This window comes from Vibrio sp. R-1, from assembly GCF_035615595.1.
GTDB lineage: Bacteria > Pseudomonadota > Gammaproteobacteria > Enterobacterales > Vibrionaceae > Vibrio > Vibrio cholerae.
The window spans coordinates 1-57671 of the sequence record NZ_WPDC01000018.1 but is presented as its reverse complement, the minus strand read 5'-3'; the positions used below and the strand labels follow the sequence as shown (position 1 = coordinate 57671).

Annotated in this window: 49 protein-coding genes and 1 other RNA gene (1 of these 50 running past the window's edge); 36 read left to right on the top strand and 14 right to left on the bottom strand. The window is 49.5% G+C overall.

What is annotated here, in order from left to right:
- The 5 genes from serA to GOU96_RS06340 all read right to left on the bottom strand — a co-directional run.
- Nucleotides 1–942: the 5' portion of a phosphoglycerate dehydrogenase gene (gene serA, locus GOU96_RS06360; RefSeq protein ID WP_001151637.1), read on the bottom strand. Its footprint begins 288 nt before the window's first position; 942 of the gene's 1230 nt are visible here — the first part of the coding sequence; its start codon is at nt 940–942; its stop codon lies off the left edge, out of view.
- A gap of 253 nt (nt 943–1195) precedes the next feature.
- The gene (rpiA, locus tag GOU96_RS06355) at nt 1196–1852 is read right to left on the bottom strand and encodes a ribose-5-phosphate isomerase RpiA (protein ID WP_000189749.1); all 657 of its coding nucleotides are present in this window, start codon (nt 1850–1852) and stop codon (nt 1196–1198) included.
- Between the two features lie 109 nt (nt 1853–1961).
- On the bottom strand, nt 1962–2546 hold the full coding sequence (locus GOU96_RS06350; RefSeq protein ID WP_267781510.1) for a 5-formyltetrahydrofolate cyclo-ligase: 585 nt from the start codon (nt 2544–2546) through the stop codon (nt 1962–1964).
- Nucleotides 2547–2549: 3 nt separating this feature from the next.
- A non-coding RNA gene (gene ssrS / locus GOU96_RS06345) (6S RNA) lies at nt 2550–2733 on the bottom strand.
- A 12-nt stretch (nt 2734–2745) separates the two neighbouring features.
- Complete coding sequence (locus GOU96_RS06340) at nt 2746–3054, bottom strand: cell division protein ZapA (RefSeq protein WP_000070442.1); 309 nt, start codon at nt 3052–3054, stop codon at nt 2746–2748.
- Between the two features lie 241 nt (nt 3055–3295).
- Between GOU96_RS06340 and GOU96_RS06335 the strand changes: the two genes are divergently transcribed.
- The 3 genes from GOU96_RS06335 to GOU96_RS06325 are packed head-to-tail and all read left to right on the top strand — an operon-like array spanning nt 3296 to nt 6341.
- On the top strand, nt 3296–3871 hold the full coding sequence (locus tag GOU96_RS06335; protein WP_000042180.1) for a YecA family protein: 576 nt from the start codon (nt 3296–3298) through the stop codon (nt 3869–3871).
- A gap of 20 nt (nt 3872–3891) precedes the next feature.
- Nucleotides 3892–5100: a 2-octaprenyl-6-methoxyphenyl hydroxylase gene (gene ubiH / locus GOU96_RS06330; protein WP_057554941.1), complete on the top strand. Its 1209-nt coding sequence runs from the start codon at nt 3892–3894 to the stop codon at nt 5098–5100.
- Nucleotides 5101–5111: 11 nt separating this feature from the next.
- Entirely contained in the window at nt 5112–6341 is a 1230-nt protein-coding gene (locus tag GOU96_RS06325) for an FAD-dependent 2-octaprenylphenol hydroxylase (RefSeq protein WP_000983794.1), read from the top strand.
- 100 nt (nt 6342–6441) lie between these two features.
- On the opposite strand, the gene GOU96_RS06320 is transcribed toward GOU96_RS06325, so the two are convergent.
- Together GOU96_RS06320 and ygfZ are read right to left on the bottom strand one after the other, a co-directional pair.
- Entirely contained in the window at nt 6442–6648 is a 207-nt protein-coding gene (locus tag GOU96_RS06320; protein ID WP_001235991.1) for a DUF1107 domain-containing protein, read from the bottom strand.
- 633 nt (nt 6649–7281) lie between these two features.
- A complete protein-coding gene (gene ygfZ, locus GOU96_RS06315; RefSeq protein WP_095486817.1) occupies nt 7282–8253 on the bottom strand; it encodes a tRNA-modifying protein YgfZ in 972 nt (323 codons plus the stop codon).
- A 152-nt stretch (nt 8254–8405) separates the two neighbouring features.
- Between ygfZ and GOU96_RS06310 the strand changes: the two genes are divergently transcribed.
- Together GOU96_RS06310 and GOU96_RS06305 are read left to right on the top strand one after the other, a co-directional pair.
- The gene (locus tag GOU96_RS06310) at nt 8406–8666 is read left to right on the top strand and encodes a succinate dehydrogenase assembly factor 2 (RefSeq protein WP_000287742.1); all 261 of its coding nucleotides are present in this window, start codon (nt 8406–8408) and stop codon (nt 8664–8666) included.
- A 49-nt stretch (nt 8667–8715) separates the two neighbouring features.
- Nucleotides 8716–9060 (top strand): hypothetical protein, encoded by a 345-nt coding sequence (locus GOU96_RS06305; protein WP_032481254.1) that lies wholly within the window; start codon nt 8716–8718, stop codon nt 9058–9060.
- A 24-nt stretch (nt 9061–9084) separates the two neighbouring features.
- Here GOU96_RS06305 and nadB read toward each other — a convergent pair whose 3' ends face one another.
- A complete protein-coding gene (nadB, locus tag GOU96_RS06300) occupies nt 9085–10692 on the bottom strand; it encodes an L-aspartate oxidase (RefSeq protein WP_069648340.1) in 1608 nt (535 codons plus the stop codon).
- A 505-nt stretch (nt 10693–11197) separates the two neighbouring features.
- On the opposite strand from nadB, the gene rpoE reads away from it, so the two are divergent.
- The 14 genes from rpoE to GOU96_RS06230 all read left to right on the top strand — a co-directional run bounded on the left by rpoE (nt 11198) and on the right by GOU96_RS06230 (nt 23582).
- Nucleotides 11198–11770: an RNA polymerase sigma factor RpoE gene (gene rpoE, locus GOU96_RS06295; RefSeq protein WP_001005346.1), complete on the top strand. Its 573-nt coding sequence runs from the start codon at nt 11198–11200 to the stop codon at nt 11768–11770.
- A 31-nt stretch (nt 11771–11801) separates the two neighbouring features.
- Nucleotides 11802–12422, top strand: coding sequence for a sigma-E factor negative regulatory protein (locus GOU96_RS06290; RefSeq protein WP_000763839.1), 621 nt, complete (start codon nt 11802–11804; stop codon nt 12420–12422).
- Nucleotides 12419–13384: a sigma-E factor regulatory protein RseB gene (gene rseB, locus GOU96_RS06285; RefSeq protein ID WP_175229844.1), complete on the top strand. Its 966-nt coding sequence runs from the start codon at nt 12419–12421 to the stop codon at nt 13382–13384. The genes GOU96_RS06290 and rseB overlap by 4 nt, the downstream gene beginning before the upstream one ends.
- A complete protein-coding gene (locus GOU96_RS06280; protein ID WP_000988006.1) occupies nt 13381–13851 on the top strand; it encodes a SoxR reducing system RseC family protein in 471 nt (156 codons plus the stop codon). Before rseB ends, GOU96_RS06280 begins: the two co-directional genes overlap by 4 nt.
- A gap of 112 nt (nt 13852–13963) precedes the next feature.
- Nucleotides 13964–15757: a translation elongation factor 4 gene (gene lepA, locus GOU96_RS06275; protein WP_000680632.1), complete on the top strand. Its 1794-nt coding sequence runs from the start codon at nt 13964–13966 to the stop codon at nt 15755–15757.
- A 91-nt stretch (nt 15758–15848) separates the two neighbouring features.
- On the top strand, nt 15849–16745 hold the full coding sequence (gene lepB, locus GOU96_RS06270) for a signal peptidase I (protein WP_000024071.1): 897 nt from the start codon (nt 15849–15851) through the stop codon (nt 16743–16745).
- 31 nt (nt 16746–16776) lie between these two features.
- On the top strand, nt 16777–17454 hold the full coding sequence (rnc, locus tag GOU96_RS06265; RefSeq protein WP_001885893.1) for a ribonuclease III: 678 nt from the start codon (nt 16777–16779) through the stop codon (nt 17452–17454).
- Nucleotides 17447–18421, top strand: coding sequence for a GTPase Era (era, locus tag GOU96_RS06260; protein WP_000774943.1), 975 nt, complete (start codon nt 17447–17449; stop codon nt 18419–18421). The genes rnc and era overlap by 8 nt, the downstream gene beginning before the upstream one ends.
- Nucleotides 18422–18490: 69 nt before the next feature.
- Nucleotides 18491–19216 carry a DNA repair protein RecO gene (gene recO, locus GOU96_RS06255; protein WP_001279487.1) on the top strand — a complete coding sequence of 242 codons (726 nt, stop codon included), beginning with the start codon at nt 18491–18493 and terminating at the stop codon, nt 19214–19216.
- Nucleotides 19213–19944, top strand: coding sequence for a pyridoxine 5'-phosphate synthase (pdxJ, locus tag GOU96_RS06250; RefSeq protein WP_000095364.1), 732 nt, complete (start codon nt 19213–19215; stop codon nt 19942–19944). Before recO ends, pdxJ begins: the two co-directional genes overlap by 4 nt.
- A 3-nt stretch (nt 19945–19947) precedes the next feature.
- Nucleotides 19948–20328 (top strand): holo-ACP synthase, encoded by a 381-nt coding sequence (gene acpS / locus GOU96_RS06245; protein WP_000635063.1) that lies wholly within the window; start codon nt 19948–19950, stop codon nt 20326–20328.
- Nucleotides 20329–20584: 256 nt separating this feature from the next.
- Nucleotides 20585–21877 carry a hypothetical protein gene (locus GOU96_RS06240; RefSeq protein WP_000621298.1) on the top strand — a complete coding sequence of 431 codons (1293 nt, stop codon included), beginning with the start codon at nt 20585–20587 and terminating at the stop codon, nt 21875–21877.
- A 9-nt stretch (nt 21878–21886) separates the two neighbouring features.
- Nucleotides 21887–22297: a hypothetical protein gene (locus GOU96_RS06235; RefSeq protein WP_001271111.1), complete on the top strand. Its 411-nt coding sequence runs from the start codon at nt 21887–21889 to the stop codon at nt 22295–22297.
- On the top strand, nt 22290–23582 hold the full coding sequence (locus GOU96_RS06230; RefSeq protein WP_000132104.1) for a GGDEF domain-containing protein: 1293 nt from the start codon (nt 22290–22292) through the stop codon (nt 23580–23582). The genes GOU96_RS06235 and GOU96_RS06230 overlap by 8 nt, the downstream gene beginning before the upstream one ends.
- Here the strand turns inward: GOU96_RS06230 and barA are convergent.
- Nucleotides 23570–26353: a two-component sensor histidine kinase BarA gene (gene barA / locus GOU96_RS06225; protein WP_267781506.1), complete on the bottom strand. Its 2784-nt coding sequence runs from the start codon at nt 26351–26353 to the stop codon at nt 23570–23572. The genes GOU96_RS06230 and barA overlap by 13 nt on opposite strands.
- Nucleotides 26354–26524: 171 nt before the next feature.
- Here barA and rlmD point away from each other — a divergent pair, with 171 nt between their 5' ends.
- From rlmD to eno, 5 genes are all read left to right on the top strand, one after another.
- The gene (gene rlmD / locus GOU96_RS06220; protein WP_175247944.1) at nt 26525–27841 is read left to right on the top strand and encodes a 23S rRNA (uracil(1939)-C(5))-methyltransferase RlmD; all 1317 of its coding nucleotides are present in this window, start codon (nt 26525–26527) and stop codon (nt 27839–27841) included.
- A gap of 69 nt (nt 27842–27910) precedes the next feature.
- Entirely contained in the window at nt 27911–30127 is a 2217-nt protein-coding gene (gene relA, locus GOU96_RS06215; RefSeq protein ID WP_258501329.1) for a GTP diphosphokinase, read from the top strand.
- A gap of 99 nt (nt 30128–30226) precedes the next feature.
- The gene (gene mazG / locus GOU96_RS06210; protein ID WP_267781501.1) at nt 30227–31042 is read left to right on the top strand and encodes a nucleoside triphosphate pyrophosphohydrolase; all 816 of its coding nucleotides are present in this window, start codon (nt 30227–30229) and stop codon (nt 31040–31042) included.
- Between the two features lie 274 nt (nt 31043–31316).
- Nucleotides 31317–32954, top strand: coding sequence for a CTP synthase (locus GOU96_RS06205; RefSeq protein WP_000210846.1), 1638 nt, complete (start codon nt 31317–31319; stop codon nt 32952–32954).
- A 78-nt stretch (nt 32955–33032) separates the two neighbouring features.
- Nucleotides 33033–34334, top strand: coding sequence for a phosphopyruvate hydratase (gene eno, locus GOU96_RS06200; protein WP_000036741.1), 1302 nt, complete (start codon nt 33033–33035; stop codon nt 34332–34334).
- Between the two features lie 101 nt (nt 34335–34435).
- On the opposite strand, the gene GOU96_RS06195 is transcribed toward eno, so the two are convergent.
- Nucleotides 34436–35647, bottom strand: coding sequence for a multifunctional CCA addition/repair protein (locus GOU96_RS06195; RefSeq protein WP_267781499.1), 1212 nt, complete (start codon nt 35645–35647; stop codon nt 34436–34438).
- Nucleotides 35648–35739: 92 nt separating this feature from the next.
- Between GOU96_RS06195 and GOU96_RS06190 the strand changes: the two genes are divergently transcribed.
- Together GOU96_RS06190 and GOU96_RS06185 are read left to right on the top strand one after the other, a co-directional pair.
- On the top strand, nt 35740–37329 hold the full coding sequence (locus GOU96_RS06190) for an AAA family ATPase (protein ID WP_207803655.1): 1590 nt from the start codon (nt 35740–35742) through the stop codon (nt 37327–37329).
- A complete protein-coding gene (locus tag GOU96_RS06185) occupies nt 37329–38099 on the top strand; it encodes a general secretion pathway protein GspB (protein WP_071179873.1) in 771 nt (256 codons plus the stop codon). Before GOU96_RS06190 ends, GOU96_RS06185 begins: the two co-directional genes overlap by 1 nt.
- A 91-nt stretch (nt 38100–38190) precedes the next feature.
- On the opposite strand, the gene GOU96_RS06180 is transcribed toward GOU96_RS06185, so the two are convergent.
- The 3 genes from GOU96_RS06180 to GOU96_RS06170 all read right to left on the bottom strand — a co-directional run bounded on the left by GOU96_RS06180 (nt 38191) and on the right by GOU96_RS06170 (nt 41051).
- A complete protein-coding gene (locus GOU96_RS06180) occupies nt 38191–38799 on the bottom strand; it encodes a TIGR04211 family SH3 domain-containing protein (protein ID WP_000733229.1) in 609 nt (202 codons plus the stop codon).
- A gap of 166 nt (nt 38800–38965) precedes the next feature.
- A complete protein-coding gene (locus GOU96_RS06175; protein WP_000404204.1) occupies nt 38966–40228 on the bottom strand; it encodes an inorganic phosphate transporter in 1263 nt (420 codons plus the stop codon).
- A gap of 142 nt (nt 40229–40370) precedes the next feature.
- Nucleotides 40371–41051 (bottom strand): TIGR00153 family protein, encoded by a 681-nt coding sequence (locus GOU96_RS06170; RefSeq protein ID WP_001911782.1) that lies wholly within the window; start codon nt 41049–41051, stop codon nt 40371–40373.
- Between the two features lie 205 nt (nt 41052–41256).
- On the opposite strand from GOU96_RS06170, the gene GOU96_RS06165 reads away from it, so the two are divergent.
- The 4 genes from GOU96_RS06165 to hldE all read left to right on the top strand — a co-directional run bounded on the left by GOU96_RS06165 (nt 41257) and on the right by hldE (nt 48979).
- The gene (locus tag GOU96_RS06165; protein ID WP_267781495.1) at nt 41257–42774 is read left to right on the top strand and encodes an inorganic triphosphatase; all 1518 of its coding nucleotides are present in this window, start codon (nt 41257–41259) and stop codon (nt 42772–42774) included.
- A gap of 484 nt (nt 42775–43258) precedes the next feature.
- Complete coding sequence (locus GOU96_RS06160; protein ID WP_000224551.1) at nt 43259–44515, top strand: methyl-accepting chemotaxis protein; 1257 nt, start codon at nt 43259–43261, stop codon at nt 44513–44515.
- Between the two features lie 123 nt (nt 44516–44638).
- Complete coding sequence (gene glnE / locus GOU96_RS06155) at nt 44639–47485, top strand: bifunctional [glutamate--ammonia ligase]-adenylyl-L-tyrosine phosphorylase/[glutamate--ammonia-ligase] adenylyltransferase (protein WP_175247949.1); 2847 nt, start codon at nt 44639–44641, stop codon at nt 47483–47485.
- 63 nt (nt 47486–47548) lie between these two features.
- Entirely contained in the window at nt 47549–48979 is a 1431-nt protein-coding gene (hldE, locus tag GOU96_RS06150) for a bifunctional D-glycero-beta-D-manno-heptose-7-phosphate kinase/D-glycero-beta-D-manno-heptose 1-phosphate adenylyltransferase HldE (RefSeq protein WP_000805771.1), read from the top strand.
- Nucleotides 48980–49096: 117 nt separating this feature from the next.
- On the opposite strand, the gene tolC is transcribed toward hldE, so the two are convergent.
- Nucleotides 49097–50413: an outer membrane channel protein TolC gene (gene tolC / locus GOU96_RS06145; protein ID WP_000735334.1), complete on the bottom strand. Its 1317-nt coding sequence runs from the start codon at nt 50411–50413 to the stop codon at nt 49097–49099.
- Nucleotides 50414–50644: 231 nt separating this feature from the next.
- Between tolC and nudF the strand changes: the two genes are divergently transcribed.
- The 6 genes from nudF to parC all read left to right on the top strand — a co-directional run bounded on the left by nudF (nt 50645) and on the right by parC (nt 57654).
- Nucleotides 50645–51271, top strand: a complete 627-nt coding sequence (nudF, locus tag GOU96_RS06140; protein ID WP_001150034.1) for an ADP-ribose diphosphatase — start codon at nt 50645–50647, stop codon at nt 51269–51271.
- 6 nt (nt 51272–51277) lie between these two features.
- Nucleotides 51278–51724, top strand: a complete 447-nt coding sequence (locus tag GOU96_RS06135) for a DUF1249 family protein (protein WP_000080926.1) — start codon at nt 51278–51280, stop codon at nt 51722–51724.
- A gap of 30 nt (nt 51725–51754) precedes the next feature.
- Nucleotides 51755–52567 (top strand): 3',5'-cyclic-AMP phosphodiesterase, encoded by an 813-nt coding sequence (gene cpdA / locus GOU96_RS06130; protein WP_258501321.1) that lies wholly within the window; start codon nt 51755–51757, stop codon nt 52565–52567.
- A 1-nt stretch (nt 52568) separates the two neighbouring features.
- Complete coding sequence (gene yqiA, locus GOU96_RS06125; RefSeq protein ID WP_046127056.1) at nt 52569–53156, top strand: esterase YqiA; 588 nt, start codon at nt 52569–52571, stop codon at nt 53154–53156.
- 328 nt (nt 53157–53484) lie between these two features.
- Complete coding sequence (gene parE, locus GOU96_RS06120; RefSeq protein WP_267781490.1) at nt 53485–55365, top strand: DNA topoisomerase IV subunit B; 1881 nt, start codon at nt 53485–53487, stop codon at nt 55363–55365.
- 3 nt (nt 55366–55368) lie between these two features.
- On the top strand, nt 55369–57654 hold the full coding sequence (parC, locus tag GOU96_RS06115) for a DNA topoisomerase IV subunit A (protein WP_267781488.1): 2286 nt from the start codon (nt 55369–55371) through the stop codon (nt 57652–57654).
- The last annotated feature ends 17 nt before the right edge of the window (nt 57655–57671 follow it).

Below are 57671 nucleotides of genomic sequence, written 5' to 3'. Positions count from 1 at the left end.
CTTAGCCAGCTTGCCAGCCACTTCAATGCCAATGTTCTCTTGTGCCTCTTGGGTTGATCCCCCCACGTGTGGTGTCAAAATCACGTTATCAAACTTCATCAGTGGCGATTCAAACGGCTCTTTGTTTGATGCCGGTTCTTCTGGGAATACGTCAATCGCTGCCCCTGCAATATGACCAGATTCGAGCGCATTGCACAGAGCCGGGATGTCGACCACAGTACCGCGTGCCGCGTTGATGAAGATAGCGCCCGGTTTCATGCGCGCAAACTCTTCCGCACCCATCATATTTTTAGTGCCAGCGGTTTCCGGAACATGCAGTGAAATGACATCACACTTATTGAGGAGCTCGCTTAAGGTATGCACTTGGGTTGCGTTACCGAGCGAGAGTTTGCTTTCAATGTCATAGAAATACACGTGCATCCCTAAGTTTTCAGCAATGATCCCCAACTGAGTACCGATATGGCCGTAACCAATGATGCCTAAACGCTTGCCGCGCGCTTCATAAGAGTTGTCGGCACTTTTCTTCCAGATCCCACGGTGAGCAAGCGCGTTTTTCTCAGGAATGCCACGCAGTAACAGTAAAATTTCGCCGAGCACCAGTTCCGCCACGCTGCGAGTATTGGAAAATGGTGCGTTAAACACCGGAATACCGCGTTTAGCGGCGGCATTAAGGTCGACTTGGTTAGTTCCAATACAGAAACAGCCAATCGCCACCAGTTTCTCTGCCGCATTGATCACTTTCTCGGTCAGATTGCTGCGTGAGCGGATCCCGACAAAATGCACATCTTTGATAGCTTCAATCAGCTCAGCTTCTTCCAGCGAGCCTTTATGGTATTCGATATTGCTGTAACCGGCCGCTTGCAAAACTTCCACCGAAGAGGGGTGAAGTCCTTCAAGAAGGAGGATCTTAATTCTGTCTTTTTCCAGTGAAACTTTGGCCATTTTATCGTCCTTAAAACTATGGGAAGGTGGGCTAACAGGCGCTTGGGTTCGAATGGTTCGAATTTTGGTCGTAATTTAGAAAAGCAAACGTTTTCCTTGTGCGCCTTCTGCTCACTAAATTAACAAACTTTTTTTGCTTTGGGTAAGAAAATTACGGAATAAGGCATAATTTTCTTAGAGAAAAGGATAAAAAACGGCACCCAGCGGTGCCGTTTGTAAGCAAATAACGGAATATGGGGAGAAATGCCCGATATTACTCTTCGATTTTTGCACCTTGTGGTGTGCCAGTGATGACCACATCAGCCCCTCGATGAGCAAAGAGACCCACGGTCACAACCCCTGCGATGCCGTTGATCTTGCTTTCGAGATCTTTGGGATGGGTGATCTTCATGTTGTAGACATCCAGAATAACGTTACCGTTATCGGTGATCACACCTTCACGATACACAGGATCGCCACCGAGTTTTACCAGTTCGCGCGCGACATAAGAGCGCGCCATTGGGATCACTTCAACAGGCAGAGGGAAGTTGCCTAGAACATCGACCGCTTTAGTGCCATCGACAATACACACAAATTTCTTAGCAATCGCAGCGACGATCTTTTCACGCGTCAGCGCTGCACCGCCACCTTTGATCATGTCGCGTTCTGGGTTGATCTCATCAGCACCATCGACATAGATGTCCAGCTCCGATACATCGTTACAGTCATAAACACGGATGCCGAGCGCTTCCAGTTTCGCAGTAGAAGCAATTGAGCTCGAAACCGCGCCTTTGATTTCGTCTTTGATAGTGCCTAAAGCATCGATGAAGTGATTAACGGTTGAGCCCGTACCAACACCGACAATGCTGCCTTTTTCTACGTATTTCAGAGCAGCCCAACCGGCGGCTTTTTTCATTTCATCTTGAGTCATGCCTATCTCCTGAGTATCGATTTGCGGGTATGTTGCGCGGCGCGATTATAACCCCAAACCGGAAGCAGAAGTAATCACTTAGGCTGAGCTAAACTGGGCAATTATTCGACTACCACTGCCAAACCTTGCTGGGGGTCACGATTTTTCGTAACGGAATATCCCAGCTTGCAGTGGGCAGTTGCTCGACTTGCTGGCAATCGTGCGCAAGGCCAATCGGCATCGCGCCTTGCTGCGTTTTAAACCAAGGTGCGAGAGTGCGATCGTAATAGCCGCCACCCATTCCCAAACGTTGGCCTGATTGATCAAACGCCACCAAAGGAGTACCGATAATATCGAGCTCTCGAACCGGGCAGATCAAACGTTGGTCGAGTTTAGGCTCTGCGATCCCATAGCGATTTTTGTTCATTGGTGTGTGTGCTTGGTAGTGCAGAAACAGCAAGTGACCTTTTGCGAAAGGGTGCAAAACAGGGAGATACACTTGTTTACCTTGCTGCCAAAGCCATTCGATCAGTTGTTGGGTATTGAGCTCACCATCATTGGCAAGATACAGGGCAATACGCTGCGCGGCAGTCACTTCCGGTAAGCTGGAAAAGGTATGGATAAGTTGTTGGCTGGCCGTCTGTTGTTCAAACGCTGAGAGTGATTGTCGACGCTGACGAATTTGCAGGCGTAGGTGTGTACGAGAATCTGTCATAGAGGGAACCCCGGGATGCCGTTGAGGATCGTAGCCCTTGAACCATCAGGTTCAAGGCGGATCAGTAATGGTAACCGCAGGCTTCTCGGTACAAGCCGAGCTTGCTCAATAGCTACCCAATACCAACCCTGTTATGTTGCTTATCGGCTCAGGGACATAAATCCGCTGACGAACACCCCAGGGTAAATCAATGCTGTGTTTATTGCTTTCCTGGCTTCACATTTTTCAATGCAGCTTCTAATGAAGCGGCGAGCTGTTCCATGCGCTCGCTAAGTTGTGACTGAGTGCCCGCATTTTCTTGCTGTTTCGTTTGTAACTCGTAACAGATGTTGAGTGCGGCAATCGTCAACAGTTTCACCTCATTGGTGACTTTAGTTCGCTCTGCCATTTCTTTCAAACGATTATCGAGATCTTGCGCAGCTTGAAGCAAAGACGCTTCTTGACCTGCTGGGCAGTTTACCCGGGTCACTTTGCCCAAAATTTCAATGTCAACCGCTTGATTACTCATGATTAATGAACTCTTTTAGCATAACTAAAGATGAGTCAGCTCAGGTGACCATCGAGGTGGAACTATAGGTAAACCCAAAACAAGATTCAAGCCTTTCCCGTCGCAACCCGAGAAATGGACGTTTGAAAACTCACGATTTGGACAATTTGTGCAAAAGCTAAGCACCAACTGCAGGCGAGCGTTTTCGCTCTGGCAATGAAGTGGTAGGATTGGGCTACCTTTCTCGGTTAGTGAATCCAATATGAGCAAAAATAGACTTCCTGCTTACCCAGCTTTAGCCAATGAGCTGCGTAGCGCTTCTCTCGGTATTAATCCTGCCGAGCTACAAGGGTTACTGACGGGGATGTTGTCCGGCGGTTTAAGCCTCAATGATAAAAGCTGGCAACCCTTGGTTTTCGATTACACCAACGATGGCATGGGCTGGCCAATTGGTGCATTAGCCAGCGCAGAGCAGATTCTGCTGGCAATGAGTGCGCAGTTGGTGGATACCGATTTTGAGCTTTCATTACTCCTACCTGAAGGCGAGGGCGAGGAAGCCTTGTTTGAGCTCGCGGATGCGGTTGCGGAATGGATTAACCACTTTATTTCTGGATTAGGTTTGAGTGGCGCCAATCTGAAGCACGCTTCTGTTGAAGCGAAAGAAGCATTAGAGGATCTGGAAGAGATGTCGAAATTAGGCATCGATGAAGAGGATGACTTAGCCGAGCAAGCAGAATTATTGGAACAAGTGATCGAACATATCAAAGCCTGTGTATTGGTATTACATGCGGAATTTGGTGTCAAACCAGAGCAAGACACTAAGCCCACAGTTCACTAAGTCAACAGAAAGGAAGCGCAATGACGGACAGCCAGCAGCCCAATATCAGTAAGCCTATCAGTTTTGATGTGATCATTGCGGGTTGCGCGATGGCGGGCGCAACATTAGCGCTCGCGTTGCAGCACCTCAGCCAAGGTAAGCTGAAGGTCGCCGTGATAGAGGCGTTCGCAACCGATCATTCTGCGCATCCCGGTTTTGATGCGCGCAGCATTGCGCTCTCCTACGGTACGGTACAAATCCTGCAGGAGTTACAACTTTGGCCGAGCCTACAGCCTTTTGCGACTCCGATTAAACATATTCATGTCTCGGATCAGTCTCATGCAGGGATGACGGATATTCATTGTGAGACGCTTGGGGTTAGTGCTCTAGGTTATGTGGTTGAACTGGCGGATGTGGGGCGCGTTTACGCCGAGCGCATGGCGCAGTGTTCTGCCATCCAGCAATTTGTACCAAGCCGAGTGGTGAATATTACCCGTGAACAAGAGTCGGTCACGGTCCAACTCGACACTAAAGAGACCTTGCAAGGTAAGCTGCTTGTGGCGGCAGATGGTGCGCTGTCGACGTGTTGCCAAGCGCTGGGCCTTGCGATGCAGGAGCACGATTTTGAACAAGTCGCGCTGATCGCCAATATCACCAGCGCGCAACCTCATGCAGGGCGAGCTTTTGAGCGTTTTACACCGCATGGCCCCGTTGCCTTGCTACCCATGAGCCAAGATCGCTTGTCTTTAGTTTGGTGTCTGCCACCAGAGCAAGTTGCGCACTGGCTGCATTGCAGCGAAGCTGAGTTCTTACAAGGCTTACAACAAGCCTTTGGTTGGCGGCTTGGCGCCTTGACCCATGCAGGTGAGAGAAGTGTTTATCCGCTGGTTTTGCGCTATCGTGAGCAAACGGTCTCTCACCGTTTTGCTATGGTGGGCAATGCGGCGCAAACCTTACACCCGATTGCAGGACAAGGTTTTAACCTTGGTATTCGTGATGTGGCGACTTTAGCCGAAGAGATTACGCGCAGCGACGATGCGGGTGAGTACGCGCTACTGCAGCGTTATTTTCAGCGTCGCCAAGCCGATCGCACGGCAACCATCAGCCTGACTACAGGATTAGTACACACTTTCTCGAATGACTGGTTAGCGATGCGAATGGGGCGTAACCTTGGTCTAATGGCGATGGATAATTTGCCGTTATTGAAAGCTCCGTTATTGCGCCGCACTCTCGGCATAGTGAACCGTTAATAGGTAAAAGAATGATGCAAAGCGTTGATGTTGTAATTATCGGTGGCGGTATGGTCGGCCTAGCGTTAGCGGCGGCTCTGAAAGAGAGTGACCTACGCATTGCTGTGGTTGAGAACCAATTACCGGAAGAGGCGCTAAACCCGCTGCCGGATGTGCGCGTTTCTGCCTTGAGTCGCTCAAGTGAGATTGTGCTGCGTAATCTTAATGCTTGGGCGGGCATTGAAGCGCGCCGCGCTGCGCCCTACATCGCGATGGAAGTGTGGGAGCAAGATAGTTTTGCGCGGATTGAATTTAAAGCCAATGAGATGACGCAGCCTAATCTGGGACACATTGTTGAAAACCGAGTCATTCAGTTGGCGCTGTTAGAGCAAGTTCAGCAGCAAGCCAATGTGACACTGCATGTGCCTGCGACCTGTCAGAGCATCGCCGTGGGTGAAAGCGAAGCATGGCTAACCTTGAGCAATGGCCAAGCCTTGAGCGCAAAATTGGTCGTAGGGGCTGATGGTGCGAACTCGTGGCTGCGTCGACAAATGGATATTCCTTTGACTCATTGGGATTATGGACACAGTGCCTTGGTGGCCAATGTGCGCACCAGTGATCCGCACAATAAAGTCGCGCGGCAGATTTTTACTGCCCAAGGACCGTTAGCCTTTCTCCCCATGTCAGAGCCGCATATGAGTTCTATCGTGTGGTCGACAGAGCCTTCACGCGCTGAGGCTTTGCTCAATATGAGTGATGCGCAGTTTAACAAAGCGCTGACCGCAGAATTCGATGCACGATTAGGCCGCTGTGAAGTAGTGGGCGAGCGGCAGGCTTTCCCACTTAAGATGCGTTATGCCCGTGATTTTGTTGCGCCTCGGGTTGCGCTCGTCGGGGATGCCGCGCACACCATTCATCCGCTGGCTGGGCAGGGAGTGAACTTAGGTTTACTGGATGCTGCCTGTTTGGCACAAGAGCTGCTGAGCTTATGGCAGCAAAATCGCGACATTGGTGATGAGCGTAATTTGCGCCATTATGAGCGCTGGCGGAAAGCGGAAGCTGCCAAAATGATTGCGGCGATGCAAGGTTTCCGCGATCTGTTTGAGGGGGATAACCCTGCTAAGAAACTGATCCGTGGGATCGGCATGCGTCTGGTTGGTCAATTGCCGGGTGCCAAAGATGAAATCATGAAACGCGCACTAGGCCTGAAGGGCGATCTGCCTGAGCTGGCGAAGCAGGTTTGGTTAGAGCGTGCCTACTGATTGAATAAAAAGTTGATCAAATAAAAAGGGTTGGCACTGCCAACCCTTTTTACATTAAATCGCTTTATATTAAATCGAATGCTATTGAGTGTTTGCTTGTTTATGCATAAGCGCAACGCAGCTTCATGATCTCTTGATTGACTTCTTTTACGGTCTGATAGTGGCGCTGCTCCGCTTTCTCTGGCAGCTTTAACTTACCATTATCGAACTCGAATTTACCGACGCCAAAGATATAAATCCTACCTTTAAACAGACGGCTCACGTGTTTAGCAATCATACCTGGTGTATAGCGCTTAAACAGTCTCATACTTCGATCCTTGCGTTGTTCTGGCACTGCTTAGTATAGAAAAACCTAAACAAAAATAGTGTGATAGGTTTGGTGGAATAAGCAGTACTTACTGATTATTTGGAATATCTGTGCAGAATGAATCAAAACTGCAGTCAAATATCCAGAATCATGTGACCAAATTTACAAATTCTTCTGATGTTCTCAGCGGTAACTGATGAACAGCCCGTATTAAGCCAGCCTCTTATGACACTTTAAAGAATAGTCGTAAAAATTCTGAACAGGCAAGTTGATTGTAAAATAATTGTAAAAAAATGCCCGCATTTGGGCGGGCGAATAGTCACAGATGCATTACACAAAAAGTGGATAACTCGAATGCTCAGTTAATTCACTTTCTGTTGACGAGAGAGTGAGCAAACTTGGGTGCTCATTGCTCTCCTCAACGGTTTATAGCCTAGAGGATTGTTTTGGTTTTGACTATTTATGTTTTAAATTTAACTTTAAATTCATAAATAAGTATTGGTTTGTTTGAAGAAACTCGCGCGAAGATGCAACGAACAATAGTGTGTTGCAGCGAAGCTGAGAAGGGAGCCTGATGAGGGAGAGTTTGAGCTGCCGATTCAGGCAGCTCAAGTCGGTTTCGATGAATGACCGCTATTCTTCACTGAGTGAATAGGGTAGCGGTTGGATATGCCAACGGGTGTCTGGTTGAGCAGCTAGACGCAGCTCGACATCGTGCTCAAGATCGTTGGGCAGGACGATCAAACCGATCGCTATTGAATCGGTAAAACGATAATAAGTCAGTAGTGCGCCCGCGCTACGCCAGTTTTCTCCGACAGCGCGTTCAAGAACCACTGGCTCATCTTGGCTCAGTGGCGCACTCAGATTACCTTTGACTATGTACATGGCGCGCTTATTGATGCCGCGATACTTGGCGCGTGCCACAGTCTCTTGCCCTGTGTAACAACCTTTAGTAAAACTGATACCGTCAACGGCTTGCACATTGAGTGCTTGCGGAATGTGTTCATTTTGAGCCGTTTGGGTAACGACAGGCACGGCCTCTTCAATATCCATGCGTGTCCAGAGCGATTGCTCGACATGCAGTCCTTGCCAAGCATTGACGTATTGCTCCGCCTGTTCGGCATTCACCAACAGCAGCCAGCGCTGTGGACTCATACGCACGGCTGTACCGCCTGCGATACGGCGTACATCGCCAGTCGTTTCACTCACAGTATCAATCCAAGCGTCGGCTTGACTACCCATCACACCTAGAGCGATATCGCTGCTTTCGGCAATCGTCACTTTAGAGAAGATGGCGTATTTCTTCAGCTCGCGCAGTTCGACTTCCATCGCCGATTGCGGTTGAAACATTGCGTAGCCATCGTGATGATGAAACAAGCGAAATACCGACCATACCTTACCTTTGGCATCACAGTGTGCACCAAAGGTGACTTGCTGCTCTTGCAAAGAAACCACATTGCAGGTGACTTGGCCTTGCAGATACGCTTTTTTATCGGCACCGACCAGCGTGATGGCTCCCCATCCAGTGAGATGCGTGAGCATCAGTTCAGGGAGAGGATCGTGAGAAGAAAGATTGAGTACTGAAAAACGATTTTGCCAGTCCATGTTGTTCACCACTGAGGAAAAAAGTCTCGCTATGTTAATCTGGATCAACTTTTTTGTCAGCTTGAACAGGGACTGTGACTGAGTTACTAGTTGTCTGCCGGCACCCTTGTTACACTCCGAATCAAACAAAAACCATAAGGTGAGGAATACTGATGTACACCGCTGAACAAAAAGCGCGAATCAAATGGGCATGCCGTCGTGGTATGTTGGAGCTTGATGTGGTCATCATGCCATTTTTCGAAGAGTGTTTTGATTCACTGACTGAGTCTGAGCAGGACGACTTTGTGGCTTTACTGGAAAGTGACGACCCTGATCTGTTTGCTTGGGTGATGGGACATGGCCGCTGTGAGAATTTAGGCCTTGCTGCGATGGTGGATAAGATTGTCGCTCATAACCTCAGCAAAGTCCGTTAAGCTTCTGTTTATCCCTTCCTTTTACGCTCAGATCATCGCGCTGCTGATTATGCTGTTGATGCTCTGGGCGTTATTCGTTTCTTCTATTCCCTTGGTGTTGGTGCCCTATTTTGCCGCTTGGATCTGGCGTGGTCATCTCCACAGTCAATGGATGCCGGCGAGTTTGGTCGGCAATGTGGAACTCACCTTTGCTGGCGTATTCGAGCAAGAGGGGCGGCGTGAAACCTTTCATTCGGTACATACGCTTTATGCTCCGCTGTTTATCTGCTTACAAGGGCAGGGCAAGCGTTGGTTTATCTGGCGTGATAGCTGTGATGAAGCCACCTATCGGCAATTGTTAGTGCGATTAAAACGGGAGCTCAATGGCTCCCGTGATCATGCGCAGATCTCTTGATTGCTGTTTCAAGCGGAGAGAGCGTTATTTTTCCGGCACAAGAATCGTTGGGCCACTCTCTGCCAGTTGATCTGGATAGTCCAACGTGTAGTGTAAGCCACGACTTTCTCTGCGTTGCATCGCGCAACGCACCATCAATTCAGCGACTTGCAGTAAGTTACGCATCTCAAGGAGGTTGTTTGACACACGGAAGTTGCTGTAATACTCGTGGGTTTCCTGTTGCAGTAGCTGGATGCGGCGCATTGCTCGTTCCAAACGCTTGTTGGTGCGCACGATTCCCATGTAGTCCCACATAAAGAGGCGCAGTTCGTGCCAGTTATGCTGCAAAACCACTTCCTCATCAGAACAGGTGACTTGGCTTTCATCCCAAGCTGGGAGTGACTCTGGCATGCTTGCGTTGGGCAACTGAGCAATGATGTCTTGTGACGCTGACCATGCGTATACCACGCATTCTAGAAGAGAGTTGGAGGCCATACGGTTTGCGCCGTGTAAGCCGGTGTAGCTCACTTCGCCAATCGCATACAACTGCTTAAGATCCGTTTGACCTTGCGGATTTACCATCACGCCACCACACGTATAGTGCGCCGCAGGAACGATGGGGATCGGTTCTTTGGTCATATCAATGCCCAAATCCATCAAGCGTGAGTAAATGGTGGGGAAGTGTTTTTCGATAAAGTCAGCAGGCTTATGGCTGATGTCGAGATACATACAGTCCGCACCTAAACGCTTCATTTCAAAGTCGATCGCACGTGCCACGATATCACGCGGAGCCAGTTCAGCTCGCTCATCGAAATCCGGCATAAAGCGGCTGCCATCTGGGCGGCGCAAATAAGCGCCTTCACCACGCAGCGCTTCGGTAAGTAGGAAGTTACGTGCTTCTGGATGGTATAAACAGGTTGGGTGGAACTGGTTGAACTCTAGGTTGGCCACACGGCAGCCCGCACGCCACGCCATGGCAATCCCATCACCAGAAGAAACATCAGGGTTAGAGGTGTACTGATACACCTTAGATGCCCCGCCAGTCGCCAACACCACAAATTTGGCGCGAATCGTTTCTACGTGTTCCGCATTACGATTCCATACATAGGCGCCAACGACTTTGTTGGCATCACCGCCGATTTTATCTTCAGTGATCAAATCCAGCGCATTGTGTCTTTCAAGTACCGTAATGTTGGGATGGTTGTGGGCGTTATCTTGCAAGGACGTCTGCATCGCCATCCCTGTGGCATCAGCAGCATGCAAAATACGGCGATGGCTGTGACCGCCTTCGCGGGTCAAGTGGTAGCGTGGGTGGTCGTTATCGCTATCCTCTTCTTTGTCAAAAGGTACACCGCCATCAATCAGCCACTGCACGCACTCTTTGGCATGCTCGGCAATAAAGCGCACGGTTTGTTCATCACAAATCCCAGCACCTGCAATTAAGGTGTCCTGCACATGCGATTCAATACTGTCCGATTCATCAAAGACTGCTGCAATACCGCCTTGTGCATAAAAAGTCGCGCCTTCACTGCGCGGCCCTTTGCTTAATACAATCACTTTTCCGTATTGAGCGACCTGTAAAGCAAGCGATAAGCCTGCTGCGCCACTTCCTATGACTAATACATCACATTGATGCTCTCGGTCTGCATTCATAAAATTGCCAATTCCCAAACTGTAGCGAGTCATCCAACTCGACATTTCTTTAAATTCCTCAAAGAGTTGTTTTCTTTAGAGGAAAAAAACACCGCATCGATTGAGCAGACATGCCACTGTGCACAATCAAGTGGCAAGAAATTATCGAAAAATTCGGATCGTTGATACGGTGTAAGTCCTGCTATTATCATCGCGCTAAATGCAATAGTTTGTAAATCTTATTGTCATGTTAGCGGTTGCACTCTATTAATCCGCTGCATTCACCACTATATAAAGAGTGAAGCGCACGTGATGTATGGGGAATACCTATCTACGCGAGAGGCAACGGGTGAAAATGCTGCCTTGATAAGGTTTTGAGTAAAATATTTCACCCAATAATGAACTTTCTCGATAATGCCGAGTCTCTAAAGGTGCTCATGCAAGTAGTGGTGTCAATATTACAATTCGCATAATGAGTACCCATATCTGAGAAGGTAGGGGAATAACAATAGGAGTGACCGCTCGAATGAACGAGCAACTGACCGATCAAGTGTTGATTGAGCGAGTTCAGAATGGGGATAAGCAAGCATTTAACCTTTTGGTTTTGAGATATCAAAATAAAGTGTGCAACCTTATTTCCCGGTATGTAAGCAATTCCGGTGATGTGGCTGATGTAGCGCAGGAAGCGTTTATTAAAGCGTATCGAGCCATTCCAACCTTTCGTGGCGAGAGTGCGTTTTACACTTGGTTGTACCGTATTGCTGTTAATACCGCGAAAAATCACATTGTTGCGCAAAGCCGACGCCCACCCGCAAGTGATGTTGATGCTGAAGAAGCTGAATTCTATGAAGGTGGTGACGCATTAAAAGAATTATCGAACCCGGAGAACATTACGTTGTCCAAAGAGTTGAAGAAGACTGTGTTCGATGCAATTGATGCGTTACCGGATGATTTAAAAACGGCAATGACGTTGCGCGAGCTTGATGGCTTGAGTTACGAGGAAATTGCGGAAGTGATGGATTGCCCTGTTGGTACAGTGCGTTCACGAATTTTCCGCGCTCGTGAGGCGGTAGAGAAGAAAATCAAACCTCTTCTGTAACGCAAATTCCGTAATGACTATGGTGAATAGAATGGCTGACAAAGAAAAACTTTCAGCACTCATGGATGGCGAGATGATCGACAATGAGCTGATTTTAGAATTGGCTCAGGATCAAGATGCACGTGACACGTGGAAAAACTATCATCTGATCGGTGATGTACTCCGTGGAGAGGCACCGATTCACAAAGAATGGAATATCGCTGAAAGTGTCGCCTTGGCGCTGGAAAATGAGCCTGCGCACAATCCGCTACACCACTCAACGAACGTGATTGACTTGCAACAGGCAAGACTGGAAGCGCAGCCTAAACCGCAACAGGCTAAACGTCAGTTGCCTGCTTGGTTGTCTCAGTTTGGTCAAGTCGGTATCGCCGCTTGTGTCTCGTTGGCGGTTATTTTCGGCGTACAACAGTATGGCGGACAAAGCTCAGGCGTGGAAAATGAACTGCCTGTGCTGCAAACCATTCCTCTTGCTGGAAGCGCTGAGCCAGTGAGTTTGACTCGTGATTCGGTGGAAAAGCATGCGCCAGACAGCAGCATGCAAGAGCAACGTCGCCGCGTAAACGCCTTGCTGCAGGACTACGAACTGCAATTACGCCTAAACAGTGAGAATAGTGCTTCTCACCAACACCCAGTTGAATCGGTTGTGGAATGAAGAAACTTTTGATCAGTGCGCTGACACTGTTCTGTGTAAATTCAACTACCGCCTTTGCAGAGGAAGAGTCTGCAGAGGCGTTGTTGTATCAGATGAATGAAGCCAGCCAACATCTCAATTACGAACTATCATACATCTTGGTTAAGAAAAACAGCATTGAGCCCTTGTTGTATCGTCATGCACGGCAAGATGATCAACAACTGGCGCATTTGGTGTACTTGAGCGGCCCCGTGCGTGAAGTGATCCGCCGGGGTGATGAAGTGAGTTACATCGAGCCGGGTGTCGAGCCTTTTACGATTGAATCGGGCAATATGGTGGCTCCAACCATCCCCATGTTGAACACGGATGTGGCGGAGTTGAGCCGCTACTATGACTTCGTGAAAGTCGGACGCGCCCGAGAAGCAGGGGCGGCGTGCCAAGTACTGCGCGTGGTCCCGAAAGATGGTTTACGTTACTCGTATGTTGTCTGGGTCGATGAAAAAAGTCATTTGCCTTTAAGGGCGGATTTGCTGGATCGCGATGGCGAAGTGCTTGAGCAGTATCGCACTATTTCATTTTCGGTCAGCGAGCGTTTGGCCGAAATCATGGCAGGGCTAAACAAGGTGCAACTGCCTGAAGTCCTTAAGTTGCCAAAAGGCAGTGTGCAAGAGACCTTCTGGCAAGTCACTTGGGTTCCTGATGGTTTTCAAGCTATGGAGCTGAATCGTTATCGTATGGCAATGACAGAGCGTTTGGTTGAAAGCCAGATGTATTCGGACGGCCTGTTTAATTTCTCAGTGTATGTCTCTGCCAGTGATAACTACTCACTCAAAGGTCAATTGGTTCGACAAGGCCGCCGCACGCTGCACAGCTTAGTCAAAGGCGAGAATGAAATTTCGGTAGTGGGCGATATTCCTCCTGCGACTGCGCAACGTATCGCTCAATCGGTGATGTTTGGTGTCGGTGGAGTGAAAGCGCAATGATGACGGCATTGGCTACGGTGACCAAAGTGGTACCCGCTCAACAAGGATTTCAAGTGACGCTGAGTTGTGAACAGCAAACCAGTTGCAGCAGTTGCCAATCCTCGAAAAGCTGCGGTACGGGCATCGTCTCTAAAGCGTTCGGTAACAAAACCCTATTCTGGCGTTTACAAACCACACAAGCCCTAGAAGCGGGTGAGGTGGTCGAGATTGGTTTGCCGGAAAAGAGCGTGCTGCAGTCGGCGGCGCTCGTCTATTTATTACCGCTGTTTTTCATGATGCTGGGTGCATGGCTTGGCGATCAATGGCTGGCCCCTATGTTGGGTTTTGGAGAGGGGATAGTGATCCTTACTGCAGTGCTCTTTATTGCGCTCGGTGTATGGGTTGCCAAACATTATGCGAAAGTGCTGGAGCTACGCTCTCAGCAGCAAGTGGTTTTGTTACGAAAACTGGGTATCCCGGTTGCCTAAATTATGATGCGAACCCCAACGAAATTGGGTAGAATCGCCCAACTTGAATGAATAGCCGCCAACGCGGCTTTTCTATGTCCTTATTATTTAAGAGTTTAGTCATCCCAAACCTATGAAGCACATTCGTAACTTTTCGATTATCGCCCACATTGACCATGGTAAATCGACTCTATCTGACCGTTTAATCCAAGTCTGTGGCGGCTTGAGCGATCGTGAAATGGCCGAGCAAGTTCTTGACTCTATGGATCTGGAACGTGAGCGTGGCATCACCATTAAAGCGCAGAGTGTGACTCTCGACTATACAGCGAAAGATGGCCAAACCTATCAACTGAACTTTATCGATACCCCAGGACACGTTGACTTCGCGTACGAAGTATCACGTTCATTGGCGGCGTGTGAAGGCGCACTGTTGGTGGTGGATGCGGGGCAAGGCGTAGAAGCGCAAACCCTAGCAAACTGCTATACCGCGATCGAAATGGATCTGGAAGTCGTGCCCATTCTGAACAAGATTGACCTGCCGGCGGCAGAGCCTGAGCGTGTGGCGGAAGAGATTGAAGACATCGTCGGTATCGATGCGATTGATGCTGTGCGTTGCTCGGCGAAAACCGGTGTGGGCGTGGATGAAGTTCTCGAGAAAATCGTTTCTGCCATCCCAGCGCCACAAGGCGATCCTGATGCACCGTTGCAAGCGCTGATCATCGACTCATGGTTTGATAACTACTTAGGTGTGGTTTCTCTGGTTCGTATTAAAAACGGTAGCCTGAAGAAAAACGACAAGATCAAAGTGATGAGCACCGGCCAAACTTGGGGTGTGGATCGCTTAGGTATTTTCACACCAAAACAAGTGGATACCGATTCACTGGACACTGGCGAAGTAGGCTGGGTAGTGTGTGGTATCAAAGACATCATGGGCGCACCGGTGGGGGATACCCTGACCTTAGCGAAGAACGGTTGTGAAAAAGCGCTGCCGGGCTTTAAAAAGGTGAAACCTCAAGTGTATGCGGGCTTGTTCCCAGTCTCATCTGATGACTATGACAACTTCCGTGATGCACTGGGTAAACTGAGCCTTAATGACGCGTCGCTGTTTTATGAGCCAGAAACGTCGGCAGCGCTCGGCTTTGGTTTCCGTTGTGGCTTCCTTGGTATGCTGCACATGGAGATCATCCAAGAGCGTTTAGAGCGCGAATACGATCTCGACCTCATCACCACGGCACCAACCGTAGTGTATGAAGTGCTCAAGACCAACAAAGAGATCGTCTACGTTGATAGCCCAGCTAAACTGCCAGCCATCAACGATATCGAAGAGATCCGCGAGCCTATCGCGCGTTGTAATATTCTGGTTCCGGCGGATTACCTGGGTAACGTGATCACTCTGTGTATCGAGAAACGAGGTACTCAGGTGGACATGGTTTACCACGGTAACCAAGTGGCGCTGACTTACGACATCCCGATGGCCGAAGTGGTTCTGGATTTCTTTGACCGCTTGAAATCGACTTCTCGTGGCTACGCGTCACTGGATTACGGTTTCCAACGTTTTGAAATGTCGCACATGGTGCGTGTGGATGTACTGCTCAACGGCGACAAAGTGGACGCCTTAGCCATCATTACCCACCGCGACAACTCGCAAACCCGCGGTCGTCAATTGGTTGAGAAGATGAAAGAGTTCATTCCTCGCCAGATGTTCGATATCGCGATCCAAGCGGCAATCGGTAACCACATCATCGCGCGCTCTACCGTGAAGCAGTTACGTAAAAACGTACTGGCGAAATGTTACGGTGGTGACGTGAGCCGTAAGAAGAAACTGCTGAAGAAGCAGAAAGAAGGTAAGAAACGGATGAAGCAGATCGGTAACGTTGAGCTGCCACAAGAAGCGTTCCTTGCCATTCTGCATGTCGGCAAAGACTAATTTCTTTGCTGGCTTCAGACTTATTGGTTTAACACATGAGTGAAAGGGTTTCGGCTCTTTCACTTTCGTATTTTTTAGATAAGGGAAGTTAATGGCGAACACATTCTCACTGATTTTGGTGATCGTAACTCTGGTCACCGGTATCGTCTGGACACTGGAAAAGCTGGTGTGGGCGAAAAAACGCCAACAGAAACAAGCTCATTTACAGGCGCAAACACCCGATATGCCAGCCTCAGCGCTGGATAAAGTCGCAGCTCAGCCGTGGTGGATTGAAAACAGTGTCTCGATTTTCCCTGTTATTGCTTTTGTGCTGGTACTGCGCTCGTTCATTTATGAACCGTTCCAAATTCCATCCGGTTCGATGATGCCGACTCTGCTGGTTGGGGATTTTATTCTGGTTGAGAAATACGCTTACGGCTTGAAAGATCCGGTATGGCGCACTCAGTTAGTGGAAACGGGTAAACCTGAGCGTGGTGATATTGTGGTGTTCAAATACCCAGTGAACCCTGAGATCGACTACATCAAGCGTGTGGTGGGGATGCCCGGAGATACCGTACGTTACAGCGCAGGTAAAGAGCTGTGTATTCAGCACCAAGGCGAGAGCGAATGCCAAGCAGTTAAACTCTCTAACGTGCAAGAGAGCGAGTTTTACCAAAATGAGATCCCCCTGATCCAGCTAAACGAACAGCTAGGTAAGGTCGAGCACAATATTTTGGTTAACCCATTGAGCATTGATAACGTGGCGAATTATCGCCCACGCAGTGGCGTGAATGAATGGGTTGTACCACAAGGGCACTATTTTGTGATGGGTGATAACCGTGACAACAGTGCTGACAGCCGTTTCTGGGGCTTTGTGCCAGAGCAGAATCTGGTCGGAAAAGCTGTCGCTATCTGGATCAGTTTCGAGTTTGAACGCGCTGAAGACAGCGTACTTCCACGCTGGATTCCTACCGGAGTACGATTCAATCGTGTTGGTGGGATCCACTAAGCCAGCATGAGCTGGCAATAACGTTGAGATTATGACACCTCCAATGAATAAATTAACAAGTAAGCTCGGTTATACCTTTAAGGAGACTGAGCTGCTTAATCTGGCGCTGACACACCGCAGCGCCAATGGTAAGCACAATGAACGTCTTGAGTTTCTGGGCGATTCAATTTTAAGTTTTGTCATTGCTGACGAGCTCTATCGCCGCTTCCCGAAAGTGAATGAGGGAGATATGAGCCGCATGCGTGCCACCTTAGTGCGTGGTAACACGTTGGCGGAGCTGGGTCGTGAATTCGATCTGGGAGATTACTTAAAATTAGGTCCAGGTGAGTTGAAAAGCGGTGGTTTTCGCCGTGACTCGATTCTGGCCGATGCCGTAGAAGCCATCATTGGTGCGATCTACCTCGATAGTGATTTAGAAACCGCGCGCCGCATTGTGCTGGAGTGGTATCAATGTCGCCTTGAGGAGATCAAACCGGGCGCATCACAAAAAGACCCGAAAACTCGTTTACAAGAGTTTTTGCAAGGCAGAAGAAAACCGCTGCCCGTCTACACTGTGACTAATATTAAAGGTGAAGCGCACAACCAAGAATTTACGGTTGCGTGTGAAGTTGCAGGTATGGACACGCCTGTGATCGGTAAAGGCACCAGCCGCCGCAAGGCAGAGCAAGCGGCTGCAGAAACGGCTCTGGAGCAATTAACTCATGGCTGATCAAGAATTTGATATCGATGCATACTTTGCTTCTCGCAGCGAAGGCCAAACGGTGACATCGACACCAGAGGACCAACACTGCGGCTTTGTCGCGATTGTCGGTCGTCCTAACGTGGGTAAATCGACCCTGCTCAATAACCTGTTAGGGCAGAAAATCTCGATTACTTCGCGTAAACCGCAAACCACTCGCCACCGTATTATGGGTGTTGAGACGGAAGGCAAGTATCAAGCCATTTACGTGGATACTCCGGGATTGCACATTGAAGAAAAACGCGCCATCAACCGTTTGATGAACCGCGCGGCCTCAAGCTCGCTGAGTGATGTCAACTTAGTGCTGTTTGTGGTGGAAGGTACTCACTGGACCGCCGATGACGAGATGGTGTTCAACAAGCTGCAAAAAGCCAACTTCCCGGTGGTGCTTTGTGTGAACAAGGTCGATCAGGTCAAAGATCGTAACGAAGTGATGCTGCATATGCTGGAGCTTTCTAAGCGCATGCCGTTTGTCGATATCGTACCGATTTCTGCTAAACAGGGCAAAAACACCGATGTGCTGAAAAAGCATGTTCGTGAGCACCTGCCGAAAGCTGTGCACCATTTCCCTGAAGAGTATGTGACGGATCGTTCACAGCGCTTTATGGCCTCTGAAATCGTGCGTGAAAAGCTGATGCGTTTTACTGGCGAAGAGCTGCCGTATTCGGTGACCGTGGAAATCGAGCGTTTCGATTACAACCCAGATACCGATGGCTTCCACATCAACGCCCTGATCTTGGTTGAACGTATCGGCCAGAAGAAAATGGTGATTGGTAAAAACGGCGAGAAGATCAAAACCATCGGCCGCGAAGCGCGTCTCGATATGGAAGAGCTGTTTGGCCGCAAAGTCTACCTAGAGACTTGGGTGAAAGTGAAATCCGGTTGGGCGGATGATGAGCGCGCCCTGCGTTCACTCGGCTATATCGACGATCTCTAAACACGAGAGGTGGCAACGGGGTTGCCACCTTTTTCATTTCTACCTTCAACTGCATGATAGAAAGGGAAAATGTCAGACGGACTGCAACGCTGTTTTGTTCTGCACCGCCGCCCTTACAGTGAATCGAGCTTAATTCTCGATGTGTTCAGTGAGGAGTACGGGCGAGTCAGCTTGATGGCCAAAGGCGCGCGCGGAAAACGCTCCAACCTCAAAGGTGCGCTGCAACCTTTCACTCCTTTACTGCTGAAATGGTCGGGCAATGGCTCGATGAAAACTTTGCGCCAAGCCGAACCGATTAGCCTCGGCTTACCGCTTTCCGGCGTCTATCTCTATTCGGCAATGTACATCAATGAGCTGGTGGATAGAGTGCTCATGCCAGAAGTCGCTAGCCCCGGACTATTCCATGATTATCTGTTTGCGCTCACTGAACTGGCGCAAAGCACCAATCCCGAGCCCGCGTTGCGCCGCTTTGAACTCGCCTTACTTGCCGCGATGGGGTACGGCGTAGATTTTCTGCATTGTGCAGGTACGGGCGAGCCAGTTTCACCAGACATGACCTATCGCTATCGTGAGCAAAAAGGCTTTATTGCCTCAGTACGTCGCGATAATCTCACCTTTCTCGGTAACGAGCTCATTGCAATCAGTGAACGGCGTTTTACCAGCAAAGAACAACTGCAAGCGGCAAAACGCTTTACACGTTTAGCCTTAAAGCCGTATCTTGGCGGCAAACCTTTAAAGAGTCGTGAGTTGTTTCGTCAAACAACTCTACCCAGAGCACGGAGTACAGAAGAATGAGCTCAATTTATCTTGGTGTGAATATCGATCACGTGGCGACTTTGCGTAACGCACGCGGCACACAATATCCCGATCCAGTGCATGCAGCGGAAATTGCTGAACGTGCGGGCGCGGATGGTATCACCATCCATCTGCGTGAAGATCGTCGTCACATCACAGATCGCGATGTCCGTATTTTGCGTGAAACGCTGCAAACGCGCATGAACCTTGAAATGGCGGTGACGGATGAGATGGTCGAGATTGCGCTGCAAACTCAGCCAGAATATGTCTGCTTGGTGCCGGAAAAACGTGAAGAGTTGACCACTGAAGGCGGTCTTGATGTGCTAGGTCAGTTGGAACGTGTCAAAGCGGCAACGGAAAAACTCACTGCGGCTGGCATTAAAGTTTCTCTGTTTATCGATGCCGATCGTGAGCAAATTGATGCGGCCAAAGCTTGTGGCGCACCTTTTATTGAGCTGCATACCGGGCACTACTCCGATGCGAAAAGCGATGTCGATCAGCAAAATGAGCTGAAGAAAATTGCAGCCGCAGCGGCTTACGCACACGACTTGGGCATTACGGTGAATGCGGGTCATGGCTTGACCTACCACAATGTCGCGGCGATTGCGGCCATTCCTGAAATTTACGAGCTGAACATCGGCCATGCGATCATTGGTCGCGCGGTTTTTGATGGTTTAGCGAAAGCCGTCGCAGATATGAAAGCCATCATGGTTGCTGCGCGTCGATAACGTATGATCGTTGGACTCGGAACGGATATCGCTGAAATCGAACGGGTTGAGAAAGCGTTGGCGCGCTCAGGAGAAAACTTTGCGCGCCGCATTCTTACCGATTCTGAACTAGAGCAATTTCATGCTTCGAAGCAACAAGGGCGCTTTTTAGCCAAGCGCTTTGCCGCCAAAGAGGCAGCTTCGAAAGCTTTGGGAACCGGTATTGCTCAGGGGGTGACTTTCCATGACTTTACCATTAGCCATGATAAGTTGGGGAAACCTTTACTGATCTTGAGCGGTCAAGCGGCAGAGTTAGCCTCGCAGCTGCAGGTTGAAAATATTCATCTTTCCATTTCCGACGAACGCCATTATGCGATGGCGACCGTAATCCTTGAACGTCGTTAATGCGGCGCTCATGCTTTGGTTTATTTCAAATCTTTCATTTTCTGACTATATTTTCCTTACGTGCTTAATTTTCCCCAACGGAAGAATGAGTTTTCTGACTCTTTGCACCCAACGCGTATTTTTGTCTCACCAATCACTAAAATGAAAGATATTGGGTGATGTCATTAATCATCAATGACGATCGAAATGGAGAATATTTCACTTGGCGTGCAGGTTGGCGCCGTGGTGGAAATCGCGCTTGCTTAGGGATAACCCAATGATACGAAGCCTTTTTCAAACACGCCTGATGAGCGGTGTTGTCGGTCTATTAGCCATGACGAGCGGTGCTGCCTTAGCGGCCGACTGGAGCGTCTCTGGTTATGGTTCGATTGGTTATAGCTATGAAAATGAAGAGAATCTCGGTTTCCTGCGCAACATCGCTCAGCCAGATGATTATCAACGCAACGGATCGTTTAAGCCAGATAGCAATATTGGGGTTCAGTTTGATCTGCAGTTAGATCCGCAATGGTCGGTGACCACTCAGTGGGTAATGAAAGAGCGAGTCGAGCAGCGCTTCGATGATATTACTGAGCTGGCTTTTGTGCGTTATACGCCGGATGAAAATTGGGATATTCGCCTAGGGCGCCTTGGGCTTAACGCCTATATCGCCGCTGACAGCCGACGGATTGACTACGCCCACCTTTGGTTGCGCCCTCCCCAAGAGTTTTATGGCGGCATTTTCTATGATGCCATCGATGGGATTGATGTGACTTATCGCAGCCAATGGGATGAGATCACTTGGTCGTTAGGCGCGCAATATGGCCGAATTAAACAGAAACTGCAAAATACCGCTTCCAGCGAAATTTCTGCCACGCAATCCGATCAAACATTAGCTTTGGTGTTTTCACTCGAACAGGATCGTTGGTTTGGACGTCTCTCCTATGTGCATGTCGGGCAACTGAAGGTGGATCTAGACGGTAATTCTCTACTGGGTATTCAAGTCGTCAATCAACTGGCGCAAGCCGGGCTTGGCCCGATCAGCACCGAAGCGGCGCAGTTAGCTGAGCAAATCAATCTTCAAGAAGAAACCATTGAATATTGGCAATTGGGTTTTGGCTATCGAGGCGATCAGTGGTCACTCCAATCAGAAATTTATACCATCCTTGGTGAGAAAGCCGTGGTTCCTGAAGGGGTCGGTGGCTACGCCATTGCTGGGTATACTCTCGGCAATGTCACACCTTATGTTATCTACGGTCGGTTTAACCCGAAAAATCCGCCCTACCAAGCGCAGTCTGATTGGGGGTTATCCCCTGTCAATGGCGCGCAATTGGCAGAGGTACAGAAATGGTTGATTGGTGGCATTAATTCCACTTACATCGATCAGCAGACGTTTTCACTCGGAGTCCGCTGGGACGTCACTGCTCAGATAGCTTTGAAAGCACAATATGATTACATCCAGATTGCCGATAATGGCTATGGATTATGGGCCATTCCTTTAGAAGCGGATTTGCAGGGTCTGCAGGGGCGGGATGTGCAGCTGTTTTCTGTCAGCGTTAACTTTGTGTTTTAGGAGGACTCAATGCGATATTGGTTACTCCTCATTTTTTTCCTGAGTCCATGGGTTTCGGCTTCCGCTGAATTGTATGTTGTTGCTAGCCCGAAGAGTCCGATTATGGAGATTAATAAAGAGCAGTTATCCGCTTTATACCTTGGACGTAATCGCGTGGTGGGCAACACTTACATTAATCAGGTGTTAGATCGGAGTGGTACGGTGCGTCAGCGCTTCTTTTTGCAGGTGACCAATATGCAAGAGAGCCAAATCAACGCTTATTGGGCCAAACTGAAATTCTCAGGGCGGCTGCGTGCACCGGAATCTGTGGTGAGTGAACAAGAGCTGATTGCCAAATTAGAAGAGAATCCGTTCTCGATTGGCTATACCGATCAAGTGCCCAGTGACGCGCTGAAAGTATTACTGGTGCTCTATGACTGATCAAACGCGCACTTCGCCACTGGTTAATCGCTTGCTGAAGATGATTTCACTGTGTGCACTTGGGTATTTGCTGATCATTTTGGCCATCATTATTCCGCGCGGCATACAGAGTGTTGAGCAGCAAAAACAAGAGCTGGAGGAGAAGCTTGCGCTCTCTTTGAGTAACTCGGCGGCCATTGCACTGTATGTGAATAATTACGATATTGCCTCCGAGGTGATGGATGCGTTGCTGCTTCATCAAGAGATCAATGCGGTTAAGTTAGCCAGCGTGGATGGCATTGTCTTTGAGCGCACCACCATCCCCTCAACCTACAAAGAGCAGAATTATTGGACTGATGCGAACCGATACCGATTAGATTCTCCCGTAGATGGTAATTTGATTGGCTATCTGATGATTCATGAGGATCATCAGGTGATTCGTCAGCAAGCCATTAATCAGATTCTTGATCAGATAGCCGTGGTTTTGATCCAGTTTCTCGTGACTTTTATTGCGCTTATCTGGATCGTTCGCCGCTTGGTCGGTAAACCCCTGACGGATCTTTCACAGGCGTTATCCGAAGTGCGGCCAGATCATGATCGCAAAGTGGCGGTAGCCGCAGAAGATCACCACAACGAGATTGGTTTGGTGGCCAAAAGCATCAATGAATTTATCGACGCTTCCCATCAAGCCTTGCTGCGTGAGCGCGAGCTGCGTCAACAGATTGAACGTTGGGAAAGCTACTATCGCACCATTGCCGAACAAGACACTCTGACGGGACTAAAAAACCGTTTAGGTTGTGAGAAGTTCGTGCTCCGCAAACAGCGTGCTAGCACTACCATGGTACTGCTATTGATTGATTTGGATGGTTTTAAGCAGGTGAATGATACCTTGGGGCATGCGGCTGGCGATGAGGTATTACGTGAAATCGCTAAGCGTTTTTATGCCTTGGCGCAAACGCACTTTTCTGATTTTGTGGTCGGACGGCTCGGTGGCGATGAGTTTGCTATTTACATTCCGCTGGATAAATTTGTTGCCGAATCTATCGAGCGGTTTGCGGCGCAGTTGATCGAATCCTCCTCTGAGCCGATTGCATTGGGTCAGCAGAGTGCGCAAGTGGGTTGCAGTATCGGGATTAGTCATATGAACAGTCTGCACATTGACTTAGAAAAACTCCTGCTACAAGCCGATAAAGCCATGTACTGGGTCAAATACAGAGGCAAACATGGCTATCATATTTATCGAATGGGGGAAGAGATCCTGCCTCTTCCCAGTGCGAAAGAACTCAAGCAGGATCAGTTCAGATAGTCGCGAGAGGCTTCGAGCACTTTCGCCATCTCATCTTGCAACTCAAATAACTCAGGCTCTAACTCATCGATGCTCGCTCCATTGCGCAGCGCTTGCTCCAAACTGGCGCAGATTTTTCGCAGGCGCGGTACGCCGCTGTACGAACAACTGCCATGCAACTTATGGATATGATGCAGTAGATCGCTAGCGGGGTATTCTTCATCCTCAAGCGCAGTATTGACCACAGTTTCGACTTCCCGCAAATAATCGACCAACATGCCGAGCATCTCTTTGGCGAGATCCTCTTTATTGGCGGATTGGCGCAGCGCGACAGGCCAATCAATAATGGCCTCTTCTGCTGGCGGTGATGAGGGTAAGGCGTTAGATATGACCGCGGCACCATCGGGTGGGGTCACTTTCGCAACCTGTTTACTGCGCGTGTGCGGGCTCCAATGCACCAACACTTGTTGCAGAATATGCTCTTCAATCGGTTTGGTCAGGTAATCATCCATCCCCGCTTTCAGTAGACGGTCACGCTCGCCTGCCATGGCATGTGCGGTGACCGCAATGACTGGCGTATCACGATACCCTTTGAGCTGCTTGATCGCTTTACAAGCGGTCACTCCATCCATGTGCGGCATTTGAATGTCCATCAAGATGATATCGAACTGACGGCTCTGAGCTTGCTCAATCGCCTCCTGACCGCTGGTGCAAGAGACCACGTACTCAACCCGCTCTTGCAATAGCGCAGTGATGAGTTTGAGGTTGGCTGGATTATCATCGACCGCCATGACGCACAGCGGAAGCTTATCGGCTTGAGGTTTGGGCAAACTGGTATTGGCGAGTTGCGGCTGTTGCGCTGCCAAGGTTTGTAGCAGTTTTTTGCGAGATAAAGGCTTACTGATGCATTTTACTGGGTAGCGCTGCATCAATTGGTCGGCGAGCGCCAGTTCTGTGCTCGGCACACCGACAATCACATTATGGGTCATGGCTAACGCGCGTTGCACCCAAAGTTCCACCAAGGTCGGATTGGTCTCTTTACTTGGCGCTAAGTTGAGCAGTACATAGTCGTAAACGTGTTGCTCTTCCGGAATCGCTGAGCGGTACGTCACTTCTAAACCACTTTGGACCAGCGTTTGCTGCACAATTGCAGCGGCTTGCATATTGGGTTCAATCAGCAGCAAGTGGCGATGATTGAGCGAGTCCGCGTTATAACCGTCATTGAGAGGCAGCTCTGTGGTATGCAGGCGCAGCGTGAACCAGAAGGTTGAACCTTGGTGTAAACGGCTGGTGAGGCTGATTTCTCCGCCCATATGGCTGACCAGTTTTTGGGTAATCACCAACCCAAGTCCTGTACCGCCATAACGGCGTGAAATACTGGCATCCGCTTGGCTAAAGGCTTGGAATAACTGGGCTTGCTGACGCTCAGAAATGCCAATTCCGGTGTCGCGCACCATAAATTGCAGGTCGATCACATCATCGCGTAGCGCGCGCATTTCCACGCTCACGTCTATATTGCCACGCTCGGTAAACTTAATGGAGTTACCGACCAAGTTGGTCAAGACTTGCTGAATCCGTAGCGGATCGCCCACCACGCCGCGCGGAATTTTCGGGTCAATCTTGAGGGTGATTTCTAACCCTTTTTCATGCGCGCTGGTGGCTTGCAGGTTAACCACCTCTTCCAATACTTCTTGGAATTCAAACGGAATATTTTCCAAAGCTAGCTTACCGGCTTCGAGTTTGGAAAAATCTAAAATGTCATTGATGATGGTGAGAAGGTTATTGGCTGATTTTTCAATGGTTTGTAGATAATCTGCTTGGCTGTTGGTCAGCTGGGTTTTCAGCATTTGCCGCGTAAAACCAATCACACCATTGAGTGGGGTGCGCAGCTCATGGGACATGTTAGCTAGAAATTCGGATTTCACTCGTGCCGCTTCTTGAGCGCGCTTTTTGGCAATATCGAGTTCAACGTTTTGAATCTCAAGCTGTTCAAGGGTTTCCCGGAGATCAGACGTCGCTTGGTCGATACTGTGCTGCATTTCGACATGGTATTCGGAGAGCGATACCGCCATCGCGTTGATGCCTTTTTTCAGCGTATCCAACTCGCCGTGCATTTTACCTTCAATCCGCACATCCAAATGGCCGCGACGAATGCGGTCGACCATATTTTTCATGTGAGTGATTGGGCGAGTCACATCGTACATCAAGCGCGAAGCAAATACCCCTGACAGCAAAATCCCGATCACTAGCACTAAACCAGCGGAAAAAATTTCCTGGTACTGTTGTAAACGCAGTGAGGAGAGATCCAGTTCTATCGCAATATAACCCATCACCGGAGTGGCGGGATTGGCATCGCCATTGTCGAGCACGGTGCGTTCAGAAATGATCGGCGTTCGTAATATCAGCGTGTTCTCGTCAATCGCGGAACTACTCAGAAACGGGATCAGCTTATCCTTGGGATACATCAGCTTTTCGAAATTGGGGTGGAAGTTCGAGGTGACAAACAGCTCATGATTGGCATCAAACACCGCGATGCTACGTACTAACTTAGAATTCTTACGGTGGGCATAGCTGATAATGCGTCGTACCGATTCTCGGCTCTGCATACGCAGCGCATCTTCACTGGCGATCGCTAATGGCTCAATGATGCTGGCACCGGAATTGATCACTTGAGTTTCTAAATCGTGATAACGGTTAAAAGAGAACAGAGCGCTAAGCAGCAGACCAATAATCAGGGTAGGTGCCAAAGTGAGCGTCATAACGCGGGCGCGCAAGCCATATCTTTGAGTCATTATTGTCTAAACATTGTGGTGTGGATATGGGAAAATACCCCGCACAAATCGGATTGCGTGGGGAAACGTTGGCGTTAGCTTAATCAACTCCCTCATCTTCGACAATCTCCCCCGTGCAGAATAGTGATGCCGGGGCGAAAACAAATCTATTTCAACACTTGAGCACAGAGCATGGCACGTTTCTTTCAACCGAAAAAGCACAGCACGTTAGACACAAAGCATCAGCCGGTCACTATTGAACGGTTGGATCACCAAGGCAGCGGACTGGCCTTTTTACACAAGAAACCCTTGTTTGTTGACGGCGCTTTGCCGGGGGAAGAGGTGCTGATTCAGCTCACTGAAAACAAGAGCAAATACGCGCGCGGTCAACTGATTAAAGTGTTGAAACCCAGCGCTGAGCGTGTTGCACCTTTCTGTGCGCATTATACGCAATGTGGTGGTTGTGATTTACAGCATCTTGACCGAGCGGGACAAATCCATCACAAGCAGCAAGCCTTAAGTCAATTAATGGTGAAGTTTGCAGGGCAGAGTCTTGCTCTGTCTGCGCCAGTTTGTTCTGATGATCAAGGCTACCGTCGTCGCGCACGCTTAAGCCTGATGTGGGATAAGAAAACTCAGCAACTACAATTGGGTTTTCGCCGCAAGCAGAGCAAAGCGATTGTTAATGTGACCGATTGCCCCGTGCTGGAGCCGAGTTTAAATGCGCTATTGCCTGATTTGAACGCTTTGTTGAGTGAGTGGAGTCAACCTGATCGGTTGGGGCATGTCGAATTGGTGAAAGGGGATAACACTCGCGTGTTGGTGCTGCGCCATTTAGGCGCGTTGACTGAACAAGATCAGCAGCGTTTGACTGACTTTGCTTCGCAAAACCAACTAACCTTATATCTGATGCCGGAAGCAGGCGAGTTGCAACATGTGCAAGGTGAAGCGCCATACTGTGAAGAAACAGGCAGCCGGTTAAGTTTCTTGCCCAGTCATTTTATTCAGGTCAATCGCGCGGTGAATCAGCACATGGTCGCGCAAGCCTTGAATTGGCTTGAGGTTAGCCCACAAGAACGCGTGCTCGATCTCTTCTGTGGCTTAGGAAATTTCACGCTGCCGCTGGCCAAACAAGCGCAAGCGGTGGTGGGTGTTGAAGGTGTTGATGAGATGGTGCAACACGCCACTCATAACGCGAAATTGAACCAAATCAATAATGTGGCGTTTTATCAGGCCAATTTGGAACAAGATATGACGAGCGCCTCATGGGCGCAGCAGAAATTTGCTAAAGTACTGCTCGACCCAGCCCGCGCAGGCGCAGAAGGGATTGTGGATCAACTCTCTGCGTTAGGTGCCAAGCGGGTTGTGTACGTGTCGTGTAACCCTGCGACATTAGCACGAGACAGTCAAAGCTTGCTGAGCCAAGGATTTCGCTTAGAGAAACTGGGGATGCTCGATATGTTCCCGCACACCAGTCATCTCGAGTCCATGGCTTTGTTTGTGAAATAGGGCTAGCGATTGAACTCCTGATACGAGCGTCAGTCGAAGGCTAAAAATACAATTATTAGGACGATATCAATGGTTGCGGTACGAAGCGCACACTTAAACCCAGACCAACAGTTTGAGCTAGAAACATGGATAGCCAGCCTGACCCAAGAGGGGAAAACGGCCGCTAAATTAACCGCAGTGTATCGCGATTGTGAACAACTGTTGGCGGGCAATCCACAAGGGCCTCTGCTGCTTTGGCGTGGGCGGGAAATGATCGAAATTTTGATCACCCTATCGATGGACCGCCCAACGTTGGTGGCGGCTTTGCTATTTCCGATCGCCACCAGTGGTGTGCTGGATAATGAGTCGCTTGAAGAGGGATATGGCCGCGAAGTGGTTAAGCTTATCCACGGCGTGGAAGAGATGGCGGCGATTGGCCAGCTCAACGTCACCATGCATGGCAGTGAAGCGTCAGCGCAAGTGGATAACGTGCGCCGTATGCTACTGGCGATGGTGGATGATTTCCGCTGCGTGGTGATTAAGCTTGCCGAGCGGATCTGCAACCTGCGTGAAGTGAAAAACGAGCCAGATGAAGTGCGCCGCGTGGCTGCCAAAGAGTGTGCCAACATCTATGCGCCACTGGCTAACCGCCTTGGCATTGGTCAGCTCAAATGGGAAATTGAAGACTACGCGTTTCGTTACCAACAACCGGATACCTATAAACAGATCGCCAAACAGCTTTCTGAGCGTCGCATCGTGCGTGAGCAGTACATTCGTGATTTTGTCAGCGACCTGCGTGCTGAGATGAAGCAATCCGGGATTAACGCTGAAGTCAGCGGTCGCCCGAAACACATCTACAGCATCTGGCGCAAAATGCAGAAGAAAAGCCTCGCTTTTGATGAGCTGTTTGATGTGCGCGCGGTGCGGATTATTGCTGATAAGCTGCAAGACTGTTATGCCGCGCTTGGCATTGTGCACACGAAATACAAGCACTTACCGAACGAGTTTGATGACTATGTAGCGAACCCCAAACCGAACGGTTACCAGTCCATTCATACCGTGATTTTGGGGCCGGAAGGCAAAACCATCGAGATCCAGATCCGAACCAAGCAGATGCATGAAGAGTCAGAGCTTGGGGTAGCGGCACACTGGAAATACAAAGAGGGCAGCAGTGCAGCACGCAGTGGCTACGATGAGAAGATCACTTGGCTGCGTAAACTGCTCGATTGGCAAGAAGAGATGTCCGATTCGGGCGAGATGCTCGACGAACTGCGCAGCCAAGTGTTTGATGATCGCGTCTACGCCTTTACCCCGAAAGGCGATGTGGTTGACTTACCTATGGGCGCGACCCCGCTCGATTTTGCCTACCACATTCACTCCGAAGTGGGGCATCGCTGTATTGGCGCGAAAGTGGCAGGACGTATCGTGCCTTTCACCCACAAATTGCAGATGGGCGATCAGGTTGAAATCATCACCGCCAAAGAGCCGAATCCATCACGCGATTGGTTGAACCCATCGCTTGGTTTCGTTCATTCAGGGCGTGCGCGCGCCAAGATTAATGCTTGGTTCCGCAAACAGAGCCGTGAAAAAAATCTCGAAGCGGGACGGGAAATTCTCGAAATCGAACTGGCGAAAATCGGTGCCAATCTCAAGCACGCCGAGGCGTATGCGCTCAAGCGCTTTAACGTCAATAGCGTGGATGAAATGTACGTCGGTATCGGCAGTGGCGATCTACGCATTAATCAGATTGTTAATCATATCAATGCGTTAGTGAATAAACCGACCGCTGAGGAAGAAGATAAGCTCGCGCTGGAAAAACTGCAGGAAAGCAAAACCCTAACACCGAATCGCCCGCATAAAGATGCGGTGGTGGTGGAAGGGGTCGATAACCTGATGACCCACCTTGCGCGTTGCTGTCAGCCAATCCCAGGCGATGAAATCCGTGGCTACATTACCCAAGGCCGTGGTATTTCGGTGCACCGCAGCGACTGCGAGCAGCTCGAGGAGCTTAGCCTTCATGCACCAGAGCGGATCATTGATACCGTATGGGGCAGTGGTTTTGTAGGCTCTTATCTACTGACCGTACGTGTTGAAGCGATGGAGCGCAGTGGCTTACTGAAAGACATCACGACTTTGCTGGCCAATGAGAAAGTCAAAGTGGCGAGTATGAAGAGCCGCTCCGACTATAAACGCCAAATCATCATCATGGATTTCGATCTTGAGGTGAACAACGTCGAAGCTTTAGCGCGCGTTTCTAAACGCATCGAGCAGATCAAAGATGTTATGTTGGTCAAACGTTTAGGTTAAATCCAACGCAAACAGCGAGGTGTGAAGTGAAAACTTCCACCTCGTTGCTTTTTCAACTTCAATACGTTTAGGCGCTCAATGCCTGATGTGAGGAAAGCCATGTCACACCCGATTGAACAACTCGAACAGATCATGCGCCGCTTGCGTGACCCAGAACAAGGTTGCCCGTGGGATAAAGAGCAAACCTTCGACACCATTGCACCTTACACCATCGAAGAAACCTTTGAAGTGGTGGATGCCATCACCCAGCGCGATTGGCCTAACCTGCGTGAAGAGTTGGGGGATTTGCTGTTTCAGGTGATTTTCTACAGCCAAATGGCCAAAGAACAAGGCCTGTTTGAGTTTCGTGATGTGGTGGAAACGGTCAACGAGAAACTGACCCGCCGCCATCCTCATGTGTTTGGGGATGCCACCTTTGAAAATGACGCGCAAATTCACGCCAATTGGGAAGCGGAAAAAGCCAAAGAAAAAGCGCAAGCAGGCAAAAGTGAGCAAAGTATTCTAGACTCTGTACCACGTTCGTTGCCCGCTTTATCGCGTGCCTACAAGATCCAGAAAAAGTGTGCCCAATACGGATTTGATTGGGATAGCCTTGGCCCTGTGGTTGAAAAAGTGCACGAAGAAGTCGAAGAGGTAATGGAAGAAGCGCTGCAAGTGGATGTGGATACGCAAAAAGTCGAGGAAGAGCTAGGCGATCTTTTATTCGCAACCGTCAATTTAGTGCGTCATTTAGGTCATGATCCTGAAATGGCGCTGAGTAAAGCCAACGCCAAATTTATGCGCCGTTTTCAAGGTGTTGAGGACAAAGCCAGAGCGAAAAATAAGCCGCTGCACGCGTTCACTTTGGCGGAACTCGACGGATTTTGGGATGAAGTAAAACTTGAAGAAAAACAGGCAATAAAGTCATTTTCCTGACGGAGTGTGAAAAATAACAATCAATCTACAGTCAAGCTTAATGGTTGATTAAGCAGCAAATTTGTCTTGTGCGAAAAAAGAGCGCGCTTTGAGACAAAAGTGACTCAGATAATGTGCCCAACACAGTGTTTGCTTCAATTTGGTTTGATTTGAAGCAAAAAATAAAAAATTGAGTGTGATAGATTTCACGTTGTGGCAATGGGGGCCTTCTGGTATAGTTTCGTCCCGTCCAGAAGAAATCCATTTCCCTCATTCAACCAATTTCAGGTTAAACATGACGACAAATTATATTTTTGTTACTGGCGGGGTTGTATCCTCTCTAGGTAAAGGTATTGCAGCAGCATCCCTTGCAGCGATTCTTGAAGCTCGTGGTCTTAAAGTGACCATGATGAAGCTTGACCCTTACATCAACGTTGATCCGGGCACTATGAGCCCAACTCAACACGGTGAAGTGTTCGTTACGGAAGATGGCGCAGAAACCGACCTAGACCTTGGTCACTACGAGCGTTTCATTCGTACCAAGATGACCAAGCGCAACAACTTTACCGCAGGTCGTGTTTACGCTGATGTTCTGCGCAAAGAGCGCCGTGGCGACTACCTAGGTGCCACGATTCAGGTTATTCCTCATATCACGAACGCGATCAAAGATCGTGTGATTGCGGGTTCAGAAGGCCACGACATCGCTATCGTTGAAGTTGGCGGTACTGTCGGTGATATCGAATCACTACCATTTATGGAAGCGATCCGTCAGCTTGCTATCGAAGTGGGCCGTGAGCACGCTATGTTCATGCATCTGACGCTGGTTCCTTACCTAGCGGCAGCGGGCGAAGTGAAAACAAAGCCAACCCAACACTCGGTAAAAGAACTGCTTTCTATCGGTATTCAGCCAGACATTCTGGTTTGCCGTAGCGATCGTATGATCCCAGCCAACGAGCGTAAGAAAATTGCTCTGTTCTGTAACGTGCCTGAAAAAGCCGTTATCTCAATGAAAGACGTGGATTCTATCTACAAGATCCCACAACTGATCCGCTCTCAAGGGTTGGATGATCTGGTGTGTGCACGTTTTGGCATTAACGCGCCAGAAGCGGATCTCTCTGAATGGGAACAGGTGATTTACGAAGAAGCGAACCCAACCGGTGAAGTGACTATCGGTATGGTTGGTAAGTACACTGAACTGCCAGATGCTTACAAATCGGTCAACGAAGCCCTGAAACACGCCGGTCTGAAGAACCGTCTGAGCGTGACCATCAAATACGTAGATTCACAAGACGTTGAAACCAAAGGCACCGATGTGCTCAATGGTCTGGATGCGATTTTGGTACCGGGTGGTTTTGGCGATCGTGGTATCGAAGGCAAAATCCGTGCAGCGCAATATGCACGTGAAAACAAAATTCCTTACCTTGGCATCTGCTTGGGTATGCAAGTGGCACTCATCGAATACGCGCGCAACGTAGCGGGTATGGAAGGTGCACACTCAACCGAATTCAATAAAAACACCAAATATCCAGTGGTTGGTTTGATCACGGAATGGGTAGATGGTGAAGGCAATGTCGAAGAGCGTAGCGAAAAATCGGATCTGGGCGGCACCATGCGTCTAGGTTCACAGCTATGCCACCTTGAGAAAGGCACTAAAGCGTACGAGTTGTACGGTAGCGCAACCATTCATGAGCGTCACCGCCACCGTTACGAAGTCAACAACCTGCTGCGTCCTCAGATTGAAAAAGCAGGTTTGAAGGTTTCTGGTCTGTCAGCAGATAAGAAGCTGGTTGAAGTGATTGAGAACCCTGCTCACCCATGGTTTGTGGCAGCGCAGTTCCACCCAGAGTTCACCTCAACCCCACGCGATGGTCACCCTCTGTTTGCTGGCTTTGTAAAAGCAGCGGGTCAGTTCCAACGCGGTGAATTGAAGTAAAAGGATACGGGTAGCCACTTTAGCAGTGTGGCTACCCTTTTAGTTTTGACATTTAAATTCAATTGAGAGGAAACATTAATGTCTAAGATCGTTAAAGTTCTAGGTCGTGAAATCATCGACTCACGTGGTAACCCAACGGTAGAAGCAGAAGTTCATCTAGAAGGTGGTTTCGTTGGTATGGCAGCAGCTCCATCTGGTGCTTCTACTGGTTCTCGTGAAGCGCTTGAACTGCGTGACGGTGACAAGTCTCGTTTCCTAGGTAAAGGCGTTCTGAAAGCGCTGGCTGCGGTTAATGGTCCAATCGCAGACGCTCTGGTTGGCAAAGATGCAAAAGATCAAGCAACTATTGACCAAATCATGATCGACCTAGACGGTACTGAGAACAAGTCAAACTTCGGTGCAAACGCGATTCTAGCGGTTTCTCTAGCAAACGCGAAAGCAGCAGCGGCAGCAAAAGGCATGCCTCTATACGAGCACATCGCTGAGCTGAACGGCACTCCTGGCGTATTCTCAATGCCTCTACCAATGATGAACATCATCAACGGTGGTGAGCACGCTGACAACAACGTAGACATCCAAGAGTTCATGATCCAACCTGTTGGCGCAAAAACTCTGAAAGAAGCAGTACGTATGGGCGCAGAAGTGTTCCATAACCTAGCTAAAGTACTGAAGTCTAAAGGCTACAACACTGCAGTGGGTGACGAAGGTGGTTTCGCTCCTAACCTGAAATCTAACGCAGAAGCGCTAGAAGTTATCGCTGAAGCGGTTGCGGCTGCAGGTTACAAACTGGGTACTGACATCACACTGGCGATGGACTGTGCGGCTTCTGAGTTCTACGACGCAGAGAAGAAAGAATACAACCTGAAAGGCGAAGGTCGTATCTTCACTTCTAACGGTTTCTCTGATTTCCTAGAAGAGCTGACTGAGAAGTTCCCAATCGTTTCTATCGAAGACGGTCTGGACGAGTCTGACTGGGAAGGTTTCGCATACCAAACTGAGAAACTGGGTAAGAAAATCCAAATCGTTGGTGACGATCTGTTCGTAACAAACACCAAGATCTTGAAGCGTGGTATCGACAACGGTATCGCTAACTCTATCCTGATCAAGTTCAACCAAATCGGTTCTCTGACTGAAACTCTGGCTGCGATCAAGATGGCAAAAGATGCTGGCTACACTGCAGTTATCTCTCACCGTTCAGGCGAAACTGAAGACGCAACTATCGCTGACCTAGCGGTAGGTACTGCTGCAGGTCAAATCAAGACGGGTTCTATGAGCCGTTCTGACCGTGTTGCTAAGTACAACCAACTGATCCGTATCGAAGAAGCTCTGGGTTCACGTGCTCCTTTCAACGGTCTGAAAGAAGTGAAAGGCCAAGCTTAATTTTAAGCGAGCGCCTTCGCGACTGTTAACGATAACAGTCTCGCGATAAAAAACGCCCTGCATTGCAGGGCGTTTTGCTTTCTACGGTTGCAGGCAATCAACTACAGATCCTCGATTGCCGATACGCGCCGTTTATCCAACTCTTCTTTGATATGCTTGCCTTGAAAGCCATCCGCTATCACGGCTTGAACTGCTACGCCAAGGGCGGCTTGGTAGGCACGCAGGAAAATCTCACGCTGCGGATACGGCTCACTCTCTAAACCTAAACGGCCACGATGATCCGCTTCACAGCACAGTAGCACTTGCTCAAGACGCTCCGGTTTGCGCCACACATCCAAAAGCCCCAGCACTTTAAGCTTGGTGGCAGGCTTTAACTCGTCCGCACGATGGATATTGGAATGCTGCGCGCACACCGCGAGCGCTAAATCGCGAAACTCATTAGGCACGCGAATGCGCTCGCACAATGATTCAATGATCTTAAGCCCGGTATGGCAGTGCAATTTATGTCTGGGCCATTCAGAAGGTGGGGTCACGCCTTTTCCTAAATCATGCACTTGCGCGGCAAAACGCACGGGAAGGGAGTCAGAAAGTTGTGCGGCTTGTTTGGCGACCATTAACATGTGAATACCAGTGTCGATCTCTGGGTGCCATTTTTCCGGTTGTGGCACGCCGAACAAGCGATCGATTTCAGGCAGCACCACAGCCAATGCGCCGCAATCACGTAACACCTGCAAAAACACTTCGGGATGATGGGTCGAGAGCGACTTATGCCACTCTTGCCACACACGCTCGGCGGTTAAGTGCTGCAACTCGCCCGATTGCGCAATCTTCGCCATTAACTGCATCGTCTCTTCGGCAACGGTGAAACCTAGGTGATGCAGCTTGGCCGCAAAGCGCGCCACGCGCAGCACACGCAAGGGATCTTCCACAAACGCGGGCGAAACATGGCGCAGCACTTTCGCGGCGAGATCGCGCTGACCGCCATAAGGATCAATCAGTTGCCCTGAGCCATCTTGCGCCATCGCATTGATGGTCAGATCGCGGCGCAGCAGATCGTCTTCCAAAGTCACGTCTGGAGCATAGTGGCAAGCAAAGCCAGTGTAACCTACGCCGGTTTTGCGCTCGGTACGGGCAAGGGCATGTTCTTCTTTACTGTTCGGATGCAAAAACACCGGAAAATCTTTTCCGACGGCTTGAAAGCCTGCCGCTAACATAGCTTGTGGGCTACTGCCGACCACCACCCAATCACGGTCGTAAACCGGAAGTTGCAGCAATTGATCGCGCACTGCGCCGCCAACGAGGTAAATTTGCATCGTAGAGTCTCAAAAAATTGCATCAATGACATTGGCTAATCTTAGTCAGCAATGATACGTTGCACCCACTGCGATGAATAGGGTCAACAAGCATGTATCTGAACTTCTTTGGGTTTGACGAACTACCGTTTTCTATCGTCCCCAATGCGCGTTATCTCTACCTGAGTCAGCGTCATCAGGAAGCCATAGTACACCTGCAAGCCGGATTGGGCGATGGCGGCGGCTTTGCCATGCTCACCGGAGAAGTCGGGACGGGAAAAACCACTGTCGCGCGAGCGATTCTGGCGAGTTTGCCGGGCAAAACGCGCGCGGGCATGATCCTCAATCCCACTTTCTCGGATCTGGAGCTATTGGAAGCGATCTGCGATGAATTTGAGGTCAGCTATCCGAAGAAGGCGACCTTGAAGAAACTCACGCAAGTACTGCATGAGTTTTTGTTAGCCGAGCATGCGCAAGGCATACAAGTACTTCTGATGATTGATGAAGCGCAGCACTTGGCACCGGATGTGTTGGAGCAGCTACGCCTGCTGACCAATTTGGAAACCGAGAGCCATAAACTGCTTAAAGTACTGCTGATTGGCCAGCCCGAGTTGCAAGAAAAACTGCGTTTGCCGCAGTTGCGCCAGCTCGCCCAGCGGATCACTGGACGCTACCATTTATTGCCATTGAATGAAGAGCAAACGGCCGACTACATCCGCTTTCGGATTGAACAAGCCAGCGGTAACCCTGAGTTGTTTAATCGTAAAGCCTGTCAGTGGATTGCAGAGCAAACTCACGGTATTCCGCGCTTAATCAATTTGGTGTGTGATGCGGTGTTAAAGCAAGCGTATCAAGCGGGTGAACCAACGCTGAGCCTAGCGAGAATTAAGCTCGCCTGCCAAGAGGTGATGAGCTTTCAATCTTCTGTTTATCAACTGGCCTCGGCCAAACCTCCTGTACCTAAGCTCTCTTATCTCTCCAGCGCATTGGGGGGGATAGCTCTGGCCGTCGTACTGGCATGGCAATTACCGCCTCAGCTTGATCGGGTTATGCAACACTATTTTCCGTTACCTGAAGTGGTGCCGCCGACCGAGCAGAGAGTTTTCCCACAAGCGTTACGCACTGCGTTACTCAACGCGACGAGCAGCGAGCATGCCCTTGAAACTCTGTATGCGGTCTGGGGCTATCAAGCCTCGGTGCTGGAGCAGTTTTGTCAGACTCAAGCAGATGCGGTGCTTTGGTGTGAAGAGCAGACGGGCGATTGGTCAACGCTGCAAACTTACGATTTGCCCGCTGTACTCACTTTAATGATGGATGATGTGCCCACTTACGCGGTGCTGTATCGCTTAACGGGCGATCAAGCGGAGCTGTTGGTGGGAGGCGAACGTTATCGTATTGCCCGCCAATGGCTAGAGCCGTTATGGAATGGGCAATTTTCGCTACTTTGGCAGGCCGGTTTTTCTCGAACATTAAAGCAGGGAATGCAGGGAGCCGATGTTGCCTTGCTCGAGAGCAAATTGGCGCAAGTGTTGGGTGAACCTGAACGCCCACGTGAGCAATTTGATAAGGATTTGTCGCGTAAAGTCGAGTTATTCCAACGTTGGCAGAACATGCACGTTGATGGTATCGCAGGAAGACAAACCTTACGCCGCCTTGAGCTATTGACCCAGCAGCAAGCGCCGAGTTTGAAGGAGGAAGGCTAATGTCAAAAGTGATGAATGCCTTGAAGCAGTCTCAACAAAAGTATCTGCAAGCTCAGCCTGTCAGTCGTCGCACTTATACCGAGCAAGAACCCACAGCGATGAATACGTCACGCTGGTTGCATTTAGCGCTGTGGCTCGTTCCGGGGTTAGTGACAGCGGGAGTGATGACTTACCAACGCTATGAACTAGTGCAGCAGGAAGTGGCTAATCGACAAACCGAGCCGACAACGGTAGAAGTTGATGCGCCATTAGAGCGTCTAGCGTATCCCGAATTTCAGGATCTGCAACCTACCTTTGTCGAATCAGTACTCGATGAACCCTATCCAGAAGAGGATGTGACTGCGCTAGCCGACAACATTGTGGCTCCACCGGCGACAATCCAAGCATCTGGTCAGCAGAGCGCGTCAAATCAGGCGTTGGGCGATCTCGATTTAACTCAGCTTTCGCCTGAATTAGCGTTGCGCGTGCAGGCGATTATGCGCGATCAATCCAGTGAACCAGCCACCCCAAGCACACCAACCTCTGCGGCGGTGCCATTAACTCAGCACAGTGATCGTTATCAAGGGCAGCTTCCCGCACTGAATTTTCAGATGCACGCTTTTTCCAGTAATGAACAAAAACGCTGGATAAAAGTGAATGGAGTAGAGTACCGCGAAGGGGATATGCTGACACCAGAAGTGAAGCTAGAGAGTATCAAACCACAAAGCAGTGTGATTATCTTTGGCGGAGAGGAGATTGAGATCCCGGCACTGTATGATTGGAAAGGTTAGGGCATTGACCAACGCTTATTGCCCGACGATGAAAGAGAGCGAAAACAAAACGGTCACTTGCGTGACCGTTTTGCTATGCGATGAATTCCGCTTATGCCCATCCGGCAGGGTGGCGTTTACGGCGAGGAATAATATGTGGTAATACCAAGCCAAGCAGTAAACCGATACCGGCAACACCACCACCGTAGGTGAAGTATTTCAGTAACAGATCTTCTTTTTGCGTATCGAGCTTGGCGCGCAGTTCACGAATTTCGCTTTGTGAATCGGTCAGCTGCTTGCTGATGTCGGCATAGTTACGCTCTAGATCGGCAATTTGTTGGTTACGCAGTTCAAGTGATTCCGCTAATCCTGCTTTTTCACTATCGGCATTTTGACGAGCATTGGCTAACAGCTTTTTCACTTCCTCTAGCTCTTTTTCTAGCGCCGGTAAGCGCAGAGTATTGCTCACTTCACGAGTGATAAAACGGCTTTCAACCCAACCTGTACGGCCGCGCTCATCAGCAATATGGCTATAACCACTCTCTTTGTTCACCTCAATCAGCTTCACCTTTTCTCCGGCGTCAATGCTGCCGAGAATACGGTATTGGTTACTTGGGCCTGAATGCATGTAAGTAAAGAGTTTGTCCGCGATGTAGCGGTCTTGCGCGAACGTTGGTGCAGCCAACATGGAAAAGAGCACCATGCAGATCAGTTTTTTCACAGTAAATCCCTTATTTTAAAGATAGATTTGGCGATAAGTCTCATAAAGTTTGTGGCAAATAGTATGCAGTTTTAGCAAGCGCTGCAACAAAGAAGGGAGGCTAAGCCTCCCTTTCTGTGCGTTTGAGTCAATAATGACAGTTCGCTAACACTGAGCTTACTGCGGCTTAGCCGACAAACACTGCTTGAATCGCGTAGAAAAAAACCACGGCTAAGAGTGCGCCTGCCGGTAGAGTGACGACCCAAGAGGCAACGATGTTACGTACCACTCCTAAGTTCAGTGCAGCAATACCACGTGCGAAACCAACACCCAGTACTGCACCAACCAGAGTTTGCGTAGTTGAAATCGGTAAGCCTGTGCCTGAAGCTAGAACCACAGTTGAAGCGGTTGCTAGCTGAGCTGCAAAACCACGGCTTGGCGTCAATTCTGTAATGCCAGTACCTATGGTTGCCATCACTTTGTGACCTAATGTTGCGAGACCGACGACGATACCAAAACCACCCAGAGGAAGAATCCACCATGCGATAGAGCTCTTCGCGGCCACTTCACCCATGTGTTCAACGGTTGAAACCACCGCAGACAAAGGACCAATCGCGTTCGCTACGTCGTTTGAGCCGTGCGCAAAAGCCATAGCACACGCGGTGATCACCATCAGGATACTGAAGATGCTTTCCACACCCGCGAAACCATGGTCTTCATCGCGATTAGCAAATTTCTTCTGAATGTAGAGATAGCCGCCGACCATCACGATGGCAGAAACCACCGCGGACCACATCCAAGCTTCTGAGCTCGAAAGATGCAGGCCGACGTGTTTAAGACCTTTTTTGATGGTAACCAGAGCAATCACCATAGTGGTGATGAACATGTATACCGGCACGAAACGCTTGGCATTGATCAGCGGTTTTTCTGTATCGAAAATGAGGCGTTGTGCGCTGACGAAAATGAGGTACGCAAAGAAGCCTGAAATCACCGGAGTAATAATCCAACTGCCGACAATGCCTTTTACTGAGCTCCAATCGACCGCTTCTGTACCGACAGAAACGCACGCGAAACCAATAATAGCGCCGATGATAGAGTGAGTGGTAGAGACTGGCCAGCCCATGTAAGACGCCACCAGCAACCAAGTGCCTGCGGCAAGAAGTGCTGACATCATGCCGTAAATCAGCACATCGGGTTTATCTGCGAAGAGAGAGGTTTCAATCACCCCATTACGGATCGTTTCTGTCACTTCACCACCGGCTAAGTAAGCGCCTGCGAATTCAAAAATCATCGCAATAATAATGGCTTGTTTAACGGTGAGTGCTTTTGAACCTACTGAAGTGCCCATTGCATTGGCAACATCGTTTGCACCAATACCAATCGCCATCAAGAAACCGAAGACAGCTGCCACAATAATCAAGACGGTGCCGTAGTTCGCAAGGATTTCCATCGTAATACCTAGTTGTTGATAACAAGCGGAGCAACCCAAGCTTGTTTTTGACGCAGATAACGACCTTCAGCGTAGAAAATACTCATCGCCTAGCAGGTCGTCATACTGTGGTTGCTCTTCGTTATTTGGTTAACTTTTAAATTTAAGAACGAGAAAGCATAAGCTCTAAGCGAGCACCAACGCGCTGCGCTTGGTCGGCAATGCCGCCCACCCATTCCAGAATTTTGTACAAGAACATGACATCAATTGGATTCATTTTCGATTCGATGGCCATCAGCTGTTGGCGTAGGCGAATCTGCATGGAATCGGTGTCATCTTCAATCACATCCAGTTGATGGATCATTTCAGCCACGAGAGTTACCTCACGACCTTTGAATCCAGTTTCCAATAACTCGTCGAGCTCGTTGATCACATTCTGCGCTTGGTTAGCCGCATCTAAGCAACGTCTAACATAAGCAATGAAGTTTTCTTGGAGAGGCTCAGGGATGACAAGCTGACGGCCATATACACGGCCCGCAATGTCTTTGGCGAGGTTTGCTAATTTATCTTGTTGAGTCAGTAGTTCCAGCATGTCACTACGATCAACCGGCATGAATAGACCGCGAGGAAGTTTAAGGCGGATTTCACGCTTTAACACGTCAGCTTCTTTCTCTAGGTGAGAAATTTGTGCACGAATTTCGCCCGCTTTTTCCCAATCACCTTTGTTACAAACTTCAAAGAAATTGATCAGGTGTGAGCAACATTCATTCACACACACTACGTGGCGTTGCAAAGGCTTAATCGGGGACTTTGCAAATAACCCCATGATTGTATTTACTGGCATGGTCATTCAACCTAATAACTATAACCTTGAAATAACATACACCATAATATGGTGAAATGTTGAGCGTTGGCTATAAAGGCGCGCATGTTAACCCAAACACCGTCGCAATAAAACTGTTTTAGATCATGATTGGGCCGATATTTCTCTCTTGCTCCGGTGTCTATAAGGCAATATCCTGTCGGCATCTGCATCGAAAGGGATAACTATGGAAACCGAGATAGAACTGAAGTTTTTTGTTTCTCCAGATTTTTCAACCATCTTACGCGCGAAGATTTCTGAAACCAAAGTTCTTCAGCACAGCTGTCGGGAGTTAGGAAACACGTACTTTGATACCTCCGATAACTGGTTGCGTCAGCATGATATTGGACTGCGCATCCGTCGTTTTGATGAGGTGTATGTCCAAACGGTGAAAACCGCAGGTCGTGTGGTCGCCGGTCTACATCAGCGTCCGGAGTTCAATGCCGAACATCACAGTAATGAGCCCGATCTTTCTCTGCATCCTGCCGATATCTGGCCGCAAGGAAAAGAGCTGACTCAGCTACAAGCCGAACTCATGCCGCTCTTTTCGACCGACTTCACTCGTGAACAGTGGCTGATTAGCATGGCTGATGGTAGCCAAGTGGAAGTCGCCTTTGATCAAGGTCTTGTGGTGGCGGGCGATCGCCAAGAGCCGATTTGTGAAGTGGAGCTGGAACTTAAGTCTGGTCAAACCGATGCACTGTTTACCTTAGCGCGCCAGCTTTGTGAGCATGGCGGTATGCGCTTAGGGAATCTTAGTAAAGCAGCTCGTGGCTATCGCCTCGCTGCCAATTATTCGGGTGATGAAATCCAACCCATGGCCTTGGTCAGTGTCGATAAAAATGACACTGCCGAGTCTTGCTTTATTCGTGCTTTAGAACATGCGTTAGCGCACTGGCATTATCATGAGCAAATCTATACCGAACGTGAAAACGTGGCGGCATTGCACGAAATTCGTCATGCAGTGAGTTACCTGCGCCAACTGCTTTCCGTCTACGGCGGCATCACTCCGCGCCGCGCCAGCGCGATTTTGCGCCAAGAGCTCAAATGGTTAGAACAAGAGTTACAGTGGCTAAAAGAGTTTGAATATCTGGAAAGTTTGCAAGAAGACAAAGGTTACGCGCTGCGTAAACTGGATGCGCGTAAGTTTTTAGTCACCGCGTTGAAAACCTTGCAAGAGAGTCTGCCACAGCGTGAAGATACACTGCGTTTACTGAGCAGCGCCCGTTATACCGGCTTGTTACTGGATCTAAGTCGTTGGGTGCTGACACGTGGTTGGCAGCCGTTTTTAGATGACAAAGCACGCGAAAAAATGGCGCAGCCGCTGGAAGCGTTTTCCGTAAAACAACTTGACCGCACATGGGCGGAGTTGATGGAAGCTTTTCCACCGGGTAAAACCTTAACCGTACAAGAATACCTCGATCAGCAGTATCGCCTAATGCGTAACCTTTACACTGGGGTGAGTTTTGCAAGTTTATACGATGCTGAAAACCGTCAGGCATTTCGGATGCCGTGGGCGGATTTGTTGCACGGTATTGATGATTTATTGCGCCTCAAACCATTAGAGCGTTTGGTGGATCTGCTACAAGGTGAAGAGCAAGATCAACTGAAACGTTGGCTGATTCGTCAAGAGAACTCCATTTTGCATGCGATGGAGCAAAGCCGCACGATGGGTGTTGAAGCGCATCCGTATTGGCGTGAGTAGCTCTGGTTAACGTATTGATATAGATAAATAAGGGAGGCGGGTGCTTCCCTTTTCTTTTTATCGTGTATCCCCATCTTGGTGAGCTTTCACTATGCATGCCCACATCTCGTTATCGCGAGAAAAGACTCTAGATACGCCAGTTTATGCCGATAACACATAGTGAGTTTGATGAGTGATGGATAGAGATAATATCCCCTTCCTACTTGAAGCTGCGGTGGTGTTGGCTACGTTTGTTCATCCCAATCACATAGTCTGTCTATGCCCATTGATATGAACTCACTTGATGCCTACCTGCAACTCCAAGTCATTTGGGTATAAGTCAAAGATCACAAATAGCGTGATGAATAAGAGAATTAGCGATAACAAACTGATGGGTTTTGTTTCATTTTTGATATTATCGGCTTTCATACGAGGCTCGAAATAATAGGTTGCGGATCTTTTGCATCCTCACTCAGTGGCAATCAAAAAGAATGGAGAACTGACAATGGCAACGATGTCGTTTAAGCCGTGGGAGCGGGTAATTACAGATGTTCGTCTCGTCCCGAAAATGGTGATGCTGATGGTATTCAGCACGGTGTTGATCATTGGCAAGCAGCTTTGGGACGCAGATATCTTTTACCAATCTTTATTGGCTGCGACCAATAGTGTGGAAGTCGCACAGCAGCACTACGATAACTATCTGGTGCAAGTGTTCTGGCAAACCTTGTTACTGATTGTGGTGTTTGTGGTGCTGTTGCTGTTTGCCGCGCGCGTCATGCTGCGACAAACTCAGTATCTGAGTGATGTGATCAAGCTGATGGCGCAGCGTAACCTCTCAGAGCCGATCAAAATGGATTGTAAAGATGAGTATGGGGATGTCGCGCGCGAGCTGGAGAAAACCCGCCGCCAGCTGCAAGACCTGATCAAATTGCAAATTGATGCCTCGCAAGAGCTGACCTCGCTCACTGAAGTGATGACCCTGAGCATGTCGGAGACCAAAGATTCAGCGCAAGAAGAGTTCAACGAAATTGACCAATTGGCCACAGCGATGAGTGAGATGTCGTCAACGGTTCAAACGGTCGCGGAACATGCGCAGAACGCCTCTTCCTTAACCGAAAATGCGTCTCAGCAGGCTCAAACCGGTCAGCAGTTTGTCAAAAGCACCATCAGTAAAATGAGTGAGCTTTCGAAAGACATCAGCTCTTCTGCGCAAGCCGTCAATCAGGTGGAAGAACGAGTAGTGGCGATCAGCAGCGTGGTGGGCACGATTCGCAGCATTTCAGAGCAAACCAATTTGCTGGCACTGAACGCGGCGATTGAAGCGGCGCGAGCAGGAGAAGCCGGGCGCGGTTTTGCTGTGGTTGCCGATGAAGTGCGAAATTTGGCACAGCGTACCCAAAATGCGACCGTTGAAATCCAAGAGATGATTTCACAGCTGCAAACTAGTGCCAATAGCGCTGTGAATTTAATGGAAAAAAGTGTGGTGCAAGCGGCTGATGGGGTAGAGCTCATCACCAACGCTGGTAGCGAGTTGGATGGCATCGTTAATCAGGTTCAATTGCTCAATGACATGAACTTCCAAATTGCCGCAGCAGCAGGTCAGCAAAGCAATGTGGCCGAAGAGATGAACGAAAACCTCAACAATGTGCGTGAGTTGGTGGAAGGTTCGGTCACTGTGATGACTGAGCTGCTCGAAACCTCAGAAATCATGCAAAGTAACGCTGAAGAGCTGGATAGAAAAATTACCGCATTTCGCGTGTAGGCCGAGCTATTGAGCAAAACCGCAAAAAATTATTCGTCAAGCGCCCACAACTGCTCTGTGGGCGTTTTTTTTCCGCCAGAGTTTGCGATATAACTAGTGAACATTCAAAGACAAGGAAGCATCATGTCACTGCCCAGCGCGCTTTTGCCGACCGCCGAATTGCATTATCAATCACTGATTTCTGAACATCCACACATCGCCAACTGGCCTTCGTCTGTACTGAGTCAATTGCGCTATGTGCTCGGTTTAAGCCAGTTTGTAGCCCAAACCTTGCAGCGCGATGACCCATTGTGTCAGGTGCTCCCCTCGTTATTAGCCGAGCCAAGCCGTGAGCAAAATTATCGCAGTGAATTAGCGCAGTGGTTGGCCGAGTGTCAGGATGAAGCGGTCGCGCAGAAGCGTTTACGCCAGTTTCGTAACCAAGAGATGGTGTATATCGCATGGCGGGATTTTCGTGCGAGCTGGACATTAGAAGAGAGCCTTTCTCACCTTTCCCAACTGGCGGAAGCGCTGATCTTTGAAAGCTATCAATGGCTCTATCAACGCTGCTGTCTGGAAATGGGCACGCCTTGTAATGCGCAAGGGGAAGCGCAGCCCATGCTGATCATCGGAATGGGCAAACTCGGTGGCGGTGAGCTCAACTTCTCCTCTGATATCGATCTGATTTTTACTTATCCTGAAAATGGCGAGACGCAAGGCGCGCGCCGTTCGATTGCCAATGCGCAATTTTTCACACGCTTAGGTCAGCGCTTGATCAAGCTACTGGATCAATCCACACCGGATGGTTTTTGTTACCGAGTCGATATGCGCTTGCGCCCGTTTGGTGACAGCGGCCCACTCGCGATGAGCTATGCCGCATTAGAGGATTACTACCAAGAGCAGGGGCGTGATTGGGAACGCTACGCGATGATCAAAGCGCGAGTGATGGGGCGGGAAATGTACCCGCAATACCAAGAGCTGCGCCAGATGCTGCGCCCGTTTGTGTTTCGCCGTTATATCGATTTCAGTGCCATTCAATCCCTACGCCGAATGAAATCCATGATCAGCAGCGAAGTGCGCCGTCGTGGCTTGAGTAACAACATCAAGCTCGGTGCGGGCGGTATCCGTGAAGTGGAATTTATTGCGCAAGTGTTCCAATTGATCCGCGGTGGCCGCGAGCCAAGCCTGCGCAAACGCGGCTTGCTAGAAACCTTGGATGCGATTGCGGAGCTTGAACTGCTAACGCGCGAACAAGTGCAAGATTTGCGTGATGCTTACCGCTTTTTGCGCCGCTTAGAAAACTTGCTGCAAGCGATGGCCGATAAGCAAACTCAAACGTTACCGGATAAAGAAGACGATCAGTTGCGTCTGGCGATCGCAATCGGATTGGCCGACTGGCCAAGTTTACAGCGTGAGGTGAGCGAACACATGCAGCGCGTGCATCGCGTGTTTGCCACTTTGATTGGCGAAGAAGACGAAGAAGAGGAACACACGGTCGCTCGTCATTTCCATGAGCTGTGGGATATGGCGCATAAACCGGACGTGATTGAACACATCATTGAGCAGGATCTTGGGTTGAGCGAAGCAGGTGAGCAAATTCGCACCATCACTCAATTTAAAGATGATCTGGCTAAACGCACCATTGGCCCGCGTGGGCGCGAGGTGCTTAACCGGTTAATGCCGAAAGTGTATCAGGCCGTGTTTGCTCATCCCGATGCAGAATTTGGTTTGTCGCGCGTATTGGCATTGCTGCACAGTATCGCCACACGCACCACTTACCTTGAACTGCTCGATGAGCATCCCGCTGCTTTGGTGCAATTGGTGCGCTTGTGTACCGCTAGCCCAATGATTTCCGAGCAGCTCGCGCGTTATCCTATCTTGCTTGATGAGCTGATTGATCCACAGCATCTGTATAACCCAATTCCATTGGAGTCTTATCAAACCGAGCTGCGGGATTTTCTGGCGCGCATTCCAGAAGAAGATATGGAGCAGCAGATGGAAGGGCTGCGCCAATTTAAGCAAATCTCAATCCTGCGGATTGCCGCAGCGGATATCGCTGGCGTGCTTCCGGTGATGAAAGTGAGTGACCACTTAACCTATCTTGCCGAAGCGATTGTTGAAGCGGTCGTGAGTCAAGCTTGGTTGCAAGTGAGCAGTAAATACGGCGAACCTACTCATCTCAAAGATCGTGATGGCCGAGGTTTTGCGGTGGTGGGCTATGGCAAAGTCGGAGGCTGGGAGCTGGGGTATAGCTCCGACCTCGACATCGTATTTATGCACGACTGCCCAGTTGAGGTGAACACGGATGGCGAGAAAAGCATTGATGGCCGCCAGTTCTATCTACGTTTAGCACAGCGCATCATTCATATTTTCTCTACCCGCACAGCCTCGGGTATTTTGTATGAAGTCGATACCAGACTGCGCCCCTCTGGTGCATCCGGTTTGCTCGTGAGTCCAACCGATGCCTTTGATGAATATCAGCGTCAAGAAGCATGGACTTGGGAGCATCAAGCCCTAGTTCGCGCGCGGATGATCTATGGTGATGCGCCGCTGCAACAAGCGTTTGCCAACACTCGGCATCAGATTCTCTGTTTGCCCCGAGAGGAGCACAAGCTTAAACAAGAGGTGGTCGAGATGCGGATCAAAATGCGTGACCATCTCGGCGGTAAAAAAGCGGGGCGCTTTATGCTCAAGCAAGATGAAGGCGGGATCACCGATATTGAATTTTTAGCGCAATATCTGGTCTTACGCTTCAGTCATCAACAACCTAAGTTAACGCGTTGGTCGGATAACGTACGCATTTTTGAATCCTTGATGAACCATCAAGTGATGAGCGAGTCACAAGCGCTGGCTCTGACTCATGCCTACACCAGTATGCGCGACCAGATTCATCGCCGTAATTTACTCAATCAATCGGCCGATGTGCGAGATTCACAATTTGTGGTTGAACGTGAACAAGTGATACAAGCTTGGCAGCAGTGGCTCGGTTGAGCACTTCTGCCACCTTGGCGGCTGTGATAAACTCCGCCCCAATCTGAATATTGGAGATTGAGAATGAAACCAGTGCTACCTGACTACAGCAAAGCGGGTGTGTTAATTGTCGGTGATGTCATGCTTGACCGTTACTGGTATGGCCCAACGGGACGTATCTCGCCGGAAGCACCAGTACCTGTAGTGAAAGTAGAGCAGAGTGAAGAGCGTCCGGGCGGTGCCGCTAACGTTGCGATGAACATCGCTTCTTTAGGTGGTCACGCGCACATCATTGGTCTGACAGGGCAAGATGAGCCGGCGAATGTGCTTGCCAACAAGCTCACCTCACTGAAAGTCCATTGTGATTTTGTGGCGCTGCCGGATTACCCGACCATCACTAAATTGCGTGTATTGAGCCGCGGTCAGCAGTTGATCCGTCTCGATTTTGAAGACAAATTCGAAAACACGGATGCGCAGCTTATCTTATCGCGCATGGAAAGTGCGTTACCTAAAGTGCGCGCGGTGATCTTGTCTGACTACGCGAAAGGTGCGTTAGAGCACGTACAGCAGTTTATTCAGAAAGCCAAGGCGGCTGGTGTACCTGTATTTATCGATCCTAAGGGCAGCGACTTTGAACGCTATCGTGGTGCATCGTTGCTTACGCCAAACATGTCTGAATTTGAAGCTGTGGTCGGCAAAGTCAAATCTGAGCAAGAGCTGGTTGAAAAAGGTTTTGCCCTGATTGAAAAGTTCGATCTCGGCGCATTACTGGTGACTCGTAGCGAACACGGTATGACTCTGCTGCGCCGTGGACTGGAACCTTTCCATTTACCCACCCAAGCCAAAGAAGTGTATGACGTAACAGGCGCCGGGGATACGGTCATTTCTGTGCTTGCGGCGTCGGTTGCGGCAGGTAAAGCGCTGGATGAAGCTTGTGCTCTGGCTAATGCTGCCGCCGGTGTGGTGGTCGGTAAACTGGGTACGTCTACTGTTTCTACCATTGAATTGGCGGAAGCCGTGCACGGCAGCAAAGACACTGACTATGGCGTGATCAGTGAAGATGCTCTGATTGAAGCCGTGAAAAAAGCGCAAGCGCGCGGCGAAAAAGTTGTGATGACCAACGGCTGTTTTGACATTCTGCACGCCGGCCATGTTTCCTATCTTAACCATGCGGCAGAGCTTGGCGATCGCTTAATCGTTGCGGTGAACACCGATGAATCGGTGAAACGCTTGAAAGGCCCTGGCCGTCCGGTCAACAGTACCGATCGTCGTATGGCGGTATTGGCGGGTCTTGGCGCGGTGGACTGGGTTGTGCCATTTAGCGAAGATACACCACAGCGTTTGATCGCAGCCGTGTTGCCAAATCTACTGGTGAAAGGTGGCGACTACAAACCGGAAGAGATTGCGGGTGGCAAAGAAGTGATTGCCGCGGGTGGTGAAGTCAAAGTATTGAACTTTGAAGAAGGCTGCTCAACCACCGAAATCATCGAAGCGATCAAAGGTGGTCGTGGTTAACGTGGATTGATAAGTAATGTGATACTTATCAACTGCTTAATCGACATATAGCAAAAGGGGCCAAGTGGCCCCTTCATTTATTTCATGATTTATTTCATGCAGCTCAAAAGAGATGGATTACTTCTTCGCGACTTTTAGGCCTGCGTTGACATCCATCACGTCTTGCTCACTCAGAGTACCAATCGCTTGGCGCAGTTGCAGCACACTGAGAATGTAGTCATAGCGAGCATTCGAGAGATTTTTGTTCGCATCATACAGGCGACGTGTGGCATCGAGTACATCGACAATGGTACGCGTACCGACATCAAAACCTGCTTCGGTCGCTTCCAGTGCTGACTTCGCAGAAATCACTGCCTGCTCATAAGCACGCAGTGCACCAATTGAAGCGTTGATGTTGTTGTTGTACGCACGCACATCTTTAACCACTGAGCGGTAAGCGGCTTCCAGATCTTGACTGGCGGCTACATACGCAAATTCAGCCTGCTTGGTCAGTGACGTGGTGTTGCCACCTGTGTACAGCGGTACTTTGAGGTTCACGCCGATTTTGAAATCGTTGTACTCTTCGCCTGAAGTGTTTTTCGCATTGTCGTTGCTATTGTTGCCATAGTTGTAACCACCATCTAAGGTCAGTGATGGCAGATGGCCAGAGCTGGCAAGCGAAATGTTGTCACGTGCGACATCTTGACTGATACGAGCAGCGAGCAGCGATAAGTTTTGTTGTTGCGCTTTTTCGATCAACGCTTCGCTCGATTCGGTCGTGCGACTCGCAGCAAAACGTTTGGTATCGAGCACCGCAAGCTTAGAGTATTCCTGACCCGTAATTTCACGCAGAGCTTCATAGCTATTGGTGAGGCTGTTTTCCGCCAACACTTCATCGGCTAATACACCATCGAATTGTGCCTGTGCATCATGTACGTCGGTAATCGCTGACAAACCGACTTCAAAGCGTTGCTTGGTTTGCTCTAATTGGCGACCCACCGCCGCTTTTTCGGCGCGCACGAATTCAAGGTTATCTTGAGCGCGGAGCACTTCAAAATAAGCCTTCGCCACACGTAAGATTAAGCCTTGTTGCGTGGCAGCGTATTGAGAGTCTGCTTGGCGGGCTTTTTTCTCAGCCGTATCTAAGCTTACCCAGCTAGAACGTTGGTACAGTTCTTGTGAAAAGTTGATGCCTGCAGAGAGAAGATCACTTTCGCGTGGGTCTTGATCACTGCGGTTGATGTTGTAACCCGCCGTCAGATTAATTTGTGGTAAAAGGGCACTACGGCTAGAAGTCACCGCTTCAAACGCAGCATCACGTTGAGCCGCTACGCTGAGTAATTGGGGATCATTTTCTTTTGCTTGGTTATAAATCTCTGCCAGGTTTTCTGCCCAAACGGCAGAGCTTAGTGTGCCTAGCGCAGCACTAACAAATAATGGAAGCAGTTTTTTCATCGGTCCTATTCCTGACGTGATGTGAAAGGATTTATTCCTCAAGAGTTTAACTCAAATTGATGGTAATTCACTCGAAACTTTGCACTTTTTTACACTTAACTATCCAACTGTGCAATAAAAATCATGAGACACTTAAAAAATAAGATAATTTTTATATAAAAAGTTGAGCCATCACTTGGTAGTCGGCAAATTCCACGAGTAAACTATAAAGTTCATCAATAGGAGGTACGAATGCAAGACGCGAATCAGCAGCCAGTCTCTTTTAATAAGAAAGATGTCGAAATCCTTAATAAAGAGACACTGTTTAAAGGTTTTTTCCGCATGGTGAAGTACCGTTTTAAGCATAAACGTTTTGCGGGAGGCTGGAGTGAGCCAGTTGAGCGTGAAATGTTTGAACGTGGCCATGCCGCGGCGATGTTGCCGTACGATCCTATTCGTGACCAAGTGGTGATCATCGAACAGATCCGCGTCGGTGCGCTAGAACATGCACAGCCTTGGCAACTGGAAATTGTCGCTGGAGTGATTGATACCGATGAGAGTGCTGAACAAGTCGTGCGCCGTGAAGCGGTAGAAGAAGCAGGGCTGAGCGTAGGCAGAATTGAAAAAATTACCTCTTATTATCCTTCTTCTGGGGGATGTTCTGAAAAATTGGATGTCTTTATAGGTGAAGTCGATTGTTCACAAGCGGGTGGCATTCATGGTTTAGACTGTGAAGGAGAGGACATCAAAGTGCATGTGATGAGTCGGACTGAAGCGTATCAATTGGTCAAAGATGGGCGAATTGAAAATGGAGCATCAATCATTGCCTTACAGTGGTTGGCGCTGAATTATCAGCCATTACAACAGCAATGGCAGTAACGAGTAATGAGTCAATTGACAGTTAAAAAACCGTATCATGTTGATCTCCCTGAATTAATGCGGGTATATGAGACCAACTACGCCAAACTGAATGCTCTGCTGCCTGCGCAGCCGGAGGTCGGAGAGGTGCGTTGTTACCAAGCTGCTCAAATGACCTACCAACTGCAAGTGCTAGAGGTCACAAAGTACACAACTTTGTTGGAGGTCTGTCAAAGTGATGACTTGTCAGTATTTCCATTGCCGACCATGTCTGTCAGGCTGTACCACGATGCTCGCGTGGCCGAGGTTTGCAGTAGTGAACAGTTAGGTCGAGTGCAAGCGCGCTATGATTATCCGAACGAAAACATGGTGCAACCCGATGAAAAAGCGCAACTGAATCGCTTTTTAGGCGATTGGCTGACTTTCTGCCTCAAGCATGGCATCAGTCGCAGTCCAATCACCCTATCACAATAAATAACAGAGTTAGGTTTACCGATTTTGAAAGTGTCGTCTCAATCAGAGGATTCATCGATCAAGCTTATTCAGATCACGGACACCCATTTGTTCGCGGTGGAAGATGGTAGCTTGCTCAGTGTGAATACGGCTGACAGCTTTGCGGCTGTGGTTGCGGCCATTGGTGAAGAGCAGGTCGAATTTGATGCTATTCTCGCCACCGGGGATATTTCGCAAGACCACACACCCGAGTCTTATCAACGCTTTGTGCACGGTATTCAGCCGCTAAAAAAAGCGTGTTATTGGCTGCCCGGTAATCATGATTACAAACCGAGTATGCACAGCGTACTGCCCACTCAGCAAATTCAAGCCGTTGAACATGTGCTGCTGGGGGAGCATTGGCAAGTGGTGTTACTCGATTCGCAAGTGGTTGGCGTGCCGCACGGTAAACTGAGTGAGCAGCAGTTACAACTGCTAGATAACAAGCTGACCGAGTACCCAGAGCGTCACACTTTAGTGCTGCTGCACCATCATCCGCTCTTGGTGGGAAGTGCTTGGCTTGATCAGCACACACTCAAAGAGAGCGAGCGTTTTTGGGATGTCGTCGCCAAGCACAGTAATGTGAAAGCCATTTTGTGTGGCCATGTGCATCAGGATATGGATCGTATTCACCTTGGCGCGCGTGTGATGGCGACCCCCTCAACCTGTGTGCAGTTTAAGCCTAATTCACAAGATTTCGCGTTAGATAACTGCTCACCCGGCTGGCGTGAATTAACCCTTCACGCGGATGGACAAGTGAGCACCCAAGTGAAGCGACTTAAACAAGGCCGATTTTTACCTGATTTTAACTCGAACGGATACTGATATGACTGCTCGTCCTGCTTTGCTGCTCTACATCCATGGCTTTAACAGCTCACCGTTGTCACACAAAGCGCAAGTGATGCAGCAGTATTGCCAGCAGCACAGGCCTGATATCAAAGTCGTGGTGCCCCAGTTACCAAGCTTTCCAGCGCAAGCGGCGCAGCATCTGTTGTCTGTCGTGGAGCAATATCGCGCGCAATATCGCATCGGGTTGGTCGGTAGTTCATTAGGCGGTTATCTCTCCACTTGGTTAAATGCCCAATTTGGCTTTCGCGCGGTACTGATCAATCCTGCTGTGAAGCCTTACGAGTTATTAGCCGATTTTCTCGGTGAGCAGGTTAATCCTTACACCCAAGAACATTACGTGCTCGAAGCGTGTCATATTGATGAGTTGAAAGCGCTCGATACGCCAGTGCTGAAACAGCCAAGCGATTTTTGGCTACTGCAGCAAAAAGGCGATGAAGTGCTGGATTATCGACAAGCGGTTGAGAAGTACCAAGCGGCTAAACTGACCGTGGAAGAGGGCGGTGACCACAGTTTTGTGGATTTTGAACGTTACCCAGAGCAGATTATTCACTTCCTTGAACTTTGATTGATGACTGACTTTTGTTGTTTTCGGATTCAATCTGCGTTTTGCTGCGCAAAGCCTCATAAATTTACCTGATCCTTGCGCTGTGCCCTTGACATCAGAGGGCGGCTTCCAGACTATGTTGCCCTTAGACTTTAGCGCCAACTGTGAGGCGGTGTAAGGGCAGAACGCGAGCTTGCTTGGTCAGTGTCCTCTCGCTCCCATCGTTCAGCTTGCTGAAATGAACACCTGAAATAATGCGATTTTTCGCACAATTTATGCACAAAAAATCAGGTTTTCACACGGCGCTGATAAAGTTACCAATCATTGAGCAAATAAAGCATTCCGTATTATGACTGAACAATATAATGCTGGGGCCATTGAGGTTCTCAATGGCTTAGAACCAGTGCGTCGCAGACCGGGAATGTATACCGACACCACGCGCCCCAATCACCTTGGGCAAGAAGTGATCGACAACTCCGTCGATGAAGCGCTGGCCGGATACGCCTCCAAAATTCAGGTAATTCTTCATGCCGATCAATCGCTCGAAGTGGTTGATGACGGGCGAGGCATGCCCGTCGATATTCACCCCGAAGAGAAGGTCTCAGGGGTGGAGCTTATCCTGTGCAAACTGCACGCCGGTGGTAAGTTTTCCAACAAAAACTACCAATTTTCCGGTGGCTTGCATGGGGTGGGTATTTCGGTGGTGAATGCGCTCTCCAAACGGGTAGAAGTGGCGGTTCGCCGTGATGGTCAAGTGTATGAAATTGCCTTTGAACATGGCGATAAAGTGACTGAGCTGACGGTTACGGGGACTTGCGGCCGTCGCAATACCGGTACTAGCGTCCATTTCTGGCCAGACACCAAATATTTTGACTCACCGAATTTCTCCGTATCGCGCCTGATTAATAACTTGCGTGCCAAGGCGGTACTTTGCCCCGGTTTAGAAATCATCTTTACCGATAAGGTCAATAACAACGAGCACCGCTGGTTGTACGAAGATGGTCTAAAAGATTATCTGGCCGAAGGGGTGAAAGGTTATACCTTACTGCCGGAAGAGCCGTTTACCGGCGAATTTACTGCGCAAACCGAAGCGGCAACGTGGGCGGTGATTTGGCTACCCGAAGGTGGCGAGCTCATCACCGAAAGCTACGTTAACCTGATCCCAACTGCGCAAGGTGGTACCCATGTCAACGGTTTACGCCAAGGCTTGCTGGATGCGATGCGCGAGTTTTGTGAGTTCCGCAATCTGCTGCCACGCGGGGTAAAATTGACAGGCGAGGACGTGTTTGACCGCTGTGCTTATGTGCTGTCGATCAAGATGCAAGATCCGCAGTTTGCTGGCCAAACCAAAGAGCGCCTCTCTTCACGCCAATCGGCGGCGTTTGTCTCCGGCGTGGTGAAAGATGCCTTCAGCTTGTGGCTTAACGAAAAACCGCAACTGGCAGAGCAGTTAGCCGAAGTTTGTATTGCTAATGCGCACAGCCGAATGCGTGCCAGCAAGAAAGTGGTGCGTAAGAAGATCGCTTCAGGCCCTGCCTTACCGGGTAAATTAACCGACTGTACAGTGCAAGACCTTAACCGCACCGAACTCTTCCTGGTGGAAGGGGATTCGGCGGGCGGCTCGGCGAAGCAAGCTCGGGATCGTGAATTCCAAGCGGTGATGCCACTGCGCGGTAAAATCCTTAATACGTGGGAAGTTTCTGCCGATCAAGTATTGGCTTCACAAGAAGTACACGACATCTCAGTTGCATTGGGGATTGACCCTGACAGCGATAACCTCGAAGCACTGCGTTACGGCAAGGTCTGTATCCTTGCCGATGCGGACTCGGATGGTCTGCACATTGCGACCTTGCTCTGCGCCCTATTTACCCGCCATTTCCGCGCGCTGGTGAAAGCCGGTCACGTCTATGTTGCCATGCCGCCGCTCTACCGCATCGACTGTGGTAAAGAGGTGTTCTACGCACTCGATGATCAGGAAAAAGAGGGCGTGTTAGAGCGTCTGAGCCAGAAAAAAGCCAAAGTGAACGTGCAACGCTTTAAAGGCTTGGGTGAAATGAACCCGCTGCAATTGCGCGAAACCACGATGGATCCCAACACTCGCCGCTTGGTGCAACTGACCATTGATGATGCAGAAGCGACCGACGAGATGATGGATATGCTGCTGGGTAAAAAGCGTGCGGATGACCGCCGAGCTTGGCTGCAACGTAACGGCGATATGGCAGAGGTGTAACGAATGTCTACTGAAATCAGCTTTGATGGCGTTGAACAGCTGCCGCTGCGCAAATTTACTGAAGACGCTTATCTCAACTATTCGATGTACGTCATCATGGACCGTGCCTTGCCCTACATTGGCGATGGCTTAAAACCGGTTCAACGACGCATCATCTACGCCATGTCTGAGTTGGGTCTCTCGGCATCGGCCAAATACAAAAAATCAGCACGTACCGTGGGTGACGTACTGGGTAAATACCATCCGCATGGCGATTCGGCCTGCTACGAAGCCATGGTGTTGATGGCGCAGCCATTCTCTTATCGCTATCCGTTAGTGGATGGTCAAGGTAACTGGGGTGCACCGGACGATCCGAAATCGTTCGCGGCCATGCGTTATACCGAAGCCAAACTGTCAAAGTTTGCCGAGATTCTGCTTAGCGAATTAGGCCAAGGCACCGTAGATTGGCAACCAAACTTTGATGGCACCATGCAAGAGCCGAAAATGTTGCCAGCGCGTCTGCCGCACATTCTGCTCAATGGTGTCACCGGCATCGCGGTAGGTATGGCGACCGACATTCCACCGCACAACGTGCGTGAAGTGGCGGATGCGACGATTCACCTCATCGATAATCCTAACGCGCCGCTGACCGATATAATGCAGTACGTCAAAGGCCCAGATTTCCCGACTGAAGCAGAGATCATCACCCCAACGGTTGAGCTAGAGAAGATCTATCGTTCGGGTCGTGGCAGCATCAAAATGCGTGCTGTGTGGTGCAAAGAAGGCTCGGATATCGTGATCACCGCGCTGCCGCATCAAGTCTCTGGCGCGAAGCTGCTGGAGCAGATCGCTGCGCAGATGCGTGCTAAGAAACTGCCGATGGTGGAAGACTTACGCGATGAATCGGATCACGAGAACCCAACGCGTATCGTGATCGTGCCGCGCTCAAATCGCGTCGATTGCGATCTGCTGATGAACCACTTGTTCGCTTCAACGGATCTGGAAAAGAGCTTCCGCGTTAACCTGAATATGATTGGTCTCGACAATCGTCCTCAGGTCAAAGGCTTAGTGCAGATCTTGAGCGAGTGGATCTCCTTCCGCCGTGAAACGGTACGCTCACGTTTGCAATATCGCCTCGATAAAGTGCTGGCTCGTTTGCACATTTTGCAAGGTTTGCTGATCGCTTATCTCAACCTTGATGAAGTGATTGAGATCATCCGCAACGAAGACGATCCGAAAGCGGTGTTGATGGCACGCTTTGATCTGACCGATATTCAAGCGGACGCGATCTTAGATACCAAGTTACGCCACTTGGCGAAACTGGAAGAGATGAAGATCCGCGGTGAGCAAGATGAGCTAGAAAAAGAGCGCAAAAAATTGGAAGAGCTACTCGGCTCTGAACGTCGCCTCAATAATCTGCTCAAAAAAGAGATAAAAGCGGATGCCGACAAGTTTGGCGATGATCGCCGCTCACCACTGGTCGAACGCGAAGAAGCCAAAGCGCTGACCGAGCGTGATTTGATGCCAAGTGAAGCGATCACCGTCGTGCTGTCTGAAAAAGGCTGGATCCGTCACGCCAAAGGTCATGATGTGGATTGCCAAAGCCTGAACTACAAAGCGGGCGATAATTACCTCACTCATGCCTGTGGTAAGAGCAACCAGCAAGCGGTGTTCTTGGGCAGTGATGGCCGCAGTTACTCGCTCGAATCGCACACGCTGCCATCAGCGCGCGGTCAAGGTGAGCCGATCACGGGGCGTTTGAACGTAGCGGAAGGCACTACGATTCGTCAGGTTGTGATGGGCGAGGAAGATCAGCTCTGGTTGGTGGGTTCAGATGCTGGCTACGGCTTTGTGTGTAAAGGTGATGACCTACTGTCGAAAAACCGCAGTGGTAAAGCGCTGATCAATTTGCCAGAAAACTCGGAAGTGATGACGCCACAAGTGATCGCCGATCTCGATAACGATGAGATTTTAGCGATTACTAACCAAGGGCGAATGTTGCTGTTCCCGATTAAGGATCTGCCGCAACTGAGCAAAGGTAAGGGTAACAAGATCATCAATATTCCTGCGGCGAAAGCGAAAACCCGTGAGGAAGTGCTGTCCAACTTGATGGTGTTGCCACAAGGCGCATCGATTACCCTGTATGCAGGCAAACGTAAGCTAGGCTTGAAGGTGAGCGATTTGGATAACTTCCGCGGCGAACGCGGCCGCCGTGGCGCTTTGTTGCCCCGTGGCTTGCAACGCGTGACCGCGATTGAGATTGAAACCTCAGCGGAGCCAGAATCGACCCCGCATTCGGAAGATGAATAGACAAGAGGAGCCATTTG

What these genes read in the sequence shown, in the direction of transcription:
- nudF (WP_001150034.1), top strand. Translation starts at nt 50,645, where the DNA reads ATGCAAGACGCGAATCAGCAGCCAGTCTCTTTTAATAAGAAAGATGTC.
- GOU96_RS06280 (WP_000988006.1), top strand. Translation starts at nt 13,381, where the DNA reads ATGATGACGGCATTGGCTACGGTGACCAAAGTGGTACCCGCTCAACAA.
- parE (WP_267781490.1), top strand. Translation starts at nt 53,485, where the DNA reads ATGACTGAACAATATAATGCTGGGGCCATTGAGGTTCTCAATGGCTTA.
- GOU96_RS06240 (WP_000621298.1), top strand. Translation starts at nt 20,585, where the DNA reads ATGATACGAAGCCTTTTTCAAACACGCCTGATGAGCGGTGTTGTCGGT.
- rseB (WP_175229844.1), top strand. Translation starts at nt 12,419, where the DNA reads ATGAAGAAACTTTTGATCAGTGCGCTGACACTGTTCTGTGTAAATTCA.
- GOU96_RS06335 (WP_000042180.1), top strand. Translation starts at nt 3,296, where the DNA reads ATGAGCAAAAATAGACTTCCTGCTTACCCAGCTTTAGCCAATGAGCTG.
- parC (WP_267781488.1), top strand. Translation starts at nt 55,369, where the DNA reads ATGTCTACTGAAATCAGCTTTGATGGCGTTGAACAGCTGCCGCTGCGC.
- relA (WP_258501329.1), top strand. Translation starts at nt 27,911, where the DNA reads ATGGTTGCGGTACGAAGCGCACACTTAAACCCAGACCAACAGTTTGAG.
- yqiA (WP_046127056.1), top strand. Translation starts at nt 52,569, where the DNA reads ATGACTGCTCGTCCTGCTTTGCTGCTCTACATCCATGGCTTTAACAGC.
- acpS (WP_000635063.1), top strand. Translation starts at nt 19,948, where the DNA reads ATGATCGTTGGACTCGGAACGGATATCGCTGAAATCGAACGGGTTGAG.
- pdxJ (WP_000095364.1), top strand. Translation starts at nt 19,213, where the DNA reads ATGAGCTCAATTTATCTTGGTGTGAATATCGATCACGTGGCGACTTTG.
- GOU96_RS06175 (WP_000404204.1), bottom strand. Translation starts at nt 40,228, where the DNA reads ATGGAAATCCTTGCGAACTACGGCACCGTCTTGATTATTGTGGCAGCT.
- rnc (WP_001885893.1), top strand. Translation starts at nt 16,777, where the DNA reads ATGACACCTCCAATGAATAAATTAACAAGTAAGCTCGGTTATACCTTT.
- eno (WP_000036741.1), top strand. Translation starts at nt 33,033, where the DNA reads ATGTCTAAGATCGTTAAAGTTCTAGGTCGTGAAATCATCGACTCACGT.
- GOU96_RS06195 (WP_267781499.1), bottom strand. Translation starts at nt 35,647, where the DNA reads ATGCAAATTTACCTCGTTGGCGGCGCAGTGCGCGATCAATTGCTGCAA.
- recO (WP_001279487.1), top strand. Translation starts at nt 18,491, where the DNA reads ATGTCAGACGGACTGCAACGCTGTTTTGTTCTGCACCGCCGCCCTTAC.
- GOU96_RS06325 (WP_000983794.1), top strand. Translation starts at nt 5,112, where the DNA reads ATGATGCAAAGCGTTGATGTTGTAATTATCGGTGGCGGTATGGTCGGC.
- lepA (WP_000680632.1), top strand. Translation starts at nt 13,964, where the DNA reads ATGAAGCACATTCGTAACTTTTCGATTATCGCCCACATTGACCATGGT.
- nadB (WP_069648340.1), bottom strand. Translation starts at nt 10,692, where the DNA reads ATGAATGCAGACCGAGAGCATCAATGTGATGTATTAGTCATAGGAAGT.
- GOU96_RS06190 (WP_207803655.1), top strand. Translation starts at nt 35,740, where the DNA reads ATGTATCTGAACTTCTTTGGGTTTGACGAACTACCGTTTTCTATCGTC.
- hldE (WP_000805771.1), top strand. Translation starts at nt 47,549, where the DNA reads ATGAAACCAGTGCTACCTGACTACAGCAAAGCGGGTGTGTTAATTGTC.
- GOU96_RS06165 (WP_267781495.1), top strand. Translation starts at nt 41,257, where the DNA reads ATGGAAACCGAGATAGAACTGAAGTTTTTTGTTTCTCCAGATTTTTCA.
- tolC (WP_000735334.1), bottom strand. Translation starts at nt 50,413, where the DNA reads ATGAAAAAACTGCTTCCATTATTTGTTAGTGCTGCGCTAGGCACACTA.
- lepB (WP_000024071.1), top strand. Translation starts at nt 15,849, where the DNA reads ATGGCGAACACATTCTCACTGATTTTGGTGATCGTAACTCTGGTCACC.
- rlmD (WP_175247944.1), top strand. Translation starts at nt 26,525, where the DNA reads ATGGCACGTTTCTTTCAACCGAAAAAGCACAGCACGTTAGACACAAAG.
- barA (WP_267781506.1), bottom strand. Translation starts at nt 26,353, where the DNA reads ATGACTCAAAGATATGGCTTGCGCGCCCGCGTTATGACGCTCACTTTG.
- GOU96_RS06290 (WP_000763839.1), top strand. Translation starts at nt 11,802, where the DNA reads ATGGCTGACAAAGAAAAACTTTCAGCACTCATGGATGGCGAGATGATC.
- ygfZ (WP_095486817.1), bottom strand. Translation starts at nt 8,253, where the DNA reads ATGGACTGGCAAAATCGTTTTTCAGTACTCAATCTTTCTTCTCACGAT.
- GOU96_RS06235 (WP_001271111.1), top strand. Translation starts at nt 21,887, where the DNA reads ATGCGATATTGGTTACTCCTCATTTTTTTCCTGAGTCCATGGGTTTCG.
- GOU96_RS06305 (WP_032481254.1), top strand. Translation starts at nt 8,716, where the DNA reads ATGCTGTTGATGCTCTGGGCGTTATTCGTTTCTTCTATTCCCTTGGTG.
- GOU96_RS06320 (WP_001235991.1), bottom strand. Translation starts at nt 6,648, where the DNA reads ATGAGACTGTTTAAGCGCTATACACCAGGTATGATTGCTAAACACGTG.
- GOU96_RS06340 (WP_000070442.1), bottom strand. Translation starts at nt 3,054, where the DNA reads ATGAGTAATCAAGCGGTTGACATTGAAATTTTGGGCAAAGTGACCCGG.
- glnE (WP_175247949.1), top strand. Translation starts at nt 44,639, where the DNA reads ATGTCACTGCCCAGCGCGCTTTTGCCGACCGCCGAATTGCATTATCAA.
- mazG (WP_267781501.1), top strand. Translation starts at nt 30,227, where the DNA reads ATGTCACACCCGATTGAACAACTCGAACAGATCATGCGCCGCTTGCGT.
- GOU96_RS06310 (WP_000287742.1), top strand. Translation starts at nt 8,406, where the DNA reads ATGTACACCGCTGAACAAAAAGCGCGAATCAAATGGGCATGCCGTCGT.
- rpoE (WP_001005346.1), top strand. Translation starts at nt 11,198, where the DNA reads ATGAACGAGCAACTGACCGATCAAGTGTTGATTGAGCGAGTTCAGAAT.
- ubiH (WP_057554941.1), top strand. Translation starts at nt 3,892, where the DNA reads ATGACGGACAGCCAGCAGCCCAATATCAGTAAGCCTATCAGTTTTGAT.
- GOU96_RS06205 (WP_000210846.1), top strand. Translation starts at nt 31,317, where the DNA reads ATGACGACAAATTATATTTTTGTTACTGGCGGGGTTGTATCCTCTCTA.
- era (WP_000774943.1), top strand. Translation starts at nt 17,447, where the DNA reads ATGGCTGATCAAGAATTTGATATCGATGCATACTTTGCTTCTCGCAGC.
- GOU96_RS06135 (WP_000080926.1), top strand. Translation starts at nt 51,278, where the DNA reads ATGAGTCAATTGACAGTTAAAAAACCGTATCATGTTGATCTCCCTGAA.
- rpiA (WP_000189749.1), bottom strand. Translation starts at nt 1,852, where the DNA reads ATGACTCAAGATGAAATGAAAAAAGCCGCCGGTTGGGCTGCTCTGAAA.
- GOU96_RS06350 (WP_267781510.1), bottom strand. Translation starts at nt 2,546, where the DNA reads ATGACAGATTCTCGTACACACCTACGCCTGCAAATTCGTCAGCGTCGA.
- GOU96_RS06230 (WP_000132104.1), top strand. Translation starts at nt 22,290, where the DNA reads ATGACTGATCAAACGCGCACTTCGCCACTGGTTAATCGCTTGCTGAAG.
- GOU96_RS06160 (WP_000224551.1), top strand. Translation starts at nt 43,259, where the DNA reads ATGGCAACGATGTCGTTTAAGCCGTGGGAGCGGGTAATTACAGATGTT.
- GOU96_RS06170 (WP_001911782.1), bottom strand. Translation starts at nt 41,051, where the DNA reads ATGCCAGTAAATACAATCATGGGGTTATTTGCAAAGTCCCCGATTAAG.
- GOU96_RS06185 (WP_071179873.1), top strand. Translation starts at nt 37,329, where the DNA reads ATGTCAAAAGTGATGAATGCCTTGAAGCAGTCTCAACAAAAGTATCTG.